Annotated in this window: 52 protein-coding genes and 2 pseudogenes (1 of these 54 only partly in view); 29 read left to right on the top strand and 25 right to left on the bottom strand. The window is 64.0% G+C overall.

Features of this window, described 5'->3' with window-relative positions:
• The first annotated feature begins 327 nt into the window (after positions 1-327).
• Together VLI63_RS07445 and VLI63_RS07450 are read left to right on the top strand one after the other, a co-directional pair.
• Positions 328-762, top strand: a complete 435-nt coding sequence (locus VLI63_RS07445; protein WP_409156222.1) for a LysM peptidoglycan-binding domain-containing protein — start codon at positions 328-330, stop codon at positions 760-762.
• A gap of 102 nt (positions 763-864) precedes the next feature.
• Positions 865-1,581 (top strand): RNA polymerase sigma factor, encoded by a 717-nt coding sequence (locus VLI63_RS07450; RefSeq protein ID WP_409156223.1) that lies wholly within the window; start codon positions 865-867, stop codon positions 1,579-1,581.
• A gap of 723 nt (positions 1,582-2,304) precedes the next feature.
• On the opposite strand, the gene VLI63_RS07455 is transcribed toward VLI63_RS07450, so the two are convergent.
• Positions 2,305-2,568 (bottom strand): hypothetical protein, encoded by a 264-nt coding sequence (locus VLI63_RS07455; protein WP_409156224.1) that lies wholly within the window; start codon positions 2,566-2,568, stop codon positions 2,305-2,307.
• Between the two features lie 1,360 nt (positions 2,569-3,928).
• Here VLI63_RS07455 and VLI63_RS07460 point away from each other — a divergent pair.
• The 5 genes and pseudogenes from VLI63_RS07460 (at position 3,929) to VLI63_RS07480 (ending at position 9,222) form a co-directional block, all read left to right on the top strand.
• A complete protein-coding gene (locus tag VLI63_RS07460; protein ID WP_409156225.1) occupies positions 3,929-4,762 on the top strand; it encodes a phosphotransferase family protein in 834 nt (277 codons plus the stop codon).
• Between the two features lie 1,055 nt (positions 4,763-5,817).
• The gene (locus tag VLI63_RS07465; protein ID WP_409156226.1) at positions 5,818-6,351 is read left to right on the top strand and encodes a hypothetical protein; all 534 of its coding nucleotides are present in this window, start codon (positions 5,818-5,820) and stop codon (positions 6,349-6,351) included.
• Between the two features lie 7 nt (positions 6,352-6,358).
• Entirely contained in the window at positions 6,359-6,946 is a 588-nt protein-coding gene (locus VLI63_RS07470; protein ID WP_409156227.1) for a GNAT family N-acetyltransferase, read from the top strand.
• A 376-nt stretch (positions 6,947-7,322) separates the two neighbouring features.
• Positions 7,323-7,934, top strand: coding sequence for a hypothetical protein (locus tag VLI63_RS07475; RefSeq protein WP_409156228.1), 612 nt, complete (start codon positions 7,323-7,325; stop codon positions 7,932-7,934).
• Between the two features lie 22 nt (positions 7,935-7,956).
• Positions 7,957-9,222: pseudogene (locus VLI63_RS07480) on the top strand (IS3 family transposase).
• 35 nt (positions 9,223-9,257) lie between these two features.
• Here the strand turns inward: VLI63_RS07480 and VLI63_RS07485 are convergent.
• Both VLI63_RS07485 and VLI63_RS07490 read right to left on the bottom strand, forming a co-directional pair.
• Positions 9,258-9,884, bottom strand: coding sequence for a hypothetical protein (locus VLI63_RS07485; protein WP_409156229.1), 627 nt, complete (start codon positions 9,882-9,884; stop codon positions 9,258-9,260).
• A 404-nt stretch (positions 9,885-10,288) separates the two neighbouring features.
• The gene (locus VLI63_RS07490; protein WP_185201280.1) at positions 10,289-11,581 is read right to left on the bottom strand and encodes an IS256 family transposase; all 1,293 of its coding nucleotides are present in this window, start codon (positions 11,579-11,581) and stop codon (positions 10,289-10,291) included.
• A gap of 189 nt (positions 11,582-11,770) precedes the next feature.
• Between VLI63_RS07490 and VLI63_RS07495 the strand changes: the two genes are divergently transcribed.
• The 4 genes from VLI63_RS07495 to VLI63_RS07510 all read left to right on the top strand — a co-directional run bounded on the left by VLI63_RS07495 (position 11,771) and on the right by VLI63_RS07510 (position 16,914).
• Positions 11,771-13,270 carry a Mu transposase C-terminal domain-containing protein gene (locus VLI63_RS07495; protein ID WP_409156230.1) on the top strand — a complete coding sequence of 500 codons (1,500 nt, stop codon included), beginning with the start codon at positions 11,771-11,773 and terminating at the stop codon, positions 13,268-13,270.
• Positions 13,270-14,379 (top strand): TniB family NTP-binding protein, encoded by a 1,110-nt coding sequence (locus VLI63_RS07500; protein WP_409156231.1) that lies wholly within the window; start codon positions 13,270-13,272, stop codon positions 14,377-14,379. Before VLI63_RS07495 ends, VLI63_RS07500 begins: the two co-directional genes overlap by 1 nt.
• Positions 14,376-16,349: a zinc-ribbon domain-containing protein gene (locus VLI63_RS07505; protein ID WP_409156232.1), complete on the top strand. Its 1,974-nt coding sequence runs from the start codon at positions 14,376-14,378 to the stop codon at positions 16,347-16,349. The genes VLI63_RS07500 and VLI63_RS07505 overlap by 4 nt, the downstream gene beginning before the upstream one ends.
• Positions 16,350-16,557: 208 nt before the next feature.
• Positions 16,558-16,914 (top strand): SdpI family protein, encoded by a 357-nt coding sequence (locus VLI63_RS07510; protein WP_409156233.1) that lies wholly within the window; start codon positions 16,558-16,560, stop codon positions 16,912-16,914.
• A 53-nt stretch (positions 16,915-16,967) separates the two neighbouring features.
• Here the strand turns inward: VLI63_RS07510 and VLI63_RS07515 are convergent, their stop codons facing one another.
• The 4 genes from VLI63_RS07515 to VLI63_RS07530 form a co-directional block, all read right to left on the bottom strand.
• Positions 16,968-18,329: a dihydrolipoamide acetyltransferase family protein gene (locus VLI63_RS07515; RefSeq protein WP_409156234.1), complete on the bottom strand. Its 1,362-nt coding sequence runs from the start codon at positions 18,327-18,329 to the stop codon at positions 16,968-16,970.
• A gap of 13 nt (positions 18,330-18,342) precedes the next feature.
• A complete protein-coding gene (locus tag VLI63_RS07520) occupies positions 18,343-19,320 on the bottom strand; it encodes an alpha-ketoacid dehydrogenase subunit beta (protein WP_409156235.1) in 978 nt (325 codons plus the stop codon).
• Positions 19,317-20,417 (bottom strand): thiamine pyrophosphate-dependent dehydrogenase E1 component subunit alpha, encoded by a 1,101-nt coding sequence (locus tag VLI63_RS07525; protein WP_409156236.1) that lies wholly within the window; start codon positions 20,415-20,417, stop codon positions 19,317-19,319. Before VLI63_RS07525 ends, VLI63_RS07520 begins: the two co-directional genes overlap by 4 nt.
• Positions 20,418-20,521: 104 nt before the next feature.
• A complete protein-coding gene (locus tag VLI63_RS07530; protein WP_409156237.1) occupies positions 20,522-21,628 on the bottom strand; it encodes a histidinol-phosphate transaminase in 1,107 nt (368 codons plus the stop codon).
• Between the two features lie 98 nt (positions 21,629-21,726).
• Here VLI63_RS07530 and VLI63_RS07535 point away from each other — a divergent pair, with 98 nt between their 5' ends.
• Positions 21,727-22,125: a phage holin family protein gene (locus VLI63_RS07535; protein WP_185202011.1), complete on the top strand. Its 399-nt coding sequence runs from the start codon at positions 21,727-21,729 to the stop codon at positions 22,123-22,125.
• Here the strand turns inward: VLI63_RS07535 and VLI63_RS07540 are convergent.
• Positions 22,091-23,554 (bottom strand): hypothetical protein, encoded by a 1,464-nt coding sequence (locus tag VLI63_RS07540; RefSeq protein WP_409156238.1) that lies wholly within the window; start codon positions 23,552-23,554, stop codon positions 22,091-22,093. The genes VLI63_RS07535 and VLI63_RS07540 overlap by 35 nt on opposite strands.
• On the bottom strand, positions 23,532-23,810 hold the full coding sequence (locus VLI63_RS07545; RefSeq protein ID WP_409156239.1) for a hypothetical protein: 279 nt from the start codon (positions 23,808-23,810) through the stop codon (positions 23,532-23,534). The genes VLI63_RS07540 and VLI63_RS07545 overlap by 23 nt, the downstream gene beginning before the upstream one ends.
• A 162-nt stretch (positions 23,811-23,972) precedes the next feature.
• Between VLI63_RS07545 and VLI63_RS07550 the strand changes: the two genes are divergently transcribed.
• Together VLI63_RS07550 and purB are read left to right on the top strand one after the other, a co-directional pair.
• Positions 23,973-24,497, top strand: coding sequence for a low molecular weight protein-tyrosine-phosphatase (locus VLI63_RS07550; RefSeq protein WP_409156596.1), 525 nt, complete (start codon positions 23,973-23,975; stop codon positions 24,495-24,497).
• A complete protein-coding gene (purB, locus tag VLI63_RS07555; protein ID WP_409156240.1) occupies positions 24,494-25,882 on the top strand; it encodes an adenylosuccinate lyase in 1,389 nt (462 codons plus the stop codon). Before VLI63_RS07550 ends, purB begins: the two co-directional genes overlap by 4 nt.
• Positions 25,883-25,916: 34 nt before the next feature.
• Here purB and VLI63_RS07560 read toward each other — a convergent pair whose 3' ends face one another.
• The 7 genes and pseudogenes from VLI63_RS07560 to rpsF all read right to left on the bottom strand — a co-directional run.
• Positions 25,917-26,183 (bottom strand): hypothetical protein, encoded by a 267-nt coding sequence (locus VLI63_RS07560; RefSeq protein ID WP_409156241.1) that lies wholly within the window; start codon positions 26,181-26,183, stop codon positions 25,917-25,919.
• On the bottom strand, positions 26,180-26,911 hold the full coding sequence (locus VLI63_RS07565) for a hypothetical protein (protein ID WP_409156242.1): 732 nt from the start codon (positions 26,909-26,911) through the stop codon (positions 26,180-26,182). The genes VLI63_RS07560 and VLI63_RS07565 overlap by 4 nt, the downstream gene beginning before the upstream one ends.
• Positions 26,912-27,047: 136 nt before the next feature.
• Positions 27,048-28,451, bottom strand: a complete 1,404-nt coding sequence (dnaB, locus tag VLI63_RS07570; RefSeq protein ID WP_409156243.1) for a replicative DNA helicase — start codon at positions 28,449-28,451, stop codon at positions 27,048-27,050.
• Between the two features lie 486 nt (positions 28,452-28,937).
• Positions 28,938-29,390: a 50S ribosomal protein L9 gene (gene rplI / locus VLI63_RS07575; protein ID WP_185202018.1), complete on the bottom strand. Its 453-nt coding sequence runs from the start codon at positions 29,388-29,390 to the stop codon at positions 28,938-28,940.
• A gap of 11 nt (positions 29,391-29,401) precedes the next feature.
• The gene (rpsR, locus tag VLI63_RS07580) at positions 29,402-29,665 is read right to left on the bottom strand and encodes a 30S ribosomal protein S18 (RefSeq protein WP_185202019.1); all 264 of its coding nucleotides are present in this window, start codon (positions 29,663-29,665) and stop codon (positions 29,402-29,404) included.
• 74 nt (positions 29,666-29,739) lie between these two features.
• Positions 29,740-30,261, bottom strand: coding sequence for a single-stranded DNA-binding protein (locus VLI63_RS07585; RefSeq protein ID WP_354573509.1), 522 nt, complete (start codon positions 30,259-30,261; stop codon positions 29,740-29,742).
• A 126-nt stretch (positions 30,262-30,387) separates the two neighbouring features.
• Positions 30,388-30,750: pseudogene (gene rpsF / locus VLI63_RS07590) on the bottom strand (30S ribosomal protein S6); the annotation flags it as partial.
• Between the two features lie 146 nt (positions 30,751-30,896).
• On the opposite strand from rpsF, the gene VLI63_RS07595 reads away from it, so the two are divergent.
• Positions 30,897-31,967, top strand: coding sequence for an inositol-3-phosphate synthase (locus VLI63_RS07595; RefSeq protein ID WP_409156244.1), 1,071 nt, complete (start codon positions 30,897-30,899; stop codon positions 31,965-31,967).
• Between the two features lie 242 nt (positions 31,968-32,209).
• On the opposite strand, the gene VLI63_RS07600 is transcribed toward VLI63_RS07595, so the two are convergent.
• Positions 32,210-33,637 carry a CCA tRNA nucleotidyltransferase gene (locus VLI63_RS07600; RefSeq protein ID WP_409156245.1) on the bottom strand — a complete coding sequence of 476 codons (1,428 nt, stop codon included), beginning with the start codon at positions 33,635-33,637 and terminating at the stop codon, positions 32,210-32,212.
• A 123-nt stretch (positions 33,638-33,760) separates the two neighbouring features.
• On the opposite strand from VLI63_RS07600, the gene VLI63_RS07605 reads away from it, so the two are divergent.
• From VLI63_RS07605 to VLI63_RS07630, 6 genes are all read left to right on the top strand, one after another.
• Positions 33,761-35,968: a DUF6049 family protein gene (locus tag VLI63_RS07605; protein WP_409156246.1), complete on the top strand. Its 2,208-nt coding sequence runs from the start codon at positions 33,761-33,763 to the stop codon at positions 35,966-35,968.
• Complete coding sequence (murJ, locus tag VLI63_RS07610) at positions 35,965-37,623, top strand: murein biosynthesis integral membrane protein MurJ (protein ID WP_409156247.1); 1,659 nt, start codon at positions 35,965-35,967, stop codon at positions 37,621-37,623. Before VLI63_RS07605 ends, murJ begins: the two co-directional genes overlap by 4 nt.
• 109 nt (positions 37,624-37,732) lie before the next feature.
• Positions 37,733-38,710: a thioredoxin-disulfide reductase gene (gene trxB / locus VLI63_RS07615; protein WP_409156248.1), complete on the top strand. Its 978-nt coding sequence runs from the start codon at positions 37,733-37,735 to the stop codon at positions 38,708-38,710.
• A gap of 30 nt (positions 38,711-38,740) precedes the next feature.
• A complete protein-coding gene (gene trxA / locus VLI63_RS07620) occupies positions 38,741-39,067 on the top strand; it encodes a thioredoxin (protein WP_354573514.1) in 327 nt (108 codons plus the stop codon).
• A 135-nt stretch (positions 39,068-39,202) separates the two neighbouring features.
• On the top strand, positions 39,203-40,519 hold the full coding sequence (locus tag VLI63_RS07625) for a PLP-dependent aminotransferase family protein (protein WP_409156249.1): 1,317 nt from the start codon (positions 39,203-39,205) through the stop codon (positions 40,517-40,519).
• Positions 40,520-40,522: 3 nt separating this feature from the next.
• Positions 40,523-41,485, top strand: a complete 963-nt coding sequence (locus VLI63_RS07630; RefSeq protein ID WP_409156250.1) for a D-alanine--D-alanine ligase — start codon at positions 40,523-40,525, stop codon at positions 41,483-41,485.
• A gap of 24 nt (positions 41,486-41,509) precedes the next feature.
• Here the strand turns inward: VLI63_RS07630 and VLI63_RS07635 are convergent, their stop codons facing one another.
• The 8 genes from VLI63_RS07635 to rpmH all read right to left on the bottom strand — a co-directional run bounded on the left by VLI63_RS07635 (position 41,510) and on the right by rpmH (position 46,915).
• Positions 41,510-42,472, bottom strand: coding sequence for a ParB/RepB/Spo0J family partition protein (locus VLI63_RS07635; RefSeq protein WP_409156251.1), 963 nt, complete (start codon positions 42,470-42,472; stop codon positions 41,510-41,512).
• On the bottom strand, positions 42,472-43,551 hold the full coding sequence (locus tag VLI63_RS07640; RefSeq protein WP_409156252.1) for an AAA family ATPase: 1,080 nt from the start codon (positions 43,549-43,551) through the stop codon (positions 42,472-42,474). The genes VLI63_RS07635 and VLI63_RS07640 overlap by 1 nt, the downstream gene beginning before the upstream one ends.
• 170 nt (positions 43,552-43,721) lie before the next feature.
• Positions 43,722-44,369: a 16S rRNA (guanine(527)-N(7))-methyltransferase RsmG gene (rsmG, locus tag VLI63_RS07645; RefSeq protein ID WP_409156597.1), complete on the bottom strand. Its 648-nt coding sequence runs from the start codon at positions 44,367-44,369 to the stop codon at positions 43,722-43,724.
• 142 nt (positions 44,370-44,511) lie between these two features.
• Positions 44,512-45,111, bottom strand: coding sequence for a protein jag (locus VLI63_RS07650; RefSeq protein WP_409156253.1), 600 nt, complete (start codon positions 45,109-45,111; stop codon positions 44,512-44,514).
• Between the two features lie 43 nt (positions 45,112-45,154).
• Complete coding sequence (gene yidC, locus VLI63_RS07655) at positions 45,155-46,111, bottom strand: membrane protein insertase YidC (RefSeq protein ID WP_409156254.1); 957 nt, start codon at positions 46,109-46,111, stop codon at positions 45,155-45,157.
• A 9-nt stretch (positions 46,112-46,120) separates the two neighbouring features.
• Positions 46,121-46,429: a membrane protein insertion efficiency factor YidD gene (gene yidD, locus VLI63_RS07660; protein ID WP_354573520.1), complete on the bottom strand. Its 309-nt coding sequence runs from the start codon at positions 46,427-46,429 to the stop codon at positions 46,121-46,123.
• Positions 46,426-46,839: a ribonuclease P protein component gene (rnpA, locus tag VLI63_RS07665; RefSeq protein WP_409156255.1), complete on the bottom strand. Its 414-nt coding sequence runs from the start codon at positions 46,837-46,839 to the stop codon at positions 46,426-46,428. Before rnpA ends, yidD begins: the two co-directional genes overlap by 4 nt.
• Positions 46,778-46,915: a 50S ribosomal protein L34 gene (gene rpmH, locus VLI63_RS07670; protein WP_010204566.1), complete on the bottom strand. Its 138-nt coding sequence runs from the start codon at positions 46,913-46,915 to the stop codon at positions 46,778-46,780. Before rpmH ends, rnpA begins: the two co-directional genes overlap by 62 nt.
• Before the next feature lie 271 nt (positions 46,916-47,186).
• Here rpmH and dnaA point away from each other — a divergent pair, with 271 nt between their 5' ends.
• From dnaA to VLI63_RS07710, 8 genes are all read left to right on the top strand, one after another.
• Positions 47,187-48,626 (top strand): chromosomal replication initiator protein DnaA, encoded by a 1,440-nt coding sequence (gene dnaA / locus VLI63_RS07675; protein WP_409156256.1) that lies wholly within the window; start codon positions 47,187-47,189, stop codon positions 48,624-48,626.
• A 380-nt stretch (positions 48,627-49,006) separates the two neighbouring features.
• Positions 49,007-50,155, top strand: a complete 1,149-nt coding sequence (gene dnaN, locus VLI63_RS07680) for a DNA polymerase III subunit beta (protein ID WP_409156257.1) — start codon at positions 49,007-49,009, stop codon at positions 50,153-50,155.
• Positions 50,156-50,190: 35 nt separating this feature from the next.
• A complete protein-coding gene (gene gnd / locus VLI63_RS07685) occupies positions 50,191-51,081 on the top strand; it encodes a phosphogluconate dehydrogenase (NAD(+)-dependent, decarboxylating) (protein WP_354573524.1) in 891 nt (296 codons plus the stop codon).
• A gap of 4 nt (positions 51,082-51,085) precedes the next feature.
• Positions 51,086-52,270, top strand: coding sequence for a DNA replication/repair protein RecF (gene recF, locus VLI63_RS07690; RefSeq protein WP_409156258.1), 1,185 nt, complete (start codon positions 51,086-51,088; stop codon positions 52,268-52,270).
• A gap of 5 nt (positions 52,271-52,275) precedes the next feature.
• The gene (locus VLI63_RS07695) at positions 52,276-52,773 is read left to right on the top strand and encodes a DUF721 domain-containing protein (RefSeq protein WP_409156598.1); all 498 of its coding nucleotides are present in this window, start codon (positions 52,276-52,278) and stop codon (positions 52,771-52,773) included.
• Positions 52,774-52,939: 166 nt separating this feature from the next.
• Complete coding sequence (gene gyrB / locus VLI63_RS07700) at positions 52,940-54,910, top strand: DNA topoisomerase (ATP-hydrolyzing) subunit B (RefSeq protein WP_409156259.1); 1,971 nt, start codon at positions 52,940-52,942, stop codon at positions 54,908-54,910.
• Between the two features lie 113 nt (positions 54,911-55,023).
• The gene (gene gyrA, locus VLI63_RS07705; protein ID WP_409156260.1) at positions 55,024-57,609 is read left to right on the top strand and encodes a DNA gyrase subunit A; all 2,586 of its coding nucleotides are present in this window, start codon (positions 55,024-55,026) and stop codon (positions 57,607-57,609) included.
• Positions 57,602-57,671 carry the 5' end (the start) of a DUF3566 domain-containing protein gene (locus VLI63_RS07710; protein ID WP_409156261.1) on the top strand. Its footprint extends 338 nt past the window's final position, so 70 of the gene's 408 nt are visible here — the first part of the coding sequence; it begins with the start codon at positions 57,602-57,604; its stop codon lies beyond the right edge, outside the window. Before gyrA ends, VLI63_RS07710 begins: the two co-directional genes overlap by 8 nt.

Here is a 57,671-nt window from a genome sequence, read left to right on the forward strand (position 1 = left end):
TTGTCTGCATAGTCGCCTTCGTGGTGTTTTGCGTTCTGGCGGCGTTGGCCGGGGTCGCGGCGGGGGGATGGGAGCACAAAGTGCGGGCCGGAGCAGTGCTTAGCCTGGTTAGCGCCGGACCGGCGTGGCTGATATCCGCTTCCTGGCCGATTTTTATCAGTTATCTCGTGCAAGGCCCATAATTCTGCTCATGAAAGCTGTTTCTGAGGTACCGTCAATTCATGTGGCGAAAGTACCAGGACTGGCACCAACCCGAAGGGACTGCTGAAGTCGCGCTGCTGTCCCCCATCCCCGGATGATGGCAGACAAGACTCCTTGGGGCGATCCATGAATCCTCCTGTCTATCAAAAGAGTGGAACCTTGGCTTTGGGGTTCGCGATTCTTGCCCTAATTTCCCTCACGGCTTGCTCCGGACCGATCTCGCATCTCGAAACGGCTCCAAGCAAGAGCCCCGCTGCAACAGCCGATATAGCTGTGAATGGCCCAGCCCAGGACCTCGGCCCGCGCACGCACGCGAGCGGAAGAGGCACCGAGGTCAGGGCCGGCGTGTACACCTACGAGATAGCTGAGAATGACACGCTTGGCACGCTGGCCGAGCGCTTTGACATTTGTTTGGCGGATTTATACGCGGCGAATGACTCTCTGCGACCCGGCCATGAGGATGAGATCTCCATCGGCCATCAAATAACTGTGGAATTCGTCAACGGAGCAAACGTCGACGGGGCCGACCACAGCGGGTACCGGTGCCGAAATATGCCGTGAACAAACGGGGACGCGTTCTAAGCTTCAGTCTTTTTCACCGATGAACTGGAATCTCCAGATGCTGCTCCCTGGCGATGCACCAAGGGGTCCGTAAATGACGCAATGGGGAGTTGGAGTGGGTTCGCTGCCGCGCCTGTAGTTGCCTTGCTCGTTTGGGGATACGCTCGCGCCAGGGCGGGCCGTGAACTTAAGTGGAGCAATCGGGCAATCCTTATCGAGACTAGTGATAGTGAGATCGTTCGAAGTTCGTGGGATCAGCCCGCGGTCTTCGCTGAGGTGTACGACCGTCATGCGTCGGCCGTGTACCGGTATGCGGCGCGACGGGCGGGGATTGATGCGGCGGATGACATGATGGCCGAGACGTTTCTTGTTTCGTTTGAGCGCCGTATGCGTTTCGACGAAACGTACGTGAGCGCTTTGCCGTGGTTGCTCGGAATTGCGACAGTCCTGATTCGCAAGCACCGCGGTGCGGAAGCGCGGTTCTTGCGGGCGGTTGCCGCTTCCGGGCCGCCGGCGACTGTTGTCGACGATCAGGACGATCGTCTCGACGCCAGCTTGACTGTTCGCGGTTTGGCGGGCGCGAGTCGTCGGATGCCCGCTCGGGATCGTGACGCGTTGCTCTTGTACGCCTGGGGCGATCTCGACTATGAGGGCGTCGCACTCGCATTGGACATTCCCGTCGGGACGGTCCGGTCGCGTCTGAATCGCGCGCGGCGAGTGCTGCGCCAGTCCGCTGGCACATCACCAGCAGAGGAGGTGGAACTCAGGGGCGAACCATCGAGTTCCAGGCCGAGAACTGGAAGCGCCTCAAGAGCTTGAAAAGCCGCATCATCGAGCTCCTCGACCCTGTCCTCGTTCGAAGCTTCCCAAAGCACTAGCCGAGGTCCAGGTACATCGTTCCTCTGGGAAGCCCGCAAACGTTGCATAGTCACATGCAGCAAAGGCGGGCCGGCGTGTAGAGCAGATCGGCTTCAGACCTGTCGCGTTCAACGTCCCTTGAGTGCGATGGGCATTTTCGGCGAGATGATCAACCTCTGCTTCCGTCAACCGTGGAATGGCCAGACGGTCCACAGCACCCCAATAGCGCACAAAGGGGCGCACCGTGTCAGTATGAAGAACCGTCGAGATCGATTCGACAACTCTGTGAGTCGGCGAAACCAGGGCGGCGCCGCCATTGCCTGACTATTCTCATGCCGCCTAATTTGGCTATAAAGGGCGGCTTGAAGCAGGCCAATCGTGATTAGCGCCCCACCTATGACCCATTGTTGAGTAATTGCTTCTCCTAGGCCGGGTTGGAACGCCCGGTGAAGCGCCCCACGTATCTTCGAACGCTATACCCCAAGCGAACAGAAGTGGCGGCAGTGGAGACGAGGCGTCCTCGGGTGGCGGCTGCAGTGCATCCGCAAGACCCCCCTCCGATACCGAAGCGGCTCGATTTGACGTTCCCCAGTGACACGGCCTCGAGTCCGGCGATCGAACAGTGAGTTTGTCGCTCTGGCCGTTCGGCTTGCGGGAGGTCCCTCGGTTGAGATCTAGCGATGCTTATCGCTTGCCATCCAGAGACACGTGCTTTGTGAATTCCTCGTCTGGGTTCGAAATTGGCAGGTGGGCGGCGGCCCATCGGCTCATTTTGACCTTGTAGTAGAGGGCCGTTCCCTTACTGGTCGCTCCAATTACCAAGCCGGTGCCCAGGCCCGTGAATGGAGGGTTGTGAGGTTCCCAAAGCACGAGGATCAACCCGCCGACGAGCATGATCCCGTTTACGACGATGCCTCGGATGAGCAGGCTTTTCGGATAAAGCTTCACTTCTGAACCCTACGTCTCCCGCCGAAATAGGGGAAGGGTATGCGGAGAGCAGGGCCCTAGCTATATGCGCCGTCACTAAAATGATGGCTGGCCATCCTTCGACCTGTCCCGCGCGCGACCCTATTGCGAGAAGCACCGCAGGAGGTTCCCCTTACGGCTGCCCTTCTGGATAAAAAGTGGTCTCCAGCGCGCTCTCCTGAGCGCTCGAAATACCGTCCAGTGAGCGTCCCACATACGATCTCGTCGACCGGATGCTTAGAGGCGTTCGATTCAGCCCGCGACTACAAACGTCAATGGTGGAATTACGAACAACGCGATGATCAGACTGCTCGCTAATCGGTTTGATTTGCCGATCAGGAGTACGACCACATTGGTGCTGATTGCTGCGAGCCAGGATATGAACGCGAGAGCCATGACGGTCGAGACGGCAATCATCCCAGGCAGGGGCCCGCAGTACACGTCACAATCGCTACTATCTCCGCTAAAAGCCCAGATTAGGACCCACGATGAAACGATCGCGAGAGCCGAAAGGATAACGGCTACGACTTCTAAACGCCCCCACGCGTAAGGCTTTCGCGTGTGCGTCTGGTCTGTCACATTCGAAGACTACAACCGCGTAATCGACTATGAAACGTTGCGCCTCCGAACCGCCAGTGACGTAACCCCGTCCCGCACCGGGTTCCCCCTATGAGCAACTGCCAACAGGCAATTTTCGGAGGGTGTGGGCGTGTCTTGTGCGTCCTGTTGCCCGCTGGCACAATCGAATAGTGATTCGTCCTCGAACCGTAGTTACCGTGCTGATCGTCGGTCTGGGCATCGCGACAACTACCGGCTGCGCGCCAGAGCCGGCGCCAAACCATGATTGGTCCGCTCGCATGATCGCCCTCCTCAGTGATCCTGGCGGGCAGGGGGGTGCCGGCGGAGATCTCAGAGTTGACGTGGGGGCCAAAAGTGCTCGGGGGACTACTGACCTGGCCAGCGTTCCCACTGGTGAGTACGACGTTCTCGCAGTGTGTACCGGTGCTGGAATTGTTCACATTGTAATCAAGAGCGCCAGTTCCTCTGGCAGAGTGCTCGCCTCATCCGACATCGCCTGCGGGGCCACCCTGAGACTTCCGGTCAGCCTGCCCATGACCGGCATCGTTCTCGAGGCCACAAGCACCAGTACCTCTGCGCAATGGCAAGCAACGGTAGTGACCCCGGGCTGGGAACCAACCACCACAACTTATTCCCCCTGATCGCGATTCGCCCATGGTCCCGCTTGCGGGCGGAACGGATTCCTGAGGCTCTGTCTGCGTCGTCGCCCCTCGGTTGCCGGTGGCGCAGTCTGACGCTTTCCGCGCGTGCGATTATGAGCGTCATGACGGATGCGGAGCTTGAAAGCGTTGTCGCAGCGGTATCGACCGTGCTGCGACGTACGGTCAGCCTCGTTCGTCCGTTGTCAGGCGGACAGCACGCGAGGACGCTTTTGGTCGAGGACTCCACGACCGAGTACGTCGTCAGATTATTTCCGCCCCTGGATAATGCAGTCACTCACGAACCGCAGATTCTCGACCGGATCGCCTCTTTGGGCGACCTTGCACCCCGGCTCGTCGCGACGGGCAAGTATCGCGAATCCCCGTTCATTGTCACCTCGGTGGTGCCGGGCGGCCCTCCCGCGCCCGGTTTACCCTTGCGAGATATCGCAGCGCAGATGGCGGCGGTATTGGCGCGAATTCACCAACTCGACGGGGTCGGCCTCCGAACCCTCTCCTGGCAGCCTCCGCATGGCGACAGCACCATAGAGACTCACGCACGCCAAGCGTGGAAGCAACTCGACCCAGCCGACCACGTTCTCACCCACTATGACTTCTGGTGCGGGAATGCTCTGTGGGACGGTGCGAAGCTCACCGGCGTCGTCGATTGGTCAGGTGCCCGCAGCGCACCGCGGGAGCTGGACATCTCGTGGTGCCGTCTTGACCTCGTCCTCCTGGGCTCGATCGATGCGGCAGACCAATTCCTCACTGTGTACGAGCGCGAATCGGGACACTCCCTTCTGGACACCCGCACCTGGGATCTGATGGCAGCCGCACGATCCGCCTCCCGAGTCGAATCCTGGGCACCGAATTATCTCGGCATCGGCAAGCCCGATCTAACTGCGCGCGTCCTTCGCTCGCGCATGGACGACTGGACCTCATTACTCTGCACGAAGTGAACTTGCGCGTGCGATAGACGCACAGGCCTTCGGCCAAATAGGGGTGAACGCGGTGCTCAGACAATTCGCTCCGCAGATGGTCCCCCTTACGAGCGTCCATCGCGACAAACGTCTTAGCGAGTCAGCGCGCAGTTTGAGTTAGTACGCGCGGTTCTGCCGGCCGGCCTTGCTCGATCAGACCCGAGGGACGGCGGGCAACGCGTGCACGCGCAGACTCTTCGGTCAATTTCATGCGGACGGCCGCGTTGAGGTTTTCTTGCGCTTCGCAATCAATGTGATGACCGCGCTGGTAGCCGAGAGGGCCGCCACCAGGAGGCCGATAACCAACCCGAAAATACGCCCACCGTTGGTTCCCGGGCCCCCGTTGGCGATCGAGATGACCTGTATAGCAGCGAAGGCCAACCAAATTACGGTCAGTGCGAAGTAGAGCGCTACGTCATACTTCCTTATCCACGAAGCCAATCGCCCACCCGTCATGAGATCAATTTATCCCGATCTCCAAAACCCCCACAATGTTCCGTTTAGGATTCCGCTTACGGGCGGCTGATCTGGACGAAAAGTGGTCCAGAGCGGGCTCTCGCAAAGGCTCGAAGTACCGCCCGCTGATCGTCCCTTTTGCGGACGCCGGCGCGGCATCCGTTGGTGGCGCCTGAGTTCAAAGCATCAGTACCATTTCGCCGTCCATCCGGCGCGGTTACGACTCCATCGGTGATATCACCGTCGTACGGTGGCCTAGTTGTAGTTCCTGGGGACGTTGTGATCAGCGTGGCCCGAGCTGACGGAGTCGACAAATCGGAACGTCAGGAGCGGCGGGTATCCTCGCGCCACGAGTACCGAGTACTGTGGGGTCCGCCGGGGTCCTCACTTGTCAGCGGCTGGGGCTCCGCCAGATTTGTAAGGAGTCGCCATTGGGCGAGTCAACGAGCGGATCACGTTGGATCTCCGCGGCTGAGTTTTATCGGGCGCCGGGGGGATTTGGCTGGCGTGTCACAGGCGGAGGCACAGGACCGCAGGCCGTCTTCATTGCTGCGTCCCTCTCGCACGCGGCAGGCCTCTTGGCGCCGAACGTCGCCGCAGCTGAGCAGTTTGGCATACTGACCGACGTCGACGTGCGTCCCGACGGGATCGTCGTGCGCGCACCAAGCCGCGCCCCGGAGGGCACTCCGGCGACAGCCGTGGGGTTCGCGGAGGCGGCATCCCGGGTGACCGCCGAACGGCTGCTGACCGCAGATCCATCGCTCGTGCAGTCGATCGGCATCTACGTCGCACAACATTTCCAGGCCGACGTGCGGCCGTTTTTCATGGCTACGCCGGGCCATGAGGAGTTCGGCGACACGGATGCCGGTGACCCGCTGCGCTGCGGCCCGCAGATCGCGTTCAACCCGAGCACCGCTGACTCTTCGGACAGAGGCCGGACGCACTTCACGGTCCACGTGCCAGCCGAGCACGCTCAGGCACGAGTGGATGGAGCGCTCACCTCCGGAGGCAGACTCGCTGACGATTCGAATGCTCCGGCATGGTGGTCGCTGGCGTCATCCGATAACCACGGCGTAGATATCGCGTCTCGGACCGACGAGTTCAAGGAGTGAGGTAAGCGTGACGACTTCGCACGTGATCAAGGCACTGACTTCTGAGACCTTCCCGGCGTGGCTAGCGCTAGCGCAGAAGCACAACGGGGTTTGGGGTGGGTGTTATTGCTCGTATTTCCACGACGACACCGAACAGACCGTCAAGAGCGAATACGACGGGCCGACGTTCAAGCAGCGGCTCGTCGCAGAGGGCGTCGCGCACGCCGCGCTTGTTTTCGACGGCGACCAGGCGATCGCGTGGTGCGAATACGGCAGCCCGGACGAATTACCGGGTATCTACCATCGCAAAGAGTACGACGCGGGCGAAACAAATCCGGCACCGTGGCGCATCACCTGCTTCTTTGTCGACCGCGACCACCGACGTTCTGGCGTGGCACGGGAGGCATTGGATGGTGCGCTCGAGCTGATCGCGCAGGCTGGTGGGGGCGAAGTGGTTTCGTTCGCCAACGAGCTCGTCCCGGACAAGAAGACGTCGTCGTCGTTTCTCCACAACGGCACGAGGGCTATGTTCGAGAAGGCCGGATTCACGTTTGAACGGCACATCGGCAAGCGCAAAACCGTCATGCGCAAGACGGTGCCGCCAGCCCACGGCTGACGTATAGTTCCCACCGGGTGCCTAGCCGCGCTCTCGGTCGCCCAGCTTCGGATGCCACAACATCGACACTCAGTGTGTCCGATGACAGCATTTTCGACACGATCACTTCGGACCGCACTGACAACCGCCACGAGCGAATTCCATCGCTCAGCGGCAGGAGGGACGGGGACGCGGATTCTGATTGCCGCCGAGAGCATCCGGCCCCTATGGCGGGGAACCCGAGGGCGTACTTTGACGTTCCTCTTACGGGCGGGCGATATGGACGAAAAGTGGTCTCGAGCGCGCCCTCGCGCCGGCGTGATATTCTGCCCGCTGGCCGTCCCGCTTGCGAGACCGTGAGAGGAGGAGCGTCCGGTGATCTGGGAGACTTGCGCTCATGGTCACCTCGGTATCGCATTCAACGGCCAACGGAGCCCGCGTCTATCAAGCGGATCTCCCCGGGGTTTGCTACGGGACGTTGGTGTTTGGCGTCGGTATGAGGGATGAACCGGTGACATTGTCGGGGATCACCCATCTGATGGAGCATCTCCTGCTTCGGCTTATGGAACCGATCAGCATCGAGCACGACGCAGTAGTTGATGACAACTCCTTGACCGTCTACGCGTCAGGTCCAGTCGATGAGGTTGGCCAATTTCTGACCGATTTTACGAAGGCAATAAGCCGCCTAGGCGAGGTCACTGAGCAGGATCTGAAATTCGAGAAGCGCATCATCGGAATCGAACATCCCAGCGACTTCAACGCACCCACCGCCGGACTGCTGACCTACCGATACGGATTGCACGGTGTCGGCATAGCCAACTTCGGTGCCCCATCAACGATCGACATGACCCGGCAGGACGTCATCGAATGGGCGGCGCTGTGGCTCCGCCAAAACAACACCACGGTGGCTTTCACTAAGCTCCTTCCGGCAACACTCGATCTTCAACTGCTTCCAGGCACAGTCGCGCGTCCCGAACTGAACCGCTCTGGGTTTGATGGAGACTCCTGACCTTGGAAACGAGGATGGAGTCATGGTGTCGAATCAAGGATCTGGGAAGCCGACAACGCGTCGGTATTCGCCGGAGGAGAAGGCTGCTGCAGTCCGGATGGTGAGGACGCTACGTGCGGAGCTCGGGACCGAGCACGGGACGGTCCAGAGGGTTGCGACCCAGCTCGGTTACGGGATCGAGTCGGTCAGGATGTGGGTCAAGCAGGCTGACGTCGACGACGGCAACGTCACGGGCGTGACTACGGTCGAAGCGCGGAAGCTGCGGGAGCTCGAGCAGGAGGTCCGTGAGTTGAAGCGGGCCAACGAAATTCTGAAGAGAGCAGCGTCTTTCTTCGGGGCGGAGCTCGACCGCCAACACCGGAAGTAGTCGCGTTCATCGACGCGAACAAGAACGATGTCGTCGAAGGTCGCCCCCTTTCGAGTCGAGCCCATCTGCAGCTTGTTGCAGGTGGCTCCGAGTACCTACTACGCCGCGAAGGGCCGCGCCCCGTCGGCGCGGGCGGTCAGCGACGCCACCCTCACCCCGGAACTGGTGACGCTCTGGGAGACGAACTACTCCGTTTACGGGGTCCGCAAGCTCTGGAAGGCCGCCCGGCGGGCCGGGCACGACATCGGCCGCGACCAGACCGGCCGGCTGATGCGCGCTGCGGGGATCGAGGGCGCGACCCGGACAAAGCGCGTGAAGACGACGCGGCCTGATCCGATGTCGTCGAGGCACCCAGATCTGGTGAAGCGGGAGTTCACTGCGACTGCCCCGAACCGGCTCTGGGTCACGGACCTCACGTTCGTCCCGACCTGGGCGGGCGTCGCCTATGTGTGCTTCATCATCGACGCGTTCTCGCGGATGATCGTGGGGTGGCGGTGCGCGTCACACATGCGCACCGAGATGGTCCTCGACGCGATCGAGATAGCCCGTTGGGGTCGCGGTGCTCACCACGCAGATCTTCGCTGCCACAGCGATGCCGGCAGTCAATTCACGTCGATTCGCTACGGAGAACGCCTCGCCGAGATCGGAGCCACGCCGTCAATTGGAACCGTCGGCGACAGCTATGACAACGCCCTCGCAGAGACGGTGAACGGCTACTACAAGACCGAACTCGTCCGCGGACCCGCACGCCCCGGCCCGTGGCGGAGGGTTGAAGACCTCGAGCTCGCGACTCTCGGATGGGTCCACTGGCACAACACCCGGCGCCTCCACGGCTACCTCGGCGACGTCCCACCCGCCGAGTTCGAGCAGACGTTCTATGCTGGCCAAACCACCGCTACTAACCTGGTGGAAATCAAATAGCGCGAGTCTCCATCAAACCCAGAGCGGTTCAAAATTCAGTCTCTATCGCCCGACTTGTCCGCCGAAGCACGAATGCTTATGAGTCGCTCGACGGCGTCTTTTCGCGATTGGAGGGACGCGACTCTAGGAAGCCCCCAGCGCGTTGTCATCAATGTCAAATCTAACGACGAATGTATCGAACTCGAGCCGAAATCCAACTCGATACAGGCGAGGTTCCACTTTCCTTGAGTTCGGGTTTCGAGTCGCACATCAATCAATTTCGCGACAGGCAAGGCTGCGAGCACCCGAGGCCTCCAAGCGCCCCCATAAAAACGCAGCATGTCAGCGTCCACACAAATCGAAACGTAAGAAGACGCTCTCACATTGCCCGGGCTGACGCCCAATAGATTTTGTACCTCGCGCAGTTGCTCGGGCAATGGTCGATAAATTGCGACATTCGAGACAAAAGCGTCAGGATTGTCATGGCGAAGCACTCGAAGACGGGCTTTGTTTAGGGTGTCAATAACGGCAAATATGGCAAGGATCGAGGCGACGCCCAGAAAAATGCCAGGAAGAGTTCCAGCGTCGTATCCGCCGTTGACTGCTTTCCACAGCGGCAATAAACCTGCGGCGACGAGCAATAACGTGGCGATCCACGGGACAAGGCGCGAATCCCGCTTCATGCTTGAACTTTGAGCAACTGACAGAGCATGGTTTTACTCTCAACGCTGGTTAGTTGCATCGTCCACCTCGTGCCCATGAAATCCCGCACATCCCCCCGAATACGACTCCTGCTGGCCCTCCCGTTGCGAAAAATCGGGCGGTTCCCGATGCACGCAGCGGAATTAGCCTTCCGAGTGCGCCGCCCGCCCCCGCAAACGCTATCGAACCGACTGTGCTGACTACGCCAACACTACAGTCCTCTGATCCCCAGGCATGAGAGCAAGTCACCGCTGTGCCAGCGGCAGACAACGCGATGGATCCTGCGATCAAGAACGGAGCAGCTATATCGAGCCCGGGGATAAATGCTGTAACTATTCCGGCAATTCCGAGGGTCTGTCAGATTTCTTGTGTAACTGGTCATCGGCTAGTTGAGTCCTAGGCGGTCGCCGTAGGTCATTGCGAGGGTGTTAAGAATAGCTTTCCACCCGTTGATCTCGCCTGTCGGATTGGCCCGGTTGTGGCGTCGTTCGATGATCGCGAGATACATCACTTTCAGTGCGGATTGTTCGTTGGGGAAGTGGCCGCGACGCCTGGTCGCGGCTCTGAATCTCGCGTTCAACGACTCGATCCCGTTTGTCGTATAGATGAGCTTCCTGATCTCTAACGGGTAGTCGAGAAACGGGGTGAACTCACCCCACGACCGCCGCCACATCGCGATCATCGCCGGGTAGATGGGTTCCCATTCCTTCGCAAACTCGTCGAAGCGTTGCTCTGCCGCCTTCACCGTCGGCGCCTGGTAGACCTGCTTCAACCTCTCCGCGATCGGTTTCCAATACTTCCTGGACGCGAACCGCAGGCTGTTGCGCACCAAATGCACGACACAGGTTTGAACGGTCGCCATCGGCCAGGTTGCGAGGATCGAGTCCGGCAGGCCCTTCAGTCCGTCACAACAGACGAACAGGACATCGGCGACGCCGCGGTTCTTCAGCTCGGTGAGCATGTTCATCCATTGCTTCGATCCCTCACCACCGGTCGGTCCAACCCACATGCCCAGAACGTCGCGGTGGCCATCGAGGTCGATTCCGAGCGCCACATACACGGGTCGGTTGCCGACCTGCCCATCCCGAACCTTCATCACGATCGCGTCGATGAGGATCACTGGATACACCGGATCCAGGGGCCTTGCCTGCCACACCTCCATGTCGGCCACGACCCGGTCGGTGACTTTCGACACCAGCTCCCGGGAGATGTCTTGCCCATACACGTCGGAGAGGTGGGCCTGGATATCCCCGGTCGTGAGCCCTTTCGCATAAAGCGAGACGACGGCCTCATCGAAGCCCGCGATGCGACGCTGATATTTCGGCACGATCGCCGGCTCGAAAGTTCCCTGCCGATCCCTCGGAATCTGGACCGTCACTTCACCGATCTCGGTCCGCAACGTTTTCGGCGTCGACCCGTTCCTCGAGTTCTGCCCGTTGCGGCCGTCGAAGTCGTGCTTGTCATAACCCAGATGGTCAGACATCTCGACCTCAAGAGCTGTCTGCAACACCTGCCGGGTCAACCCCGTCAGGAGCCCATTCGGCCCAGTCAACTCGATGCCCTGCCCCTTAGCCGACTCGACGAGCTCCGCCGCTAACGCGGCGAAATCGGTCTCCGCCGGCAACGGCCGGCCCGTCTCAGGATCAAAGCGAAGATGCTTCTGAATATCTCTGCTCATGCGTCATTGTTCCCATCCCACAGCTCCCAGCCGCGGATGTCACGCCGAACCAATTACACAAGATTTCTTACAGACCCTCCCGACACCCGCCCGCAGTACGACCTAGGGACCACGTCGCAGAACGAGCGGGTAACGGCGAAGATTGCGGAACTTCGGGCGGCGAACCTGCCGGCATCCCGCACGTCCATCATGAAGAAAATCAGCGGATTCCGCACCCAAGGAGCCGCGGGCATCATCGACCTGCGGCACGCCCGCACCTTCGCGCCGCTGGAACACCTCGACGAACTGGTGAAGGATGCCCTCTGCTACGTCATCGCCGCCCAGGCGAACAAGTCCACCGGCACCAAGTCGCGGCTCATTTCCCAGACCAAGGCGGAACTGGTCAAACGGCACGGCAACGACGGACCACCGTTGCCGTCGACCACGTCCTGGTACCGGTACATCGCCGCTCTCACCGACGGGAAGCACACCACCAAGAGTGCGAAGACTCGCGCGTCGTTGGCGAACCGCCCCACTCGGGCGTTCGCTATGAAGACCCAGTTGCTTCCCGGGATGGAACTGCAGGTCGACTCCACCCCAATGGACATCCTGGTCAAGGCACCGTCGGGGGCCATCGTCCGCGCCATCCTCACCATCATGATGGACATCGCCAGCCGCAGCATCGTCGCGTTCACCATCCGGCTTGTCGCGACGAAGGGCGTCGACCATGTCGCCCTCCTCGCCCAGACGCTGACCCCGGCGCAGAACCGTCCGGACAAGTCGAAGCACCGGCAGGCGGTCCAGGCGGTGAACCCGCAGGCGGAACTGCTCTCCGACGAGGAGCGTCAGAGTCTGCTGAACCGGCAGCCGTTCATTCACCCGCGGCGAATCATGATGGACAACGGTCGCGACTACATCAGCGACACGTTCCTCGCCGCTGCGCAGAAGTTCGGTATCGGGGTCACCTTCGCCGCCCCGCACACCCCGACGGACAAAGGCATTGTCGAACGGCAGTTCCACACCATCAACACGATGTTCACCCAGCACCTGCCCGGGTACACCGGCCGGTCCGCGGAGCACCGCGGGTACGAAGTGGAGAAGGAGAACCTCCTCGACGTGTACGCGCTGTATGAGCTGTTCGACGACTGGGTGCTGAAGACGTGGCAGAACCGTGCGCACAGCAGCCTCCACGACCGGTTGAACCCGGCCGTCAAGCTGTCGCCCAACGAGGCGTTCGCCGCCTCGGCGGAGCTCACCAGCACCCTGTACATCCCGTTGACCGCGGACGACTTCATCGACCTGCTTCCGTCGGAGTACCGCCACATCACCGCCACCGGCATCACCTTCGCCAACCGTGAGTACGACTCCCCGGAGTTGCACTCGCTGCGCGGGACGAGGTCCCGGAACGCGGGCCGGAAGTACCGCTGGGAGTTCAAATACGACCCGTACAACTACCAAGCCGTCTGGGTCCGCGACTCCACCGGTGGGTGGATTGAATGCCGTGCCCGTAACGAGAGTGCGCTGCTGAACCCGCACCTCGGGGACCGGTCCCCGGTCGAACCGTCCGACCGCACCGCGGTTGCCATTACCAATGCGGCCATCAACGGCGTCCCCCTGCACCGTGAGCTTTCCGCCGCCCCCCACTTCGTGGAAGTCGACGAAAACGACGACGAAACCACCATCGCCCTATTCAACCCTTTGGAGAACTGATGATTGCCGCCCTGCCCACCCCGCTCCAGTTTCACAGCACCGACCGGCCCGCAGCATTGCACCGAGTCGAGTCGCTGAACGAGTTCCTCAGCACCCACCTGCACCGCCCCACCGTGTTGACCGACACCGGCTACGCCGCTCTTTCGGACCTCGACCGGCACAGCTACAACCGGAGCCGTCTGCTGTACCTGTCCGGCGGAATCCTCATCGGCACACCCTCGCTGCTGGAGGCGAAACTGCTCCTCGGACAATGTTTCGCCGAGAACATCGGACGCAACTCCGGCCACGCCGGCCTGATGCTCGACGGGGACTCGACCCTCGGGAAGACCACCATCGCCAAAGCGCTGATGCAGTGGGTGTATGCCCAGTACCAGCGGCAGTTCCCCGACTTCCGCAACTTCGGCCAGGTGCCCGTCGTCTACATCGAAGTGCCGGCCGGGTCCACCGGGAAGCTGCTGATGAAGACCTTCGCGGAATTCTTCGGACTCACCGTCCGTAGCGGCGAATCGATGGTCAGCATCCGCAACCGGGTCGTCGACACCATGAACGCCGCCGGCACCCAACTGGTGGTCGTCGACGAACTGCACTTCCTCGCCAACCGGAACGCTGGCAACGGCGAATCCGTCGACCTGCTGAAGAACCTGCACAACGACCTGCCGAGCACCTTCCTGTACGCCGGTGTCGGTATCAACGGCAGTGGTCTTCTGTCCGGGCCCCGCGGTCAGCAACTCGGGGGCCGGTTCAGCGTCCTCGAAATGCAGCGATTCAACCTCAGCAAGCCCGGCGACCCGAAGGCTTGGCGGTCCATCATCAGCCAGTTTGAGAAGGCCCTGCCCCTACGCCACCACGAAATCGGAACCCTGCCTGCGATGGCGGAGTACCTGTTCGAGCGCACCAACGGGTCCATCGGCAGCCTCGGGAAGCTCCTCACCGGAGCGGCAGCCGAAACCGTGAACAACCCGAACTTCGTTCGCGAAGAAATCACCAAAGCGCTGCTGGAGACGCGGCGCCTCGCGCACTCTGCGGAAGACACCCGTAACCACGCACGACTCCGCAACAACAACCCCATGACCGTGAAAAACATCCTGAAAGGCCTGACCGCATCATGACCGCCATCATCCGCCCCTACAACTTCCCCGTCCGCCCCGGCCACCGCGAAACGGTCGACAGCTACACCCGACGGGTCCTCGACGCGAACTTCGAAACCGTGCAGCACCAGAAGCTGCTCATCACCCAGGCTGGCGGGCCAACCCACCGCGTCGGCCGGAACAGCACCTGGCTGAACCTTCTCGCCGTCAAGACGCAACGCGACACCCTGCACCTCGCACCCCACGCCACCGGGTGGCTCACACACCCAGACGGCACCGGGTGCAAGGGATGCACCGCCGGGCTCCCAGAACGGTGGATGTGCGCCCTCTGCGCCAGAGGTGCTCGCATCCAGCAGAACCCACACTTCGACGACCTCGTCTGCCTCCACCACCACCGTTTCGTCGGACTGGACCTCCTCCCGGAAGAGCAGATCAGCGTCGGCGCCGGCCTGGACCGGGAAACCCTGGTCGACGCTGCGTTGCGGTTCCGGAAGCTGCGCCGCACCCGCCTCCTCGACGTGCGCCTATTCCGTCTCCTCGACACCACCCTCACCGTCACCCTGCCGCCCATCACTGGGGTGCCAGCGGCGATGCGGGCCTTCCCCGCCGTCGTCTCAATCGTGTGGGCTATCACCCGCCCCCAGTTCCAACGCCGGTTCTTCGCCCCCGACAACTCGTTTGCTGACGCGTTCGCCGTCCTCGCATCCGAACTGGAAACGGTCCTCGGCGAACCGCAGCCCGCTCTGGCCCGGGCAGTCTGGTTGTACGCCAGGGCGACCTTCTGGTCCATCCGCCACTGCATCGTCACCCAGACACCCTTCGAACCCGCCTGGGAGCACGACTTCCCCGTCACCCTTGCCACTACAACCGCCTTCGCTGGCAGTTCCGGCGACCTGGAACCATTCATCAACTTCCTCGCCGTCACCGGTGACGACCCGGCGACTCTGGCCCAGTTCGAAGTCGGGTTCCCGACCGGTCGCCTGGCCCCGCCAACGGCCGCAACCCGGAACGGCGTGCCAAAGGCGCTGTCCATCTGTGCGGCCGGGCACCAGTTCGAGGTGTCCGCTGCGAGGCGTCCAGAGAACACGGGAAGCGCCCCAGTCTGCCCAGTTTGCGAGGACCGGCTCGTTCAACCCGGCTACAACGACCTGGCGTCCACCCACCCGAAGGTCGCAGCCGAGCTCGACCTCACCCTCAACGACGGGCTCACCGCAAACCAGATCTCCACCAATTCCCGCCGGAACCTTCACTGGCGCTGCCCGAAGGGACACACGTACTCTGCCTCGCCTTTCGGCCGGACCTCCGCCAAGTCCAACTGCCCCATCTGCTCGTACCGGGTCATCGTCCCAGGCATCAACGACGTCGCAACCACCCACCCGGAGGTCGTCGCATTGTGGGACCCCCGATGCCTCACGACGGCGTCCCCGACGAAACTGTCGGCCGGGAGCAACCGAATGATTGACTTCATCTGCCAGCCCGAAGGACACGAATACCAGTTACGGCTTGTCGAGGCGACCAGCGGAAAAGGCTGCCCGGTCTGTCAGCGGAACAAGAACCGCACCGCAGCTTCCAACCTCGCCACCACCCACCCGGACCTCGCCGCCGAATGGCACCCGACCTTCAACCACGGACTCGAACCCTCCGGCTTCACTCCCGACTCAAATGAGAAGGTCCACTGGCAATGTCCTGTCGGACACGCTTACCTGATGCGCATCGACCGGCGCACCGCCGGTTTCAAGTGCTCCGTCTGCTCCAGGCCCACCCTCGTCCCCGGCGTCAACGACCTTGCGACCACCCAGCCGGCCCTCGTCACCGAGTTCCACACCTACCTCAACGGGATGAAGAGCCCCGACCGAATCATCGCGGGCACCGACCTGTATTGGTGGCTCTGCACCGCTCACAAGCACAAGCACCAGCAGAGCGTCCCGCACCGTGTCGAAAGCAAGGGTTGCCCGATGTGCCAGCCCGAGGAACGCGTCCTCGCAAAGTAACACCACGAAAAGGAGATGAAACCAGCCCAGCTGGTTTCATCTCCTTTTTTGCTCTCAAGGCCCAAAGGGTGTTGGTTACCTTGGTTGGATCTGGCCGAACCCCGATCAGCGAGGTCAACAATTACGTGGTCTCGAATGCGCCAATCGTGTCGCGAATGCCTGGGAAATCACATTTGACCCGTGATAGTGCCGTTCATAGAATTGACGAATGTTCATTGCATCCGTCATTGTCGCTGCCGCCGCGCTGATCCTCGTCGGCATCACGATCGGCTGTGCACGCGGGCAGATCCCCGTAAATTCGCTGGCGGGGATCCGCCTCCGCAGCGTTATGATGAACGACTCGACCTGGCGGGCCGGTCACCGGGCAGCCCTGCCCGCAGAGCTCATCGGCGGCGCCACCACGGTGGTCGTCGCACTTTCCGCGCTCGTTGTCCCGTCCGCCGACGCCGCGCAACTGCTCTCGATCGGCGGCACCGTCATCCTGCTCGGATCCACTGTCGTCGCTGGCTTCCTCGCGAACCGGGCGGCGCTGGCCGAGCTGGGCGCCGAACAGGATGCCGGGTAGCCGCACTCGCTCCCGCTCGGGGATGCCCGCGACGGAAGACCGTCTGTACCACCTCAGTCGAGAAGCAGTGCCGGCTCCTCGATGACGCTCGCGACGTCGGCGAGGAAGCGACTCGCGACGTCCCCATCCACGATGCGATGGTCGAAGCTCGCGCCGAGGGTCGTGACGAAGCGGGGCCGCACCTCGCCGTCGACCACCCAGGGCTTCTGCTTGATCGTGCCCATCGCGAGGATGGCGACCTCGCCGGGATTGAGGATCGGCGTGCCGGAGTCCATGCCGAAGACACCGATGTTCGTGACCGTGATGGTGCCGCCCGCCTGGTCGGCCGGGCTGGTCTTGCCGTCGCGGGCGGTGATGGTGAGCTGTTCGATCGCGGAGGCGAGCTCACGCAGGGAGAGCTCCTGCGCCTCTTTGATGTTGGGAACGATGAGCCCGCGGGGAGTCGCGGCGGCGATGCCGAAGTTCACGTAGTGCTTCACGATGATCTCGCTGTCCGTCCACTGCGCGTTCACCGTGGGGTTTCGACGAACGGCCCAGATCATCGCTTTCGCCATGATCAACAGGGGCGACACCTTCACCCCGGCGAAGTCGGTGGAGTTCTTGAGCCTCTTGACGAACTCCATGGTGCGGGTGGCGTCGACGTCGACGAAGAGGCTCACGTGCGGAGCGGTGAACGCACTGGACACCATGGCCGTCGCTATCGCCTTGCGCACCCCCTTCACCGGGATGCGCTCCTCGCGGTCGCTTCCCCAGGCCGGCGTCTCGATGTTTCGGAACAGGGTGCCCTGCGAAGCCTGGCGCACGACATCCTCTCGGGTGATCTCGCCGGCGAGGCCGGTGGGGGTCACGTCCGAGAGGCTCACCGCAAGGTCCTTGGCGAGCTTGCGAATCGGCGGCTTGGCGATGATCGCGGAGGCGGATGCCGCGGGCACCGAGCTCGGGCGGGGAGCCGTCTCGGGGGCGGAAGCCGCGATACCGGACGCCGTGCGCGTGGAGCCATCACCGGCGCTGGCAGCCGCCGGGCGCGTGCGGCGGGAGGCGACGTGGCCCTTGATGCCGTAGCCGACCAGCACCGCACCGCCGGCATCGCCCGATTCACTGGAGATGCTGCCGGCCGTGTCGGCGACGGTGTCGACACCCTCGGGGGCGGGCGCGTCGACGGCGGCGGGAGTCGCGCCCGAGGATACGGAGATGATCGGAGTTCCGACATCCACTGTCGTTCCCTCGGCCACCAGGATCGCGGTGACCGTGCCGGCGAAGGGCGAGGGCAGCTCGACGAGGGACTTCGCGGTCTCGATCTCCACGAGCACCTGGTTGACCGCCACCTCGTCGCCGGGCTTGACCTTCCAGGAGACGATCTCGGCCTCGGTGAGGCCTTCTCCGACATCCGGGAGGGTGAATTCTGAGCTGGTCACGGCGTTCCTTTAGCTAGTAGGCCAGTGCGCGGTCGACGGCCTCGAGGATGCGGTCGGCATCCGGAAGGTAGACGGTCTCGAGCTTTGCGGGCGGGAATGGCGCGTCGAAGCTCGAGACCCGCAGCACGGGGGCCTCGAGGGAGTAGAACGCCTTCTCGGTGATGGTCGCGGCGATCTCGGCGGAGATGTTCACCGATCCGGGCGCCTCGGAGGCCACGACCAGTCGTCCGGTCTTCTGCACGGAGCGGAGAATCGGCGCGTAGTCGATCGGCGAGAGCGAGCGCAGGTCGATGACCTCGACGCTCGTGCCCTCCTGCTGCGCGAGTTCTGCCGCCTGCATCAGCACGTTGACCATCGCGCCGTGTCCGACGAGGGTCACCTCGGTTCCGGTGCGAACCACCCGACTCGAGTGCAGCGGGGATGCGCTCGCGTCGAAGTCGACCGGACCCTTGTGCCAATAACGGCTCTTCGGCTCGAAGAACAGCACAGGATCGTTGGAGGCGATCGCCTCTTGGATCATCCAGTACGCGTCATTCGGGGTGCTCGGACTGACGACTCGAAGGCCCGGAGTGTGGGCGAAGTACGCCTCGGGGCTCTCCTGGTGGTGTTCCACCGCTCCGATGTGCCCGCCATAGGGAACGCGGATGACCACCGGCATGGTGATGCGGCCCTCGTGGCGGCTCGTCATCTTGGCCAGCTGGGAGGTGATCTGGTCGAAGCCCGGGAAGATGAACCCGTCGAACTGGATCTCGCAGACCGGACGGTAGCCGCGCATCGCCAGCCCGATCGCCGTTCCGATGATGCCGGATTCGGCCAGCGGGGTGTCGAACACGCGACGCTCCCCGAACTCGGCCTGCAGGCCCTCGGTGACGCGGAAGACGCCGCCGAGAGGGCCGATGTCCTCACCCATGAGCAGCACCGTGGGGTCGTCGGCGAGGGCTTTGCGCAATCCGGCATTGAGCGCTTTGGCGAGAGGGAGTTCCTCGGTCATCGGGTGCTGCCCCCCAGGCTCGCCTCGTAGTCGGCGAGCCACTGCTTCTGCGCATCCATGACCGGATGCTGCTCCGAGTAGACGTGATCGAAGATGAGATCGGTCGACGGCACCGTGAGCTCGAGGGTGCGACGACGAAGATCGGCCGAGAAGTCCTCTGCCTCGGACGCGGCGGCGGCGAAGAAGTCCTCGCCCTCGCCTCGACCCCGGAGATAGCTGGCGTACCGGACGATCGGATCTTTCGCCACCCAGGATGCGGTCTCGGCATCCATGCGGTATTTCGTGGGGTCGTCGCTCGTGGTGTGCGCGCCGATGCGGTAGGTGAGGGCCTCGATGAGGCGGGGACCCTGGCCGGCACGGGCTTCGTCGAGGTTCTTTCGCGTGACGGCATAGCTCGCGAGCACGTCGTTGCCGTCGACCTGGATGCCGGGCATGCCGAATCCGCCAGCGCGCTGGTAGAGCGGCGTGCGGGACTGCACCCGCACCGGCACCGAGATGGCCCACTGGTTGTTCTGCAGGAAGAAGACCTCCGGGGCGTTGAAGCTCGCCGCGAAGACGAGCGCCTCGCTCACATCCCCCTGGCTGGTCGCACCGTCTCCGAAGTAGACCATCACCGCGCGATCGGTCTCGGGATCGCCCGTGCCGGTCTCCCCGTCGAGGGTGATGCCCATCGCGTAGCCCGTGGCGTGCAGGGCCTGCGATCCGAGCACGAGGGTGTAGAGGTGGAAGTTGCCGCAGGCGGCGGGATCCCAGCCCCCGTTCGTCACGCCGCGCATCAGGCGCACGATGTCGACGACGTCGACGCCCCTGATCATGCCGATCGAGTGTTCGCGGTACGAGGGGAAGAGGTGATCCTGAGATCTGGCGGCCCGGGCGGAGCCCACCTGCGCGGCTTCCTGCCCGTGGCTCGGGGGCCAGAGTGCGAGTTGGCCCTGGCGCTGAAGGTTGGTGGCTTCGAGGTCGAAACGTCGCGTGATGACCATGTCGCGGTAGAACTGGCGCAGTTCGTCATCCGAGAGCGCGTCGATGTAAGGCATATACTCCGCCGCCGCGTCATCCGTCTGGAGGGTGCCATCGGTCGAGAGAAGCTGCACCATCTGTTCGGATCCTGCCACGGTGGCCTCACAGTCCTGTTGTCGATCGGGGTGCAGGGTGGTCGGGGTTTCGTCACGCCCTCGGGGCGGGCTCGTTCCGCGACGTTCTAATCTAACGCGGGCTCGGACTGTCGCATTGGTAGGGTGCGCACAACCTCAGCCGCGGCCTTTAGGAGTTTATCCACAGACTGCGATTCGCCGATCGAGACGCGGACGCCATCGGCACCGAGCGGTCGCACCACGATTCCCGCGGCCGAGAATATCTGGGCCGCGGCGGCGGTCTGCGCCCCGGTGGGCAGCCAGACGAAGTTGCCGTGCGGACGCGGCACCTCCCAGCTCTGGTCGAGCAGCGCCCGCCACACCTCATCACGCAGCAGGGCGAGGCGATGGACTCGCTCGAGGAGAGTCTTCTCGTGGTCGAGCGACACGAGGGCCGCGCGTTGGGCGGCCTCGGTGACGGACAGGGGGATGGATGTCGTTCGCGCGGCGTCGAGGATGTACTCGGGTCCCACCGCGTAGCCGATCCGCAGTCCGGCCAGACCGTAGGCCTTGGAGAAGGTGCGCGCGACGACGAGGTTGGAGTATTTTCCACTGAGCGTGCTGCCGTCCACGGCGGAATCGTCGGTGACGAATTCCACGTAAGCCTCGTCGAGGATCACCAGGACGTCAGTCGGCACCGCCGCCATGAATCCGGCGAACTCGGCGGAGGTGACCATCGACCCGGTGGGGTTGTTCGGGCTGCAGACGATCACGAGCCGGGTGCGGTCGGTGATCGCCGCGAGCATCGCAGCGAGGTCGTGGCGGTGGTCCGCGGTGTTCGGCACGGGCACGCTGGTCGCCCCGGCCACCGCGACGAGTCCGGGGTAGGCCTCGAATGAGCGCCAGGAGTAGACGACCTCATCACCCGGTCCCGCGGCTGCCGAGATGAGCTGGGCGAGGATCGACACCGAGCCGGCACCGAGATGCACCTCTTCAGTGCGCACACCGAAGCGCGCCGCAAGCCGAGCCCGCAGTTCCAGGCCCGCGGCATCCGGGTAGCGGTTGACCCCGGAACTCGCCGCGATCGCAGCAACGACCTCGGGGATGGGGTCGAAAGGGTTCTCGTTGGATGACAGCTTGAAGGCATCGGTGTCCGCGGGCTTGCCCTGAGCGTATGCCGCGAGCGCGACGATCTCCGGACGCAGACGAACGGCAGTGGAAGGCGGAGTGGTCACGGCTCAAGCCTACGGGCAGCCCGGCGGGAAGTTCCGGGGGCTGGCGCTCTGGCACCGGTCGATTGCGTGGCTCACCGGCAGGGCGGCATAGTGGACGCATGAGATTCTTCGTGCGCCTTGTGGTCAACGCTGTCGCCCTCTGGCTGACGACCCTCATCGTGGCCGGCGTGACCGTCGTGGCGTTTCCGCCGCAGGACACCCTCGCGGTGGTGCTCACCTATCTTCTCGTCGCCTTCATCTTCGGCATCGTCAACGGGGTGATCGGCAACCTGATCCGAATCGTCGCCTTCCCGCTCTACATCCTCACGCTCGGGCTCCTCGCCCTGGTGGTCAACGGCCTCCTCCTGCTGTTGGTGAGTTGGATCTCCGGTCTCCTCGGCTTCGGCCTCGTGGTCGACGGTTTCTGGTGGGGAGTGCTCGGCGCCCTGGTGCTCGCGCTGCTCAGCTGGCTCATCGGCATCCTCATCCGCCCGATCGTCGGGCGGGATCGGCGCTAGAAGCCTCACGCACCCCGCGGTACAGGGTGGAGTCGACCCGCGTGGTGCCGTCGCCGAACCGATCGAAGCCGGCGAGCGCGGAGACCACCCGGGTCTCGTGCGAGGCATCGACGAGGGCTGCCGTCTCGCGATAGCCGGCGAGCTGGTGCGCCGGGAAGAGCACCTCGGTCGACACCGGTCTATCGTCGAAGAGCTGCCGACGCACCAGCACCGGATCGGCGGACGCCCAGCTCCCGCCGACCGCCGGCACGATGTCGTCGGTGTGCTCGAGAGCCACCCAGGGGATGCTGGACGGCACCTCCACCTGCGCTGCCGGAGCACCCAGTGTGTACAGGCCGCGGGTGTCGTAGTCGCCGGATGCCGCGAGCTCGGCCGCGATCAGCCCGCCCTGCGAATACCCGGTGAAGAGCACGGGGGATGACGAGGTGACTCCCGCGTCGGCCATCGCCTCGGTCACCGCCCGATACGACCCCGCTTCCCGACCCGCGACCGCGTTCATATTGCTCGTCATGTCCCAGGGTTCGGATCCGGGCTCGAGCGAGAAGTCGCGCGTGCCCCCGACGTAGACCTCGAACCTGTCGGGTTCGCCCGGCTGCGCGTACCTGTCGATACGCACCTGGGCAGCACCCTGCGGTACCCGGGCGGCCCGGTCGCTGTAACTCTCCGCCCGGGTCGCCGGCACGGTGGCGCCCGCCCGGGTCACGGACACCGCCGTCTCGGCGAGCACACCCCAGGTTCCGGCGATCCCGACAACGACCGTGGATGACGTCGCAAGCCCCACCAGCCCGAGGCCCTCGTCGCCGATGGCGTGCACGAGCTCCGGGGGGAGCTTCAGGAGGCCGCCGCCGAAGTCGTCCGCGCTCATCACCGTGAGGCGCACGAGTTGCACCACCCTCGGGTCGGTGAGCACCACACTCTTGCCCTGCAGCCACTGCGGCAACACCCGGAACAGTGCCACGCGTTTCTCGGGCGGCAGCAGTGCGATGCCCAGCGCCACGCCCGCTCCGATACCGAGGATCTCGGGCAACAGTTCGAGAGCGATAGCCGGCAGGAACAGGCCGAGCATCGCGCCGAAGCGACCGGCGAGATCCTGAGCGAGTCGTTCGGCGAGATCTTCACCGATGCCGTACGCGTCCGCGGACGCGATGAGCGCTAGGTTGAGGCCTTCGGCCGCAGGGGCCGCGCGGGCGAGTGCCGCCGACGCGTCATCCATCGCCCGTTCCGCGGCGAGCGCACTCGACGGGGCCGCAAGGTCGTTGAGCTGGGCGACCCCGACCACTCGGTCGATCACCACGAGCTGCCGGTGGCACTCAGTGAGCAGCGCCCGCAGCTCACCGAGTCTTCGCGCATCCTCGAACAGCTCTGAGGTGGCAACCGCGATGGATCCCCCGCCGCCGATGACGAGGTCACCGGCCATGAGAACCGTCATCGAGCGCCGCTATGGCTCGCCGGGTGTTGCGGATGGCGTCATCCAGGTGGGATTCGGCCGACTGCACCAGGTCGGACAAGTGCTGCAGGCCGCGCACATACATGCGGCGCGCGTCGCCACTCCACACCCCCTCACCCGCCGCGGACGGCAGCACCGCCCGGGCATGGGCGATGCGACCCGCTACCCGGTCGAGTGCCACGAGCTGCCGGTGCAGCGCGACATCCACCCCGTTTCCGCTCACCGCGCCGATGGTCATCCGCACTCCTTTCCTGTGTCCACGGTCTGCTGCGCCTATCGTCGGCCGCGGGGCCAGCGCCCGACGGCGGGGGAGTGGCTTCGGCGCACTTTCGGCGGAGGCCCGCGCCTGTGGAGGAGCATCCACGTGGCCGGCTACCGCGATGTGCGGGAGAATGGGCGCATGAGTTTCGACCGCACCCTCGATGAGTCGGCGCTCTTCCGCATCTGTTTCGTCTGCACCGGCAACATCTGCCGCTCTCCCATGGCCGAAACGGTCTTTCGAGAGCTCGTGAAGAAGGCCGGCTACGAGGGTGCGATCACGGTGATCTCTGCCGGCACCGGTGACTGGCACGTGGGCGAACCATCGGATTCCCGCACGACTTCGGCGCTCAGCGCCCATGGCTACGACGGCTCTCGTCACCGCGCGAAGCAGTTCGACCCGGAATGGTTCGACAATCTCGACCTCGTCGTGGTCTTCGACCGCAGCCAGGAGCGCATCCTCCGCGCCTGGGCGAACACCGAGCAGGACCGTGGCAAGGTGCAGATGCTGTTGAGCTTCGACAGCGAACAGGCCGCGCAGGTGGATGTGCCCGACCCCTACTACTCCGATGCCGCCATGTTCGACGGCGTGCTCGGCATGATCGAAAAAGCCAGCGCGGCCCTGTTCCGCCAAATCGAACCAGGAATACGACGGGTACCCTCATGACTCCGCTTCCCGAACAACCACTCAGCCCCCTCGATGGCCGCTATCGCGCGGCGGTCACCGGTCTCGGCGAACACCTCTCCGAGGCCGGGCTCAACCGGGCGCGCGTGCACGTGGAGGTCGAGTGGCTGCTCTACCTCACCGACAACGAGATGTTCGGATCCCACCGTCTCGACTCCGAGCAGGCGCGCTCCCTCCGCGCTCTCGTTGCCGACTTCGGCCAGTCCGATATCGACGAACTCGCCACCCTCGAGGCCACGACCCGGCACGACGTCAAGGCCGTCGAGTACTACGTGCGCAAGCGCCTCATCGACCTCGGGCTCACGGATGTCGCGGAGCTGACACACTTCGCGTGCACAAGCGAAGACATCAACAACCTCTCCTACGCACTCACCATCCGTGCCGCTGTCACCGAGGTATGGATGCCGAAGATCACCGGCGTGATCGATGCCCTGTATTCGAGGTCCGTCGACCACCGGGCGGATGCGATGCTCGCCCACACGCACGGCCAGCCCGCGACGCCGACGACCGTCGGCAAGGAGTTCGCCGTGTTCGTGGGCCGGCTGCGTCGCATCCTGGCTCAGATCGAAGCGGTGGAATACCTCGGCAAGTTCAGCGGCGCCACCGGCACCTTCGCCGCGCATGTCGCGGCCGACCCGAGCCGGGACTGGCCGGCCATCTCGCGTGAGTTCGTGACCTCGCTCGGGCTGGACTGGAATCCGCTCACCACCCAGATCGAGCCGCACGACTGGCAGGCGGAGCTCTACCAGCGCATCAGCCATGCCAACCGCGTGCTGCACAACCTCTGCACCGATATCTGGACCTACATCTCGATGGGCTACTTCACCCAGATCCCCCAAGCCGGCACCACCGGGTCATCCACGATGCCGCACAAGATCAACCCGATCCGCTTCGAGAACGCCGAGGCCAACCTCGAGCTGTCGAGCGCACTCCTCGACTCTCTCGCCGCGACTCTCGTCACCTCCCGGCTGCAGCGCGACCTCACCGACTCCACCACCCAGCGCAACATCGGGGTCGCCCTCGGACACTCCGTTCTGGCGCTCGACAACATCCAGCGCGGGCTCGGCGAGATCGCCGTCAACACCGCCCGGCTCGCCGAAGACCTCGATGGCAACTGGGAGGTGCTCGGAGAGGCCATCCAGACCGTGATCCGTGCGGAGGTCACGGCCGGCAGAAGCTCGATCGCCGACCCCTACGCGCTGCTGAAGGAGCTCACGCGAGGTCGACGCGTCGGCCAGGCGGAACTCGTGGCCTTCGTGCAGGCTCTGGATATCGGCGACGAGGCGAAAGCACGGCTGGTGGCACTGACTCCGGCCGGGTACGCCGGACTCGCCAGCGACCTGGTCGACTACGCCGCGAAGGCGTAGCCAGCGCCACCGTCTGGACTCGGGAGGGACGAGCCTAGTGGCCGCCGTCCGACTGGTGGTCCTGCTCGGTGAGGTCGATCTTCTCGGCGTCGTCGGGCTTCACCGCGAGAGCCAGCATCGCGATCACGACGAGTGAGACGATGAAGGTGATGCCCCCGAACACGAGGGCCAGGGTCACTTCGCGGGTGCTGAACACGACCACGAAGGCGATGAATGCGGCCACGACGGCAGCCATGACGACGTACTCGAAGGGCCGGAGGCGATCGCGCCGGCTCGGGCGGTTGCTGTTCTGAGCGGTCACGCTCGGTTCTCGCTCTCTGCTTGGTGCACGGATTCGGCTGCGGCCGGTGCGGAGGATTCCACGCCCTGCGGGGGCGCGACGGCCTGGGTTCCCCATTTGGCGGAGAGCCCGGCGATGACCAGGAACACCGTGGTGATGGCCGCCCAGGCTCCGAACGCCCCGACCGCGACGACGGATGCATCGAGCACGCGCTTCACATGGTCGGGTCCGCTGTAGTTCTGCCGGTAGTCCGGCGGAATCAGCAGGAAGGCGAGGGCGGCGAGCACAGTGAGGGCACCCACGGCGATCCAGTCGCCGGATGCCACGAAACGCCGCCTGCTGCGAATCCCGCTGTACAGCTCGAGGAACCCGGTAACGGCGGCGAAGATCGTGAGCAGGAGGAAGAGGAACCGCACCTCGCTGGCACTCGTATGACCGGCTCGCACCGACAGGGCGACGATTCCCGCGATGAGGGTGACCGCGGCCTGGGTGAGGAAGTAGGGGCGCACACGCGCGTCGGCGAGGCGCAGCCAGGCCACGACGCCGAGCACGAGCCCCGCGGCGACGCCGTAGACGCCGAAGGCGGTGAGCCCGAATTGCGCCGAATGGTCGGCCGAGAAGGTGATCACGATGGCGAGTGCGGCGGCGGGCACCGCACGGGCGATCGGCATCGGCCAGTAGGCGGCCCGCTGAGCGGCATCCGCACCCGAGAGTGCCGGGCGAGAGCCTGACGAGGGGGTGAGTGCCACGACCAACCCTCTCTTGCCTGCCCGGTCGCCCGCGGCGACAGCCGCCCGGTGGACGACCGAGCACAGTTTACGCTTCGCTGCCCGTGAGCAACCCCGGGGTCCGGCCCGGCGGCACGACCCAGCGCACGAGAGGGGGCTAGGCCGGGGCCATGTCCTGGAAGCGCGAGAAGTGGCCCTGGAACGCCACCGTGATCGTCTTGGTCGGACCGTTGCGGTGCTTGGCCACGATGAGGTCGGCCTCGCCCGGGCGGGTGCTCTCCTTCTCGTAGGCGCTGTCGCGGTGAAGGAGGATCACCATGTCGGCATCCTGCTCGAGTGAACCGGATTCACGAAGGTCGGAGAGGGCTGGCATCTTGTCGGAACGCTGTTCCGGGCCACGGTTGAGCTGCGACAGGGCGATCACCGGAACCTGCAGCTCTTTCGCGAGCAGCTTGAGCGCGCGGGAGAACTCGCTCACCTCCTGCTGGCGGGACTCGACCTTCTTGCCCGACGTCATGAGCTGCAGGTAGTCGATGATCACCATCTTGAGGCCGACCTTCTGCTTGAGCCGGCGGCACTTCGCTCGGATCTCGACCAGGGTCATGTTGGGACTGTCGTCGATGTAGAGCGGGGCATCGTTGATCTGCCCGCGGGTCGAGGCGATCTTGGTCCAGTCCTCGGTGTGCAGCGTGCCCTTGCGCATGCTCTGCAGCGGCACGGCGGCCTCCGCCGACAGCAATCGCATCGCGATCTCTGACCGCCCCATTTCCAGAGAGAAGAAGATCGACGGCATGTCGTGCTTGATGGATGCTGCGCGCGCGAAGTCGAGCGCGAGAGTCGACTTTCCGAGGGCCGGGCGGGCAGCGACGATGATCAGTTGCCCGCCGTGCAGGCCGTTCGTGAGCTCGTCGAGTTCGGCGAACCCGGTGGGCACACCCGTCATCGAGCCGTCGCGACCGCGGGCGGCCTCGATCTCGTCGATGGCCGTGGTCACGGCGACGGTGAGCGGCACGAAGTCCTCGGCCTCGACTCCGCCCATGACGCCGTAGATCTCCGCCTGCGCATTGTTGACGAGGTCGACGACCTCTCCTTCGCTGGCGTAGCCCATCTGGACGATGCGGGTGCCCGCCTCGACCAGGCGGCGCAGCACTGCCTTCTCGGCGACGATCGTGGAGTAGAACCCCGCGTTCGCGGCGGTCGGCACGATTCCGGTGAGCGTGTGGAGGTACTCCGCCCCTCCGGCCCGGATCAACTCACCGGTCTTGGTGAGCTCATCGGTGACGGCGATCACATCGGTCGGTTCACCGTGCGCGTAGAGCGAGAGGATGGCGTCGAAGATGATCTCGTGCTTGGGGATGTAGAAATCGACCGCTCGAACCGACTCGATGACGTCGGCCACCGCATCCTTGCTCAACAGCATGCCGCCGATGGCGCTCTGTTCGGCGAGGAGGTCGTAGGGCGGCATACGCTCGGAAGCGCGCTGCGCGGATTCGCGCTGGCCGAAGTCGCGGACGGATCCGTCACCCTGGCTCGGTGCGAGACCCAGGTGGGCTATCGACATGGCTCGCCCACTCTCTCTTCGTGCGTGTTGATGGTGCAGTTGTGCCGCTTCCAGTTGTACCGAAAGCTCCCGACATCCACCCCCGGGAGTCGCAGGCGACCCGATCTCGCGGGAGGCACTGCTACACACTAGGGATGCCTTGCATGCTCAGCAAGCTCGCATCCGACGACGCAAGTCCAGCCTGTGGATAAAAGTGTTAGTAGATTGCGCGAAACGCCGCGAGTCGTGTGAACAACCTGTGCACTTATCTGTGCATAACTATGGGTTTTTGATCAAAAATAGGCCCTTGAACAGGCATTTCAATGAATTCCACTGATGTGTAGAAACATGTCTAGAGTGAGGGTTGAGGGTTGGGGTCCGCAGCTGAGGGGTTGTGTACAAAGGGCTGGTCAGGGCGGTGAATCCGTCAATGAATTGACACGCAAAGAGGGGGTAGCGGGAGGCGAAAGCCTCCTGCTACCCCCTCTCGGAGAAGCGGTATTTCTGTTACTTCGCGGCGACGACCGTGAGCGTGATCGTGGCAACGAGGTCGTCACGAAGACGCACGGTGGCCTCGTGCTGGCCGGTGGCCTTGATCGGAGACGAGATCTCGATCTTGCGCTTGTCTACAGCACCGAGTCCGGCGGCGGCGACGGCTTCGGCGACATCCGTCGTCTTCACCGAACCGAACAGGCGTCCGCCCTCGCCGGCCTTGACAGTCAGCTTGACGGTGGTGGCTTCGAGCTTCGCCTTGAGGTCCTGCGCCTCTTCGATCGTGGCGTGCTCGCGTGCGACGCGGGCAGCCTTGATCGATTCGACCTGCTTCTCGCCGCCCCGGGTCCACGCGACAGCGAAGCCCTGGGGGATGAGGAAGTTGCGGCCGTAGCCGGTCTTGACGTCGACGACGTCTCCGGGGGCACCGAGACCGGTGACCTCGTGCGTGAGAATCAATTTAGACATTTCCGTTGCTCCTAACGGCCTGAGCCGGCGTAGGGGAGCAGTGCCATCTCGCGTGCGTTCTTGACCGCACGGGCGATGAGGCGCTGTTCCTGCACGGAGACACCGGTGATACGACGGGCGCGGATCTTTCCACGCTCCGAGATGAACTTGCGGAGGGTTGCGATGTCCTTGTAGTCGATGACACCGACGCGAATGGACTTCGCCGGGGCGGCGTTCTTGCCGCCCTTGAGTGTGCGGAGGGGCTTGCGGCGATCGCCGCTGCTCTTTCCAGCCATGGTTTCCTGCTTTCAGTAAGTGTTGGTCGAGCAGATCGCTTCAGCGACGCTGTCGAGACCGTGAATGGTGAGACCTAGAAGGGGGTCTCGTCGTTGTAGCTGCCCGGGGTGTTCCAGACGTCTCCGCCTGCAGCACTCGCCGATGACGCCGAGGCGGGAGCGGATGCCGCCCACGGCTCGTTGGCGCCCTGGCTGACCCGAGGTGCACCGCCATTGCCGCCGCCGCCCTCACGGGAGGTGCGGGTGACCTGTGCGGTCGCATAGCGGAGGCTCGGACCGATCTCGTCGATCTCCAGCTCGATACTGGTGCGCTTCTCGCCCTCTTTGGTCTCGTAGGAGCGCTGCTTGAGTCGACCGATCGCGATGACGCGGGAGCCCTTGGTGAGGGATCCGGCCACCTGCTCGGCATACTCGCGCCAGACGCTCGCCCGAAGGAAGAGTGCTTCGCCGTCTTTCCACTCGTTGCTGCCCCGATCAAGGGTGCGCGGGGTGGATGCGATGGTGAAGTTGGCAACCGCCAACCCGTTCTGCGTGTAGCGCAGCTCCGGGTCGCTCGTGAGGTTGCCCACCACGGTGATTACGGTTTCGCCGGCCATTGGCTACTCCGCGCTCGCGGACTCGACTGCGGGAGCCTCGGCTGCAGCCGGAGCGGCAGGCGTTGCGCTCGTCGCGGGAGCGGATGCGACATCCGCCGCCTTCGTCGCGGTTCCTGCGGCGGCTCCAGCCTTCGCGGGGGCAGCTGCCTTGCGGGCGGCCTTCTCTGCGGAGAGCTTCGCTGCCTCGGCGACCTGGGCGATTGCTTCCTCGGCGCGGAGCACCTTGGTGCGCATGACCGCTTCGCTGAGCTTCAGCTGGCGGTCGAGCTCGACGGTGGCGTCGGGATTCGCGGTGAGGGCGACGACGGCATAAATGCCTTCGGTCTTCTTGTTGATCTCGTAAGCCAGGCGACGACGTCCCCAGACGTCGACCTTGTCGATCGAACCACCATCATTGCGGATGACGTTGAGGAACTTATCGAGGCTCGGAGCCACGGTGCGCTCATCGATCTCTGGATCGAGAATTACCATTAGTTCGTACTGATGCATAACTAACCCACCTCCTTTGGACTAGAACGGCCACAGACGATCTGTGACAGGAGGGTTTTGGCATCGTTGTCCGAATGCGAAATGCTCGCAGACAACCTGCCTAGTGTAGTCAGTCGGATCACTATCTATCAAGGAGCTCTACACGCATGTCCCTGAAAGTTGCCATCGCCGGTGTCGGAAACTGCGCCAACTCGCTCATCCAGGGCGTCACGTTCTATGCGGACGCGGATGAGACCCAGGTCGTTCCGGGCCTCATGCACACGCGTTTCGGCGGGTATGCGATCGGCGACATCTCCTTCGTCGCGGCTTTCGATGTGGATGCCGCGAAGGTGGGCCTGGACATCGCGGACGCGATGTGGGCGAGCCAGAACAACACGCTTCGCTTCGCCGAGGTCGCGAACACCGGCGTGCTCGTGCAGCGCGGACCGACCCTCGATGGTCTCGGGGAGTATTACCGTGAGCTGGTCGAGGAGTCTTCCGCACCCGCGGTCGATGTCGCGCAGGCCCTGCGCGACTCCGGTGCCGAGGTGTTGGTCTGCTATCTGCCGGTCGGATCGGAGGAGGGCGCGAAGTTCTATGCCCAGGCCGCGCTGGATGCCGGTGTCGCCTTTGTCAACGCACTGCCGGTCTTCATCGCCAGCGATCCGGTGTGGGCCCAGAAGTTCGTGGACGCCGGCGTCCCGATCGTCGGGGACGACATCAAGAGCCAGCTCGGCGCAACGATCACCCACCGCGTGCTCGCCCGGCTGTTCGAGGAGCGGGGCCTCGTGCTCGACCGCACCTACCAGCTCAACGTCGGCGGCAACATGGACTTCAAGAACATGCTCGAACGTCGGCGGCTCGAGTCGAAGAAGATCTCGAAGACCCAGTCGGTCACCAGCAACATCGAGGCGCTGCTCAACTCCCGCGACGTGCACATCGGCCCGAGCGACCACATCCCGTGGCTCGATGACCGCAAGCTCGCCTTCGTCCGACTCGAGGGCCACGGCTTCGGTAATGCCCCCACCTCGCTCGAATACAAGCTGGAGGTGTGGGACTCGCCCAACTCCGCCGGGGTCGTGATCGACGCCATCCGCGCTGCGAAGATCGCGCTGGATGCCGGGCTGGGCGGTCCCGTCGAGGCAGCATCCGCCTACTTCATGAAGAGCCCGGCGAAGCAGTACGCCGACCCGGTGGCGCGCGAACTGCTCGAGCAGTTCATCCGCGACCACGCCTGAGTCTTCGCCCAGCATGAGAACGAGGAGGGTCTCGCCACGGGCGCTGGGCGCCCTCCTCGACCAGCAGCGTCACGACCCCGTCTGAGAGCGGAGATCCTGCGAGAGGGTCGGCGCGCCGGCGGGATTCGACGGCGTGTTGCCCGAGGCATCCGCTGTGGGGCCGGTCACGAGACCAGGACGGTTCTCGACACGGGCGCTAGGCGCCCTCCTCGACCAGCGGGAAATACGGCAGGCCGGCGAGCTCAGGGGCGGGTGCTCCACCAGGCTCGCAGGCGCTCGGTGGCGGCATCCGCTCCGAGGCTGCCCTCTTCGAGGCGCAGTTCGAGCAGGAAGCGGTAGGCCTCGCCGACCTCGCGGCCCGGCGTGAGCCCGAGGATGTCCATGATCTGCTCGCCGTCGAGGTCGGGGCGCATCGCCGCGAGCTCCTCTTCCTCCCCGAGCACCGCGATCCGCTGTTCGAGATCGTCGTAGGCGAAGGAGAGGTGGTCGGACTTGCGCCGGTTGCGGGTCGTGACGTCGGCGCGGGTCAGGATGTGGAGCCGCTCGAGCAGCGGACCGGCGTCCCGAACATACCGCCGCACCGCCGAGTCGCTCCAGGCTCCCTCGGTATAGCCGAAGAACCGCAGGTGCAGCTCGATGAGCCTGGCGACCGCGGTGATCGTGTCGTTGTCGTAGCGCAGCTCTTTGAGGCGTTTCTTGGCGAGCTTGGCCCCGACGACATCGTGGTGGTGGAAGGTGACGACTCCGTCGCCCTCCGTGCGTTTGGTCGCCGGTTTTCCGATGTCGTGCAGCAGCGCCGCAAGACGGAGCACGAGGTCGGGCTCGGTTCCCGGATGGCGCGACTCCTCGAGCTCGATCGCCTGGTCGAGCACGGTGAGGCTGTGCTCGTAGACGTCCTTGTGGTGGAAGTGCTCGTCGATCTGCAGCTTGAGCGCGGGCACCTCCGGCAACACGAGGGCCGCGATACCGGAATCGACCAGCAGCTGGAGACCCGGCCGGGGATTGTGCGAGCGCAGCAGCTTGCCGAGTTCGTCACTCACCCGTTCCACCGAGATCATCGTGATGCGGTCCGCAAGGGCGTGGAGAGCGCGCGCGGTCGGCTCCGCCACGGTGAAGCCGAGCTGCGAGGTGAACCGTGCGGCCCGCATCATCCGCAGCGGATCGTCACCGAAGGAATCCTCGGGGGCGCCCGGAGTGGTGAGACGCTTCGCGACGAGGTCTTCGAGCCCGCCGGAGGGATCCACGAGCACACGCTCGGGCAGCCGCAGCGCCATCGCGTTGACGGTGAAGTCGCGCCGCACGAGGTCGGCCTCGAGGGAGTCGCCGAACTCGACCTTCGGTTTGCGGGTCTCCCCGTCATAGGCGTCGGACCGGTAGGTCGTGATCTCCACCGTGTGACCGTCGATACGGGCTCCGATGGTGCCGAAGGCCCGTCCGATGTCCCAGTGGGCATCCGAGATCGGCTTCACGATCGCGAGGATGTCGTCGGGGCGAGCATCGGTGGTGAAGTCGAGGTCGGTGAGCGCGCGGTCGAGGAACGCGTCGCGCACCGGTCCGCCGACGAGGGCGAGCTCGAATCCGGCAGCGGCGAAAGCCGCCGAAAGCCGCGAGATGTGAGGAGTGGACGCGAGGTCCGACAGTCGCTGAATTGCCGAAGCGACGCTCTCCATGCCCCCCAGACTACCGGCGACCACGCTCGCGCACCGCGGTCCCACCTCAGGCCCCACCAAGAGTCGAGACCCTAGAATCACTGGAGGACGGCCGGGGCACTGGCCCAGCCGTTCCCCTTCGCTATGAGACTCTTCACATCCCTGTTCGCGGTGGCTCTCGCCATCGGCGCCCTCATCGCGCCCGTCGGCGCACCCGGTGTCGCCGCCGGCCCGGCGGCAGTGCAGGCAGCGGAAGATGTGAAGCCCTTGCTCACCTTCGCGCCGGGGGCGAACGGCGCTCTCGGCCCCGGACAGGATCTCGTGATCAGCGGCACTGTCGCCAACCCCACGGCGAAGGCCATCCCGGCCGGCACAGCCAGCATCGTGCTCAATCGATCGGCCGTGCGCTCGCGCGCTGACCTGTCGAGCTGGCTGGCGCCGGCGTCCACCTCTGCCGACGATTCCCTCGGCACCGAGGTGCTCTCCGCCCCCACACCGGAAGTGCCGGCCGGACGCACCGTGCCGATGCAATTCACCGTGCCGGCCGCATCCATCGATTTCGGCTCTCAGGCCTCGGTCTGGGGATCGCGCACCCTCGCCATCCGGATCTCCGGAGGCGGTTCGGAGGTCGGTCAGGCCCGAAGCAGCATCGTCTGGAACCCGGGAACGGGCGTGCAGCCGACCCGGCTCGGCCTGGTGCTGCCGCTCACCGTGCCGCAGAGCGCCGATGGCCTCATCCCCATCGACCTGCTGGCCGGATACACCTCAGACGGTGGTGTCCTCGCCCGGCAGCTCGATGCGGTCTTCGACCAGCCCGGGATCGCTATCGGAATCGACCCGCGCATCCTCGCGTCCATCCGCATCCTCGGCAACTCCACGCCACCCTCCGCGGAAGCCTGGCTCCAGCGCCTCGAATCGGCGACGAACGACACGTTTCCGCTGACCTATGCCGACTCCGATCTGGCCGCGGCAAGCCAGGCGAAGGCGACTCGCGTTCTCGTTCCGACGAGCTTTCCGGTCGACCCGGCACAGTTCCCCGGCATCCCCAGTGCCACGCCGACGGCCACCCCGACCACCACCCCGAACCCGGTCCCGACCGCAGCCACCACCGGCGGAACAGCCGAGGTGCTGCCAGACCCGGTGTCGTTGCAGGCCTTCGAATACAGCCTCCCGGCAGTGGCCTGGCCGGCGAGCGGAAGCGTCGTCGAAGCGGACCTCGACGGCTTCGAAACGGGGGGGCTCACGACGACGATCCTTGGTTCCGGCAATGTCGGTTACGGCGATCTCGACTACACGCCGAGCTCCGCGGCGCTCGTCGGCAAGCACCAGACTCTTGTGACGGATGACGGCCTCTCGGCCTATCTCGATGCGGCCGCCGAGGCACCGACCCCTGCGCTCTGGTCGAAGGCGATGTCGGACCTGTCGAGCGCTATCGCCGTCATCTCGCTCGAACGGCCCGCAGCGGCGCGCACACTCCTCGCGACTTTCGACCGCTCGCGGCCCGGAGCGGATGTGCGTCTGACACAGACTCTGACGGCACTCGCAGCGCTCCCGTGGGCGTCATCCGCGTCACTCTCCGAGGTGGATTCCGCCTTCGCGAGCGGTTCCGCCGTGCTGCCGGCCACCGCAACGCTCGTGCCGAGACCGGAGTCCGCCGACCGGATCGCCACGGTGACCAAGCTGCTCGCCGCTGAGGCCGCTGCGGGAAGCTTCGCCTCGGTGGTCAACGACCCCACCCAGATCACCGGCGAGCGCCGACTCGGCCTGCTCGCGCTGCTCTCGAACTCCTGGACCGGCGATGATGCCTGGGCGGCGGAGACGAAGAAGTACCTCGCCAAGTCGGATCGCTTCGTCACGAAATCGGTCACGATCGCGCGAAGCAGCGCAACGGTCTTCACCTCCCGAAACAGCCCGCTGCCGATAACGGTGACAAACGATCTCCCCTGGCCCGTCACCGTCTACGTGACAGTGCGGTCGCCCTCGAACATCATCACCATCGACAACGACCGCGTCGAACTCGTCGTCGAGGCGCAGTCGCAGGCGAAGACGACAGTCCCGGTCACCTCGAACGCCAACGGACCGGTCACGCTCACCGTCTCCCTGTCGAGCGCCACCAACGTGCAGGTCACCGCCCCCACCGCCATCGACGTCGACGTGCAAGCCCAGTGGGAGACCGCCTTCACCGCCGTCGTGGCTGCGCTCGTCCTCGGCGTGTTCGGATTCGGCATCTACCGCACCATCGCCAAGCGTCGAAAGGCGAAAAGGGCCAAGGATGCCCCGGCCGACGCCGATCAGACCAATGCTGATCAGACCAACGCCAGTTCGGCCGACGAGACCCCGACAGCCCCATGACGACCGCAGGCACGAGCGCAGCGACATCCGATGGCATGGGGCGCGCGAGCGCGATCCTCGCCGCGGGCACGGTAGTTTCCCGGGTGCTCGGCTTCGCGAGAGGTGCGGTGCTCGCCGCCGCCATCGGGCAGGTCGCGAGTGCAAGCGGCAATGCGTTCGGCATCGCGAACCAGCTGCCCAACAACATCTACGCCCTCGTTGCCGGGGGCGTCCTCAGTGCGGTGCTCGTCCCCCAGATCGTGAAGGCGGGGCTCCACAAAGACGGCGGCCAGCAGTTCATCAACCGGGTCGTCACTCTCGGGATCGTCGTTTTCGCCATCGTCACCACCGCTGCGACTCTCGCCGCGCCGGCGCTCGTGCGGCTCTACACGTCACAGGCTCCGGCGGGGCAGGCCGGCTTCAGCGCCCAGGCGATCACCCTTGCCACCGTGCTCGCCTATTGGTGCCTCCCGCAGATCTTCTTCTATGCCCTGTACAGCCTGCTCAGCGAGGTACTGAACGCCCGCCGCATCTTCGGCCCCTTCACCTGGGCTCCGGTGCTCAACAACGTCGTCGCGATCGCCGGGCTCGTCGTCTTCATGGTGTCGTTCGGCACCGCGGCAGACAACTCCAGCGTCGACGTGTGGACGCCGGCACGCATCATCCTCCTAGGTGGAACGACCACCCTCGGGGTCGCGGCCCAGGCGCTCGTGCTCTTTCTCTTCTGGAGGCGGGCCGGCCTCCGGTTCGTGCCGGACTTTCGCTGGCGGGGAGTCGGCCTCGGAGCCACCGGCCGGGCTGCCGGCTGGCTTTTCGGCATGGTGCTGATCACGCAAATCGCCGGGGTGTTCCAGTCGAGAGTGGCGACGCAATCGACCACCGCGGGCGTCGCGGCCCTCGCCAACTCCTGGCTGATCTTCATGCTGCCGCACTCGGTGGTCGCAGTGTCGATCGCGACGGCCTACTTCACCCGGATGAGCGGGCACGCCACCAACGGGGACCTGCCCGCCGTGAGATCGGATCTGTCCTCGTCCCTTCGCAGCATCGGCCTGCTCATCGTCTTCTCCGCCGTCGCGCTCTCGGTCGTATCGATGCCCTTTGCGCGCGTCTACGAGGAGAAGTTCGCGAACATGCAGGCCATGAGCGCGGTGATCCTCGCCTATCTGCCCGGCCTCATCCTGTTCAGCATGCTGTTCGTGATCCAGCGGGTGTTCTACGCACTCGGCGACACGCGCACGCCCTTCCTGTTGCAATGCATCCAATCCGGGATCTTCATCGTCGGCGCCCTGCTCTGCCTGCTGCTGCCGCCCGCCTTCATCGGGGTAGGGATCGCCACCGTAACCTCCATAGCCGGTAGCGCGCAGGCCGTCGTCGCGATCGCCGTGGTGCGCGGACGGATCGGCGGTATGGACGGCCGACTCGTGCTTCGGCGCTACGTGCAGTATCTGGTGCTCTCGCTCGCCGCCGGGCTCGTCGGTGTCGGGGTGCTCGCCCTGCTCGGGGGATTCACCGCCGGCGGCTTCGCGCTCGAGTCACGGCTCTCCGCGATCCTCGCCATCCTGGTCACCGGAGGGATCATGGCAGTCGTCTACCTCGGCCTGCTCACCGTGCTGCGCAACCCGGAACTCTCCGCCGTCACCGGCACCCTGACTGCTCGCTTCCGACGCGCTCGGTAGACGGTCGCCCACCGCCCGGGTTCGCGGAATATCGTGCGAATAGGATGTGTTGTACACCGCAGTGGGACGGGCACAGACCGAATCCACGCGATCCAAGGAGTTGTTTTCGTTGCGCCAGACCATCATCATCGGCTCCGGTCCTGCCGGCTACACCGCTGCGATCTATGCCGCCCGTGCCAACCTTCGACCCCTGCTCATTGCGAGCTCGGTCGAGGCCGGTGGCGAGCTCATGAAGACGACAGAGGTCGAGAACTACCCGGGCTTCCCCGAGGGCATCATGGGACCGGATCTCATGGCCGCGTTCCAAGCGCAAGCAGAGCGATTCGGCACAGAGATCGTGCTCGACGACGTGACATCCCTCGACCTGAGCGGTGATGTGAAGACCGTGACCCTCGGCAATGGCGACGTCCACGAGGCGCTCTCGGTGATCTTCGCCACGGGTTCCGCCTACCGCAAGCTCGGCCTCGACGACGAAGAGCGTCTCAGTGGCCATGGCGTCTCGTGGTGTGCCACGTGTGACGGGTTCTTCTTCCGCAAGAAGACCATCGCCGTCGTGGGCGGCGGGGACTCCGCGATGGAGGAGGCCAACTTCCTCACGAAGTTCGCCGACAAGGTCTACGTGATCCACCGCAGCGATTCGCTTCGAGCCTCCAAGACGATGCAGGACCGCTCGTTCGAGAACCCCAAGATCGAGTTCCTCTTCAACCAGACCGTCGAGCACATCTACGGCGACGGTGCGGTGACCGGTGTCGGCCTCCGCAACACGGTGGATGGCTCCGAGACGACTCTCGACCTGAGCGGATTGTTCATTGCGATCGGTGCCGACCCGCGCACGCACCTCGTGCACGGCATGCTCGACTTCACCGCCGACGGCACCATCGCGGTCGAGGGTCGCAGCTCTCGCACCAATCTCCCCGGGGTGTTCGCCGCGGGAGACGTGCTGGACCCCACCTACCGACAGGCTGTCACCGCCGCCGGTTCCGGAACGGTCGCCGCCCTCGACGCCGAGCACTACCTGGCGTCCCTCACAAAAGACCTGCTGGCGAAAGCGACCGCTGACGCCGAGCCCGCAACAGTATCGGCCTGACGGCCACCCTCCATCGAAAGAGAGAAATCAATGTCAACCGCCAAAGATGTGACCGACGCCAGCTTCCAGGCCGACGTTCTCGACTCCGACAAGCTCGTGCTCGTGGATTTCTGGGCCGAATGGTGCGGCCCGTGTCGCGCTGTCAGCCCGATTCTCGACCAGATCGCCGCCGAGCACTCCGACAAGATCGAGCTCGTCAAGGTGAACGTCGACGACAACATGGAGATCGCTGCGAAGTACCAGATCACCTCGATTCCGGCCATGAAGCTCTTCAAGGGTGGCGAAGTCGTCAAGAGCGTTATCGGCGCAAAGCCCAAGCCCGCGCTCGAGGCCGACTTTGCGGAGTGGCTCAAGTAGCACAGTGGCTCACGCCGCAGTCCTCTGATGTAACCGCCTAGCTGGTTACCGGCCCGTTCACCGCAGGGTGGACGGGCCTTTTCATATCCCCGCACTATTCTTGGATCTTCACCCCACCGATCGACGCGGAACCACATGACTCACGACGGAACAAACGACGGCACGAACCTCGACCCCTGGTACGACCGCTACGCCGATCGCACCGCGGGCCTCAGCGCCTCAGAGGTGCGGGCGCTGTTCGCCGTGGCATCCCGTCCAGAGGTCGTCTCCCTCGCCGGGGGCATGCCCTTCGTTGCCGGGCTGCCACCCGAACTCGTTGCGGGCGCCTTCGAGCGGATGATGTCCAGCCAGGGCGCGCAGGCCCTGCAATACAGCTCCGGGCAGGGCATCCCCACCCTTCGGGAGCAGATCCTCGAGGTCATGGCCCTCGAGGGCATCCGCGCGAGCGTCGACGACGTGGTGGTCACGACCGGGTCCCAGCACGCGCTCGAGCTCGTCACCAAGCTCTTCATCAATCCCGGAGATGTCGTGCTGGCGGAGGGTCCGAGTTACGTCACCGCTATGGTGGTCTTCAACTCGTTCCAGGCCGATATCAACCATGTTCCGATGGATGAGCACGGCCTCATTCCCGAAGCGCTCCGCCAGGCGATCAGCCGCCTGAAGGCCGCCGGTAAGACGATCAAGTTCCTCTACACGATCCCCTCGTTCAGCAACCCGGCGGGAGTCACCCTCACCTGGGAACGCCGGCTCGAAATTCTGGAGATCTGCCGCGCGAACGAGATCCTCGTCCTCGAAGACAACCCCTATGGGTTGTTGTATTTCGATTCCCCGCCTCCTCAGGCCATGCGTTCGGTCGATGAGGATGGCGTCGTCTACCTCGGAACCTTCTCCAAGACACTCGCGCCGGGCTTCCGGGTGGGTTGGGCCCTTGCCCCTCACGCCATCCGTGAGAAGCTCATCCTCGCCAACGAGGCCGCGGTGCTGTCACCAAGCTCGTTCAGTCAGCTCATGATCTCCGAATACCTCGACTCGGCCGACTGGAAGGGGCAGATCAACACCTTCCGCGGGATCTACCGCGAACGCCGGGATGCTATGCTCGCCGCCCTCGCGGAATACCTGCCCCAGCTGTCCTGGACGGTGCCCAACGGCGGGTTCTACGTGTGGGTGACCCTTCCAGACCACATGGATTCCAAGGCGATGCTGCCGCGCGCGGTCAAGGAACTCGTCGCCTACACGCCGGGAACCGCCTTCTATGCCGACGGTAGTGGCCGCAACAACATCCGCCTCTCGTTCTGCTATCCCACCCCCGAATTCATCCGTGAGGGCATCCGACGCCTCTCGGTCGTGATCAACGGGGAGCTCGACCTGCTCAACACCTTCGCGCAGACCTCACCGCTGGCGACGATCCCCTTGAAACAGGGCATCGCAAGCCCACCCTCGAACATCGGATAGCTGATGGCCACCGTCACGCCCCGATCCATCGTCGTTCTCGCCGGAGGAATCTCGCACGAACGGGATGTGTCTCTGCGCAGTGGTCGCCAGGTCGCCGACCGCCTCCAGGAGCACGGCATCAGCGTGACCCTTCGCGATCCGGACGCCTCGCTCCTGGCGTTCCTCGCACAGGCGCGCCCGGATGTCGTCTGGCCGGCCCTTCATGGTGCAAGCGGTGAGGATGGCGCCCTGCGTGGCCTGCTGGACTTCATCGGCATCCCCTACGTCGGTTCCACCTCAGACTCCGCGCGTCTCGCCTGGGACAAGCCGACCGCGAAGGTGCTCGTGTCGCGAGCCGGCGTTCGGACGCCACGCTCGATCGCCCTCTCCCGAGATGCCTTCCGTGAGCTGGGTGCCGCCAGTGTTCTCGATAGCCTCTCGGATGGCCTCCCCGTTCCCCTCGTCGTGAAGCCGGCACAGGGTGGATCCGCGCAGGGCGTCACCCTCGTCGACAATCGGGACGACCTGCCGCGCGCGATGGTGGATGCCTACACCTACTGTGATGTCGCGATCGTCGAGCATCGAGTGGTCGGCACGGAGATCGCGATCAGCATCATCGACACCGGCGATGGTCCGGTGGCGCTTCCGGCCGTCGAGATCCAGCCACTCTCCGGCGTCTACAGCTTCGAGGCTAAGTACAACGCCGGGGAGACCCGCTTCTACACGCCCGCGAGGTTGGCAGAGGAGGTCTCGGAAACCGCCGCGGCGGCAGCCTTGCTTGCGCACCGCACACTGGGTCTTCGGCACATTTCCCGCATCGACCTGATCGTCGACGCCGCGGGTATCCCCTGGTTCCTCGAGGCCAACGTGCTGCCCGGCCTCACCGAGACATCCCTGCTGCCGCTCGCCCTCGAAGCGGCCGGGCACGACATCGGCTGGGTCTATTCGGCCCTCGCCGAGGCCGCCATCTCGGACGCCGGATCGTAACCTAAAACCCCTCTGATCAGCTTTTTACCCGAAGCCGGGCTCGTTGAGTTCCGCGAGGATGCGGTTGAGATCGGCCACCGTCGCGAAGTCGATGACGATGGTGCCCTTGCTCGATCCGAGATTCACTCTCACCCGCGTGTTGAGGCGATCACCCAGGCGCTCCGCGATCTCGTCGAGGTGACCCTGGCGTCGTCCCGCGCTCGGCTTGGTGCGCGTGGGCTTCGTGGTGAGCTGGCCTGCCGCGGCTTCGGCGGCCCGTACCGAGAGGTCTTCGTTGACGATCTTGTCCGCGAGGCGCTCCATCGTCGCCTCATCCCCCGCGGAGAGGATGGCACGGGCATGGCCAGCGCTCAGCACGCCGGCGGCCACTCGATTCTGCACCGCTGTCGGCAGTCGAAGAAGGCGGATGGTGTTGGTGATCTGGGGGCGTGAGCGGCCGATCCGGGTCGCGAGCTCGTCCTGGGTGATGCCGAAGTCTGCCAGGAGCTGTTGGTAGGCCGATGCCTCTTCCAAGGGATTGAGATTCGCGCGGTGCAGGTTCTCCAGCAACGCGTCCCGCAACATCGCATCATCCGCGGTGTTCTTGACGACCGCCGGGATGCTGTCGAGCCCCAGCAGCTTGCTGGCCCTCAACCGGCGCTCGCCCATCACGAGCTCGTATTGCGGCTGGCCGGAAGCGGCGTCCACGATGGGGCGCACCACGATGGGCTGCAGCACCCCCACCTCACGAATGGAGGCGACCAGCTCGTCCAGGTCCTCCTGCACAAAGGTGGTCCGCGGCTGCGCGGCGTTCGGGACTATGTCGTTCGGGGAGAGGTTCGCCAGGCGCGCGCCCGGAACGCTCACGAGTTCGTCTTCGGGAATGCTCGCGGCCTCCGCGGGCGAAGTAGGAAAGAAGACATCGACAGGACGGGCGGGACTGCCCAGATCGCTCGGAATGAGCGCGCCGATGCCGCGCCCTAGTCCTGTTCTCTTTGGTGCGGCCATTACTGGGGGGCTCCTCTTCGGGCGATTTCTGCGGCTGCCTCGAGATAAGACAGGGAGCCGGGCGAATTGGCGTCATAACTGATCACGGTCTGACCATAGCTCGGTGCCTCGGAGATGCGCACCGAACGAGGGATGAGTGTCGCGAGCACCTGGTCCGGGAAATGATCCCGAACGTCCTGTGCAACCTGATTCGCGAGGTTGGTGCGCGCGTCGAACATCGTGAGCAGGATCGTCGAGACGGTGAGCACCGGATTGAGATGGCGCTCGATGAGCTTGATATTCGTCAGCAACTGGCTGAGGCCCTCGAGAGCGTAATACTCGCACTGGATGGGGATCAGCACCTCCTGTGCCGCCACGAAAGCGTTGATCGTGAGCAGCCCGAGTGACGGCGGGCAATCGATGAAGACGTAGTGGAACGGTTGGTCGCTCTCCTCCAGGAACTTCTCGACTGCGGTACGCAGGCGCTGTTCCCGCGCCACCATGGAGACGAGTTCGATCTCCGCACCGGCGAGGTGGATGGTGGCTGGCACGCAGAACAGTGTGTCGAAGTCGGGACTCTTCTGCACAACGTTGGCCACGGGCTCATCATTGATGATCACCTCGTAGACACTCACGGTCTCCGATCGGTGTTCGATGCCGAGGGCGGTGGAAGCGTTTCCCTGGGGGTCGAGATCGATGACGAGCACGCGAGCACCGCTTCGGGCGAGTGCAGCGGCGAGATTCACCGTCGTCGTCGTCTTACCGACCCCGCCCTTCTGGTTCGCAACCGTGAGAACGCGCGTTTTGGGCGGCAAGGGCAGAACTTCAGCGGCCAGCGCCTGACGGCGGCGTGTGATCTCGGAGAGCTCGCGCGCCAGGGGGGTGTCTCCCAGGGAAAAAGGTGTCGGTACTGCCGCGACGGGGGCCTGTTCGTCCTCGGGGGAGGCTGCCTCAGCGTCGGAACTCGCTACTTCTTCGCGGGGAGCGGCGCCCTCGCGCGACTGAACCGCTTCCTCGGTATCCGACGTGTCCCCCAGCATCGCCGCATAGATCTCAGCCGCGTAGTCGAACCGGATTCCCTCGTCATTCGGATGTTTCACGTGAAACCTTCTCGATCTGGTCGTTCGTCATGCTCGAAATCGTGATGGGGAAGTTAGTGGGACAAGCGAGATTCAGCCCCGGGGACCGGCGAGCGCAAGAGATCTGCGCTTAGGCCCCTGCTGCCCCGAGGAAATCGAGGCCGCCTGGCTTTAGCGACCACCCCGAACGGTCAATCAACTGTAGCCCGAAAGACCCGCGTGGCTTCGGCTCCCTCGCCCAAGGTGAGCACCTCGACATCGGTCAATCTGGTGCGCTTGATCACTTTGGCCGCCGCTTCGACCTCGGCATCCACACTCGCACCCTTGAGGAAGAGTAACTGCCCACCGGATCTCACGAGCGGTACGGTCAACGGGATGAGCTTGGACAGCGCACTCACCGCGCGCGCGGTGGCCTGATCCAACCAAGGGGAGAGTTTGGCCTCTTCCGCCCGGGCGCGAACGACCTCCACGTTGTCGAGCTGCAGCGCGTCGGCCTCGCGACGAAGCCAGTCGACCCGTCGCTCCATGGGTTCGATCAGGATGAATTGCGCATCCGGTCGTGCAATGGCGAGAACCAAACCGGGCAGTCCCGCGCCGCTCCCGATATCCCCCACACGCCCCGGCTTGATCAACGGGGCGAGAACAGCGCTGTTCAGGATGTGGCGGGTCCACAATCGAGGGATCTCCAGTGGGCCGATCAGACCGAGTTCCTCACCCCGGGCCGCAAGGTCCGCCGTGAATTGGCGTGCACGCTCTATCCGTGAGCCGAAGACAGCCTCTGCTGCAGCCGGCTCAGCCTCCACCGCGACAGGTGAAGCTGGGTAATCCGGCCCCGTGATATCTGGCGCCACCTCGTCTCGAGGTGCGTGATCCCCGGACGCGGCGTCGCGGGTCCTGTCAGCCCGCGCCACGAGATCCCGCGCAGCATTCGCGCCCTCTTCACTCACAGGAGCCCCCGACGACCGAATGTTTCACGTGAAACTACGCGCGGGTGATGACGGTGTGGCGATCTGATCCTTCACCCTCAGACTGCGAAACGAAGCCGCGGGCAGCGACCAGGTCGTGCACGAGCTTGCGTTCGTATGAAGACATCGGAGGAAGGGCCGCGGACTGAGCGCCGCCTTCGATCCGGTCGGCGGCGCGCTCCACCAGCTGGGAGAGTTCGGCCTCGCGCGTCTGGCGCGATCCACCCACATCGAGAATGAGTCGCGAGAAGACGCCGGTCTTCGCCTGCACGGCGATCCTGGTGAGCTCCTGCAGAGCGTTGACGGTCTCGGGCTTCGAGAGGAGGCGCAGGTTGCTGTCCTGGCTGGAGTTCACGGAGAGATATGCCCGGCCATCGCGGGCATCGATGTCGATGTCGCCGTCGAGGTCGGTGATATCGAGCAGTTCCTCGATATAGTCCGCGGCGATCTCACCCTCTTCCTCCAGCTGGGTGACCGAACGGGCTGATTCGGGCGCGGCGGCCGAGTCCGGAGTTGCAGTCTCGGCCGAAGTGGTCTCTTCCGGGGCGACGTCGGCAGTGGTGGTCTCCGCGGAAGCTGTCGTCTCGTCGGCGAGCTGGGGGATGGTCTCTGACATGAAGGAGGTCTCTTTCTGGAACGGCTGGGGGGCAGGCGTGCGGTTACTTCTTGTTGCCGGTCTTCTTCGAACGGTTCTTGTTCACCGGCTGTACCCGTTGGGTACTCAGCTTGATGTCGTCTACTGCGAGCGGCTGGTCCTCGATGATCGAGAATCCACGGCGCTGTGCCTTCTTCGCCATGCGCGACTCGCGCTGGAGAGCGGCCTCGCTACCGGGTGTCGGCATGTTGCGGATCACCAAGAACTGCTGGCCCATCGTCCAGAAGTTGGAGACGAGCCAATAGAACATGACTCCGAGGGGGAAGGTGTAGCCGGAGAACGCGAACACCAGGGGGAGCAGGTACAGCAGGATGCGCTGCTGCTTGAACATCGGGCTGGCCTTCATCTCGGCCGACTGGTTCTTCGACATGATCTGCAGCTGGGTGATGAACTGCGATCCGGTCATCAGCACGATCATGATGATGGCGATCACGATCACAGCGACGTTGCCGTCCGCGGTGCTGATCGCGAGGTGCAGGGGAGCGATGTCGAAGAGAGAGGACGAGCCGAACGACTTCGACAGCGACTTGTTCAGCAGACCGACTCCGATCACGCCGGTCTGGGCATTATGGAGCACCGAGAACAGACTGAAGAAGATCGGCATCTGCAGAAGCAGCGGAAGGCAGGAACTCAGCGGGTTGGTGCCCGTCTTCTTGTAGAGCTCCATGGTCTCGCGGGACATCGCCTCGCGGGAGAACTGGTCTTTCTTGCCCTTGTACTTGTCCTGGATCTTCTTGAGCTGCGGCGCCACTTCGAGCATGCGTCGCTGGCTTTTGATCTGTCGCACAAAGATCGGGATGAGCGCTGCCCGAATGACGAGAACTAGGCCCACGATAGACAAAACCCAGGTCAGACCCGCATTTGGGTCGAGACCGAGGAAACTCCAGAACTCATGGAAGCCCACGAGGATGAGTTCTACGACCCATTTGATGGGCCAGAGAATCGTGCCGATGATGTCCATGTGTTTAGGTCACCTTTCCGTGGCCATCGATACAACAAAACCAAAGCGGGTTACCGCGTATTTCTGTTCCACCCGCTGAGGCACGTCGTCCACGCCGCCGGCTGCCCAGGGGTGACACCGTGCAATCCGCCGAATACCCAACCAGCTTCCCCGAACCACGCCGTACTGCTGGATGGCCTGAAGCGCATAGGAGGAGCAGGAGGGGTAATACCGGCACACATCGCCATACAGGGGTGAGATCACAGCCCGGTAGACCCGCAGGATCAGCACGCTGAGATTGCGGGGGAGCAAGAGCACGAATGTCACGACGGAATTCACGCTCGTGTCACTCCTCCGCTCACGACCTCCGAGATCTCAGAACGCAGAATATCCCAGCCAGCCTGCGCTGAGCCTGGCAATGCACGAATCACGATCTCGGTACCCGGTGCAAGTTGGGGAAGAGCGGTGAAGCTCAGTGCCTTGAGACGCCGCCTCACGAGGTTGCGATTCACCGCAACTCCCACGTTTTTGGGGACGATAAAACCGAACCGGGGTGGGCAGGAGTCATTGCCCCGGAGGATGTAGACCAGAGCATGACGGGTCGCCACTCGCCGACCTCGGCGCACGAGGCGCCGATAATCGTCAGCCCGGACGAGCCGGTTGGCTTTGGCCAACACGGGGGCTCGACTACGCGGAGAGTTCGGTGCGTCCCTTGCGACGACGCGCGCCCAGGATGGCGCGTCCGGCACGGGTGCGCATTCTGAGGCGGAATCCGTGCACCTTGGCGCGGCGCCGGTTGTTCGGCTGGAAGGTTCTCTTGCTCATGATTTAGATCTCTCGCGTGTTAGAACTCCGCACGGCCAGCTCGGTAGGAGCCAGGAAGCCAGGGGAGTGAAGTTTAGCCATCAGGCTGAAGTCAACTGATTAAAAATACGGTCTTAATCGGCTGCGGTCAAACTCTGGAGCCATCCCGCGCATTATCCACACTCCCACAAAGTCGGCGTGGCAGCGACATGCGACCGGAACTAAGGTGGTGGGACTGCACACCCGGTGGATAACCCTGTGCATAACTACGCCCGATTACAGCGAGGAAACAATGAGTGACATCACGGATTCGACCCAGGAGATCTGGAAATCCGTACTCACCACCCTGCGCTCCGACGACAGGATCACCCCCCAGCTCCAGGGCTTCCTCAGCCTGGTGGAACCCAAGGGTGTCATGGCGGCGACGCTCTATCTCGAGGTGCCCAACGATCTGACCCGCGGAATGCTCGAGCAGCGCATCCGCCTCCCGCTCCTTGACGCGCTCAATGGGCTCGATGGCGAAGAGTCGGTCAGCAACTTCGCGATCGTCGTCAACCCAGAGATCGCACACGATGCCCTCAGCCATCCCTCCAGTGATGCGCTCGAACAGCAGCAGCAGCCCTACATCGAACAGCCCCTGGCACCGACACCCCCCACCGAGGGGATCGCCTCCGGCACACGCCGAGCCGATTCGCGGCTCAATCCGAAGTACAACTTCGACAATTTCGTCATCGGAGGCTCCAATCGATTCGCCCATGCCGCTGCAGTCGCGGTGGCCGAGGCGCCGGCGAAGGCGTACAACCCCCTCTTCATCTACGGCGACTCCGGCCTGGGTAAAACCCACCTCCTCCATGCGATCGGCCACTACGCAGAGAGCCTCTATCCGGGCATCCGTGTGCGCTATGTGAGTTCCGAGGAGTTCACCAACGACTTCATCAACTCGATCGCCAACAACCGGGCCTCGGTGTTCCAGTCGCGCTATCGCGAGATCGACATCCTTCTCATCGATGACATCCAGTTTCTGCAGCGGGCAGTGGAGACGCAGGAAGCCTTCTTCCACACCTTCAACACTCTTCACGATCACAACAAGCAGGTTGTCATCACCAGCGACCTGCCTCCGAAGGCGCTCACCGGATTCGAGGACCGCATGCGGTCCCGATTCGAATGGGGACTGATCACGGATGTGCAGGCACCCGACCTCGAGACGCGCATCGCCATTCTCCGCAAGAAGGCCCAGAGCGAGAAGTTACAGGTGAGCGCGGAGATCCTCGAGTACATGGCCACGAAGGTCTCGTCCAACATCCGTGAGCTCGAGGGAACCCTCATCCGGGTCACCGCGTTCGCCAGCCTCAACCGCACACCGGTCGACCTCGCGCTCGTTCAGACCGTGCTGAAAGACCTCATCACCCTCGACGACGACAATGTCATCGCGCCGGTCGACATCATCAACCACACCGCGGAGTACTTCAAACTCACGGTCGACGATCTCTACGGCTCGTCCCGGTCCCAGGCGGTGGCGACCGCTCGACAGATCGCGATGTACCTCTGCCGGGAGATGACCAATCTGTCTCTCCCCAAGATCGGCCAACTCTTCGGCAACCGCGACCACACCACCGTGATGTATGCCAACAAGAAGATCACCGAACTCATGAAGGAGCGTCGCTCGATCTACAACCAGGTCACCGAGCTCACCAGTCGCATCAAGCAGAACCACCGCTATAACTCGATCTAGGCGGCAGGGTAGACGTTCCAGTCTCACAGTGTGGATAACCTGTGGATAACTGTGGAACACGCCGATAAACACTGTGCAATCAAAACCCGCCCTGTGGAAAGTCCCTCGACCGGCTCCTCGGCAGGAGCGTCGATTCGCGGTCAGATGCCACATATTCCCCACAACTCACACCGTTGTAGTTCCCCGCTTCCGACAGCCATCGACGGAGTTATTCACAGATCGCACAGCGGTTAAGAGTGTTAATCCTTAATGACAATTATTTTGGAGAAGATAACCCTTGGGTCGGACGCAAGAACCGGCTGTGCCAGTATTAACCTCCCGGATCACCGCTCGCTCCGCGAGCGCCAATTCGATAGCAGGTTCGATAGCAAGGGGTGCCCATGAAGTTCCAGGTCAATCGCGACGTCTTCAGTGAAGCCGTCTCCTTTGCGGTGAAACTCCTGCCCCAGCGAACAACCCTGCCGATCCTCAGCGGCGTTCTCATCGAGACCACAGAGACCGGCCTCACTCTGTCGTCGTTCGACTACGAGGTGTCTGCCCAAACGGAGATCGCCGCCGAGGTCGAGGAACAGGGCAAGATTCTGGTCTCCGGGCGTCTTCTCGCCGACATCGCCAGCCGCCTCCCCAATGCTCCGGTGCAGTTCTCCACCGAGCAAGGTCGCATCTCGGTCACCTGCGGGCCGGCGAAATTCACTCTTCTCAGCATGCCGGTGGAGGAATACCCCACACTGCCGCAAGTTTCCGCACAATCGGGGCTGTTGCCGGCAGATGCTTTCGCCACCGCGGTTGCCCAGGTCGCGGTCGCGGCATCTCGCGACGATGTGACTCCAGTGATCACCGGGGTGCAGCTCGAGGTATCAGAGAACAGCCTCACGATGGTGGCGACCGACCGGTATCGCGTCGCCGTACGCGCCATCGACTGGGACTCCGGCGACACCGGCTCGACGGAAACGCTCACGGCGCTTGTGCCGGCGCGCACCCTGCAGGAGATCGGCAAGACCTTCGGCCACAGCGGCACGATCTCTGTCGCGATCACGAACACCGACGATCGCGAACTCATCGCGTTCCGGGCGGACCGGAAAACCGTGACGTCCCTGTTGATCAAGGGCAATTTTCCGCCCGTGAAGCGGCTGTTTCCCGAGACTGTTGACAACTATGCGGTGATCAACACGGCCGAACTCATCGAGGCCGTGCGGCGCGTCTCCCTCGTGCTCGAACGAGAGGCTGCGCTGCGCTTCACCTTCACGATCGACGGAGTGACCCTCGAGGCGATCGGATCGGAACAGGCTCAGGCCTCCGAGTCCATCGACGCGCACCTCAGTGGTGGTGACACCGTCGTCTCCCTCAAGCCGGCCTTCCTGCTCGACGGTCTGGGAGCGGTTCACTCCGAATTCGTGCGGATCTCGTTCACCAAGACCGAGAATCCCAATAAGCCCGGTCCGGTGCTGATCACGAGCCAGTCGTCCAAGGACCAGCCCGGCGCGGATAATTACAAGTACCTCCTGCAGCCCAACCTGCTGCTCAGGTAACTTCACCCCGCGACATCCCAGAAGGAAGTTCTGACATGCACATCGGCCTCGTCGGTCTCGGCAAAATGGGTAACAACATGCGCGAGCGGCTGCGCGCGCACGACATCGAGGTCACCGGCTACGACCGCAACCCCGACGTGACGGATGTCGCGAGTCTCGCCGATCTGGTGAAAGCTCTTCCCTCGCCCCGCATCGTCTGGGTGATGGTTCCGGCTGGAGCCATCACAGACTCGGTGGTCACCGACCTGGCTGGAGTGCTCGAATCCGGCGACATCATCATCGATGGTGGCAATTCACGGTTCACCGAAGACATCAAGCACGCCGAGCAGGTATCGGCACAGGGCATCGAATATGTGGATGCCGGTGTCTCCGGAGGCGTCTGGGGACTGGCGAACGGCTACGGCCTGATGGTCGGTGGTCACAAGAAGAACATCGACCTGTTGATGCCGATCTTCGACGCACTGCGCCCGGAAGGTCCACGCGAAGAGGGATTCGTGCACGTGGGCGAAATCGGCGCCGGACACTACGCGAAGATGGTGCACAACGGCATCGAATACGCGCTGATGCAGGCCTATGCCGAGGGCTATGAGCTGCTCGACAAGCGTGATGACATCATCAAAGACGTCACCGGCACGTTCAAGGCGTGGCAACGCGGAACAGTGGTGCGGTCCTGGCTTCTGGAACTGCTCGTGCGCGCCCTGGAGGAAGACCCGGAGTTCACGAACATCGAAGGCTATGTCGAGGATTCAGGAGAGGGTCGCTGGACCATCGAGGAAGCACTCGCCAATGCCGTTCCGGTTCCCACGATCAGTGCGTCGATCTTTGCCCGGTTCGTGTCACGCCAGCCGGAGGGTTCTCCGGCGATGAAGGCCGTTGCCGCGCTGCGCAACCAGTTCGGTGGGCATTCGGTCAAAGCCGTCGACTGATGCCGTGATCGTCACCCACCTCAGCCTCACCGATTTTCGCAACTACAGTTCTGCGGAGGTCGCCCTCGCCGCCGGAGCGAACCTGTTCGTCGGCAGCAATGGGCAGGGCAAGACGAACCTGGTCGAATCCCTCGCGTATCTCAGCACCCTCGGCTCCCATCGGGTCTCAATCGATCACGCCATGATCCGGCAGGGGACCGACTCGGCGATCATCCGCGCCCGGCTCGAGAGCGGCGAGCGACAGATCCTCGCGGAGGTGCAACTCAACCGGTCAGCGCCCAACCGCGCACAGATCAATCGTTCGGTGATCAAGACGCGCGAGTTGCCCCGCTATTTCTCCAGTGTGTTGTTCGCCCCGGAGGATCTGGCGCTGATCCGCGGGGATCCGGCGGGACGACGCAGATTCCTCGACGAACTGCTCGTGCTGCGGTCGCCGAGGATCTCGGGCGTGATCGCCGACTACGACCGCGTGGTGCGACAGCGCAACACCCTGCTCAAGTCGGCCAGGGCATCCGGGGTGCGTGGCGACAAACTCTCCACCCTCGATATCTGGGATGAGCGCCTGGTCGCGCTCGGATCGCAGCTGATCGAGGCTCGAACGACTCTCGTCGCCGAGCTGTCGCCCGAGGTCGCGGCCGCGTACACGTCGGTTGCCGGCGAGGACCACCACGCCGGGCTGGCCAACCAGCTCAGTATCTTCGCGGCCGGCCCGCCCCCACAGGGTGTGGGAGACGAGGATGTCGAACCGGGCGGGTTGAGTCGTGGCATCATGACGGCGGACGATGCCGCAGTCGCGTTCCGCAACACACTCACGCACCGGCGCCGCAGCGAACTGGAGAGGGGGATCACCTTGGTCGGCCCGCACCGCGACGACCTGGTGCTCGAGCTCAACTCGCTTCCCGCCCGCGGCTATGCCAGCCATGGAGAATCCTGGTCTTTCGCTCTCGCCCTGAAGCTCGCGTCCGCCATTCTGCTGAGGCGTGAGTCGTCCATGGGAGATCCCGTTCTCATGCTCGATGATGTCTTCGCCGAGCTGGATGCTTCCCGTCGGGCCCGCCTGGCGGCTGCAGTGCGCGATTTCGAGCAGGTGCTCATCACTGCCGCGGTGTTCGAGGACGTTCCGGAGGAGCTCACCGGCAACACCGTGCACATCTCGCGGGGCACCATTGTCGAGGCGGGTGCGCTGTGAAAGACATGGCGGATGCTCCCGAGGAATCCGAACCGGTATCGGTGTACCTGCGGTTTCGTCGCGTGTTCGGCGACGGCTCGAGCAGATCGGCCGACGCGCGCAAGAGGGCGAAGAAGGAGCCCGGGTCGACGATTCCGTTCGGAGGGGGGCGCGATCCGGAGGGGCTCGGAGCCGTGATGGACTCGTTGACGTCGAAACTGGGGTGGAGTTCGCCGCTGGCGCGTTCGGAGTTGCTGGCATCCTGGCTGGAGATCGCCGGAGCCGATACCGCAGAGCACTCGGCCCCGGTCGGAATCGAGGAGGGCGTGCTCACGGTGAAATGCGACTCGACGGCCTGGGCGACCCAGCTTCGGCTCATGCGGGTGCAGATCATGAGTCGCATCGTGGCGAAGTATCCGGATGCGGGCATCGACTCGGTGCGTTTCGAAGGACCGGGGGCCCCCTCGTGGAAACGCGGCCCCAGATCAATCCCAGGGCGTGGTCCGCGCGATACTTACGGTTGACAGGGCAAAACAGGTCGCCTCGGCAGATCTAAGTCCCCAGATCGCCGATTCGCGCCTATGCGCCTCGAGGGTTTGGTAGAATTACAGAGTCGTCATGGCAGCTCCCTTCAGGGGAACCCGAGCCGCGAACGAACAATCGATCTACCTGGCAGGAGCCTAATTTCACATGGCAGCGAACCGCTCGAATTCCGAATCTGAAGACAGCTACGGAGCAGATCAGATCCAGGTGCTCGAGGGACTCGAGGCGGTGCGCAAACGTCCCGGCATGTACATCGGCTCCACCGGACCCCGCGGCCTGCACCACCTCGTGTACGAGGTGGTCGACAACTCCGTCGATGAGGCACTCGCCGGGTACTGCGACACCATCCTCATCACCATGTTGAAGAACGGCGGCATCCGGGTCGTCGACAACGGCCGCGGCATCCCAGTCGATCTCAACAAGCAGGAGAACAAGTCGACCGTCGAGGTCGTCATGACGATCCTTCACGCGGGCGGAAAGTTCGGCGGCGGCGGATACACGGTCTCGGGCGGTCTGCACGGCGTCGGGATCTCTGTGGTCAACGCACTGTCCCGCGAGGTAGACACCGAAGTGCGTCGCCAGGGACATGTCTGGCGCATGAGTTTTGAGAACGGCGCGCCCACCGGTCCACTGACCAAGGGTGAGACGACGGACGAAACCGGCACGACCCAGACCTTCTGGCCTAGCCCGGAGACGTTCGAGACAGTGGTCTTCGACTACGAGACGCTGCGCGCGCGCTTCCAGCAGATGGCATTCCTCAACAAAGGACTGGCGATCACTCTCACCGATGAGCGGGAGCTGGAGTCCGACGAGACCGTCAGTGTCACCTACATGTACGAGAAAGGCCTCGTCGACTACGTGGAGTACCTCAATTCCGCGAAGAAGGTCGAGGTCGTGCATCCGGATGTCATCTCCTTCGAGCTGGAGGACAAGGAACTCAAGATCTCCCTCGAGGTCGCGATGCAGTGGACCACCTCCTATCAGGAGAGCGTGCACACCTACGCGAACACCATCAACACGCACGAGGGCGGGACCCACGAAGAGGGATTCCGTGCCGCGCTCACGACCCTGGTCAACAAGTACGCCCGGGAGAAGGGGATCATCAAGGAGAAGGATGAGAACCTCACCGGTGACGACGTGCGCGAAGGTCTCACCGCGGTCATCTCGGTGAAGCTCGCCGAACCACAGTTCGAGGGCCAGACGAAGACCAAGCTCGGAAACACCATCGCGAAGTCCTTCGTGCAGCGGGTCGCCGGCGACCAGCTCGGCGACTGGTTCGACCGCAACCCCACGCAGGCCCGCGATGTGATCCGCAAGGCGATCCAGGCATCCGCTGCCCGACTCGCGGCCCGCAAGGCGCGCGAGCAGACCCGGCGCAAGGGACTGCTCGAATCCGGCGGGATGCCCGGAAAGCTGCGGGACTGCTCCAGCAACGACCCCTCGCTCAGCGAGATCTTCATGGTGGAGGGCGACTCCGCCGGCGGTTCCGCCGTTCAGGGGCGCAACCCGGAGTTCCAGGCGATCCTTCCGTTGCGCGGCAAGATCCTCAACGTGGAGAAGGCGCGCCTCGACCGAGCTCTCGCCAACAACGAGGTGCAGGCCATGATCACCGCCTTCGGTGCGGGCGTCGGCGAGGACTTCAACCCGGAGAAGGCCCGGTATCACAAGATCGTGCTGATGGCCGATGCCGACGTGGACGGCCAGCACATCACGACCCTGCTGCTCACGCTGTTGTTCCGTTATATGCGCCCCCTGATCGACCTGGGCTACGTGTATCTGGCCCAGCCCCCGCTCTACCGCCTCAAGTGGACGAACTCTCCCCACGAATACGTCTACAGCGACCGCGAGAAGGATGCGCTCCTCGCCGCCGGTTCCGCCGCCGGAAAGCGGATGCCGAAGGACAGCGGAGTGCAGCGCTACAAGGGCCTCGGCGAGATGGACTACAAGGAACTGTGGGAGACCACCATGGATCCGGTGACCCGCACCCTGCTTCAGGTGACCCTGGACGACGCGGCCGCGGCCGATGAGATCTTCTCCACCCTCATGGGGGAAGACGTGGAGTCGCGACGCAGCTTCATCCAGAAGAACGCCAAAGACGTGCGGTTCCTCGATATCTAGACCTTCGCTGGTCGAGTAGCGCCCTCTTCGGCGCGGGTCGAGACCACACCATCGGATCTCGAAGCGCGCCCTAGCGGGAGCTACTTGATCACCACTGCTGAGAAAGTAAAAAAATGGCTGATGTAACACCCCCGGACGACGCCGAGCCGCAGATCGCCGGCCGCGAGATCGACCTCGCACACGACAAGATCACGCAGGTCGACCTCCAGCTCGAGATGCAGCGCTCCTACCTCGACTACGCGATGAGCGTGATCGTCGGGCGCGCCCTTCCCGAGGTGCGTGACGGCCTGAAGCCCGTGCATCGTCGCGTGATCTACGCGATGTACGACGGTGGTTACCGTCCCGACAAGGGTTTCTCCAAGTGCACCCGCGTCATCGGCGACGTCATGGGGCAGTTCCACCCGCACGGTGACTCCTCGGTCTACGACGCCCTCGTGCGACTCGTGCAGCCGTGGAGCCTCCGCTATCCGCTCGCCCTCGGCCAGGGGAACTTCGGATCCCCCGGCAATGACGGTGCCGCGGCCCATCGCTACACCGAGACCAAGATGGCTCCTCTCGCGATGGAGATGGTGCGGGACATCGAGGAAGAGACCGTCGACTTCCAGGACAACTACGACGGCCGCACCCAGGAGCCCTTCGTGCTCCCCAGCCGTTTCCCGAATCTCCTCGTCAATGGTTCGGTGGGAATCGCGGTCGGCATGGCCACCAACATCCCCCCGCACAACCTGCGTGAGGTCGGCGAGGGCGCGCTCTGGCACCTGGCCAATCCGGATGCCTCGCAGGAGGAGCTCGTCGAAGCGCTCATTCAGCGCATCAAGGGACCGGACTTCCCCACCGGTGCGCAGATCCTCGGCCTCAAGGGCATCCAGGACGCGTACCGCACGGGCCGTGGATCGATCACGATGCGTGCCGTCGTCAACGTCGAGGAGCTTCAGGGTCGCACCTGCCTCGTGGTGACCGAGCTGCCGTACCAGGTGAACCCCGACAACCTCGCGCTGAAGATCGCCGAGCTCGTCAAGGAGCAGAAGATCTCGGGCATCGCGGACATCCGCGACGAGACCTCCGGTCGCACCGGCCAGCGCCTCGTGATCGTGCTGAAGCGGGACGCCGTGGCGAAGGTCGTGCTGAACAACCTCTACAAGCACACCCAGCTGCAGGAGAACTTCGGCGCGAACATGCTCGCGATCGTCGACGGGATCCCGCGCACGCTCGCGATCGACGGGTTCATCACGGCGTGGAGCGACCACCAGATCGACGTGATCGTGCGCCGCACCGCGTTCCGGCTGCGCCGGCACGAAGAGCGCGCCCACATCCTGCGCGGATATCTCAAGGCCCTCGATGCGCTCGATGAGGTCATCGCGTTGATCCGTCGGTCGGCGACCGTCGAGGATGCCCGCGATGGGCTGATGACGCTGCTCGAGATCGATGAGCAGCAGGCCCGCGCCATCCTCGAGATGCAGTTGCGTCGCCTCGCCGCCCTCGAGCGCCAGAAGATCATCGAGGAGGCCGAGAAGATCGAACTCGAGATCGCGGACTTCAAGGCGATCCTGGCGAGCCCGCAGCGCCAACGAGACATCGTCAGCGAAGAGCTCACGGAACTCATCGCGAAGTACGGGGACGACCGCCGCACCGAGATCATGTTCGGTTTCGACGGCGACATGAACGTGGAAGACCTCATCCCCGAAGAGGAAATGGTGATCACCGTCACGCGCGGCGGCTACATCAAGCGCACGCGCAGCGACAACTACCGCAGCCAGCACCGCGGCGGCAAGGGCGTCAAGGGCGCCCAGCTGCGGGCGGATGACGTAGTGGAGCACTTCTTCGTCACGACCACCCACCACTGGCTGTTGTTCTTCACGAACAAGGGTCGTGTCTATCGCGCGAAGGCCTATGAGGTGCAGGAGGGCGGCCGCGACACCAAGGGCCAGCACGTCGCGAACCTGCTCGCCCTGCAGCCGGATGAGGAGATCGCTCAGATCCTGGACATCCGCGACTACCAGGTGGCCAAGTACCTGGCTCTCGCCACCCGCGGCGGCCTGGTGAAGAAGACCCTGCTGTCGGAGTACGACACGAACCGCACCGGCGGCATCATCGCGATCAACCTCCGAGAAGAGGATGAACTCGTCTCGGCGATGCTCGTGGAGGAAGACTCCGACCTGCTCCTCGTCTCTCGCAAGGGCATGTCCATCCGTTTCACGGCCTCCGATGACGCGCTGCGCCCGATGGGCCGCGCCACCTCCGGGGTGATCGGAATGCATTTCCGTGACGAGGACACCCTGCTCGATGCATCCGTCGTCGCAGACACCGGATTCGTCTTCGTGGTGACCGAGGGCGGCTTCGCCAAGCGCACCGCCGCAGACCAGTACCGGGTGCAGAATCGCGGCGGCTTGGGCATCAAGGTGGCCAAGCTGCAGGAGGCCCGCGGGGATCTCGCCGGGGCCCTCATCGTCGACGATGACGACGAGGTGCTTGTGGTTCTGGCCAGTGGCAAGGTGGTACGCTCGTCTGTCGCCGAGGTGCCGGCCAAGGGTCGTGACACTATGGGCGTAGTCTTCGCACGTTTCGCGGACGACGACAAGATCATCGCAGTCGCGAAGAACAGTGAACGCAATCTGGAAGCCGAAGGCCTGGATGCTCCCGACGAGGAGCCGCCGGCCGGAGAAATCCAGCCCGGAAAGGACGAGTCCGTAGATGAGTAGCGTCGCCGAAAAACTCCAGCGAAAATCCCAGCGGGCCACGGCCACGAAGCAGGTGCGCCTGA

The sequence above is a fragment of the Lacisediminihabitans sp. H27-G8 genome, assembly GCF_046156175.1.
Lineage (GTDB): Bacteria > Actinomycetota > Actinomycetes > Actinomycetales > Microbacteriaceae > Lacisediminihabitans.

Excerpts from the sequence above, each read along its gene's own strand:
- VLI63_RS07445 (WP_409156222.1), top strand. The coding sequence starts at position 328 with ATGAATCCTCCTGTCTATCAAAAGAGTGGAACCTTGGCTTTGGGGTTC.
- VLI63_RS07450 (WP_409156223.1), top strand. The coding sequence starts at position 865 with ATGGGGAGTTGGAGTGGGTTCGCTGCCGCGCCTGTAGTTGCCTTGCTC.
- VLI63_RS07460 (WP_409156225.1), top strand. The coding sequence starts at position 3,929 with ATGACGGATGCGGAGCTTGAAAGCGTTGTCGCAGCGGTATCGACCGTG.
- VLI63_RS07475 (WP_409156228.1), top strand. The coding sequence starts at position 7,323 with ATGGTCACCTCGGTATCGCATTCAACGGCCAACGGAGCCCGCGTCTAT.
- VLI63_RS07485 (WP_409156229.1), bottom strand. The coding sequence starts at position 9,884 with ATGAAGCGGGATTCGCGCCTTGTCCCGTGGATCGCCACGTTATTGCTC.
- VLI63_RS07490 (WP_185201280.1), bottom strand. The coding sequence starts at position 11,581 with ATGAGCAGAGATATTCAGAAGCATCTTCGCTTTGATCCTGAGACGGGC.
- VLI63_RS07495 (WP_409156230.1), top strand. The coding sequence starts at position 11,771 with ATGAAGAAAATCAGCGGATTCCGCACCCAAGGAGCCGCGGGCATCATC.
- VLI63_RS07500 (WP_409156231.1), top strand. The coding sequence starts at position 13,270 with ATGATTGCCGCCCTGCCCACCCCGCTCCAGTTTCACAGCACCGACCGG.
- VLI63_RS07505 (WP_409156232.1), top strand. The coding sequence starts at position 14,376 with ATGACCGCCATCATCCGCCCCTACAACTTCCCCGTCCGCCCCGGCCAC.
- VLI63_RS07510 (WP_409156233.1), top strand. The coding sequence starts at position 16,558 with ATGTTCATTGCATCCGTCATTGTCGCTGCCGCCGCGCTGATCCTCGTC.
- VLI63_RS07520 (WP_409156235.1), bottom strand. The coding sequence starts at position 19,320 with ATGACCGAGGAACTCCCTCTCGCCAAAGCGCTCAATGCCGGATTGCGC.
- VLI63_RS07525 (WP_409156236.1), bottom strand. The coding sequence starts at position 20,417 with ATGGTGCAGCTTCTCTCGACCGATGGCACCCTCCAGACGGATGACGCG.
- VLI63_RS07535 (WP_185202011.1), top strand. The coding sequence starts at position 21,727 with ATGAGATTCTTCGTGCGCCTTGTGGTCAACGCTGTCGCCCTCTGGCTG.
- VLI63_RS07540 (WP_409156238.1), bottom strand. The coding sequence starts at position 23,554 with ATGACGGTTCTCATGGCCGGTGACCTCGTCATCGGCGGCGGGGGATCC.
- VLI63_RS07545 (WP_409156239.1), bottom strand. The coding sequence starts at position 23,810 with ATGACCATCGGCGCGGTGAGCGGAAACGGGGTGGATGTCGCGCTGCAC.
- VLI63_RS07550 (WP_409156596.1), top strand. The coding sequence starts at position 23,973 with ATGAGTTTCGACCGCACCCTCGATGAGTCGGCGCTCTTCCGCATCTGT.
- purB (WP_409156240.1), top strand. The coding sequence starts at position 24,494 with ATGACTCCGCTTCCCGAACAACCACTCAGCCCCCTCGATGGCCGCTAT.
- dnaB (WP_409156243.1), bottom strand. The coding sequence starts at position 28,451 with ATGTCGATAGCCCACCTGGGTCTCGCACCGAGCCAGGGTGACGGATCC.
- rplI (WP_185202018.1), bottom strand. The coding sequence starts at position 29,390 with ATGTCTAAATTGATTCTCACGCACGAGGTCACCGGTCTCGGTGCCCCC.
- rpsR (WP_185202019.1), bottom strand. The coding sequence starts at position 29,665 with ATGGCTGGAAAGAGCAGCGGCGATCGCCGCAAGCCCCTCCGCACACTC.
- VLI63_RS07585 (WP_354573509.1), bottom strand. The coding sequence starts at position 30,261 with ATGGCCGGCGAAACCGTAATCACCGTGGTGGGCAACCTCACGAGCGAC.
- VLI63_RS07595 (WP_409156244.1), top strand. The coding sequence starts at position 30,897 with ATGTCCCTGAAAGTTGCCATCGCCGGTGTCGGAAACTGCGCCAACTCG.
- VLI63_RS07600 (WP_409156245.1), bottom strand. The coding sequence starts at position 33,637 with ATGGAGAGCGTCGCTTCGGCAATTCAGCGACTGTCGGACCTCGCGTCC.
- VLI63_RS07605 (WP_409156246.1), top strand. The coding sequence starts at position 33,761 with ATGAGACTCTTCACATCCCTGTTCGCGGTGGCTCTCGCCATCGGCGCC.
- murJ (WP_409156247.1), top strand. The coding sequence starts at position 35,965 with ATGACGACCGCAGGCACGAGCGCAGCGACATCCGATGGCATGGGGCGC.
- trxA (WP_354573514.1), top strand. The coding sequence starts at position 38,741 with ATGTCAACCGCCAAAGATGTGACCGACGCCAGCTTCCAGGCCGACGTT.
- VLI63_RS07625 (WP_409156249.1), top strand. The coding sequence starts at position 39,203 with ATGACTCACGACGGAACAAACGACGGCACGAACCTCGACCCCTGGTAC.
- VLI63_RS07630 (WP_409156250.1), top strand. The coding sequence starts at position 40,523 with ATGGCCACCGTCACGCCCCGATCCATCGTCGTTCTCGCCGGAGGAATC.
- VLI63_RS07635 (WP_409156251.1), bottom strand. The coding sequence starts at position 42,472 with ATGGCCGCACCAAAGAGAACAGGACTAGGGCGCGGCATCGGCGCGCTC.
- VLI63_RS07650 (WP_409156253.1), bottom strand. The coding sequence starts at position 45,111 with ATGTCAGAGACCATCCCCCAGCTCGCCGACGAGACGACAGCTTCCGCG.
- yidC (WP_409156254.1), bottom strand. The coding sequence starts at position 46,111 with ATGGACATCATCGGCACGATTCTCTGGCCCATCAAATGGGTCGTAGAA.
- rpmH (WP_010204566.1), bottom strand. The coding sequence starts at position 46,915 with ATGAGCAAGAGAACCTTCCAGCCGAACAACCGGCGCCGCGCCAAGGTG.
- dnaA (WP_409156256.1), top strand. The coding sequence starts at position 47,187 with ATGAGTGACATCACGGATTCGACCCAGGAGATCTGGAAATCCGTACTC.
- dnaN (WP_409156257.1), top strand. The coding sequence starts at position 49,007 with ATGAAGTTCCAGGTCAATCGCGACGTCTTCAGTGAAGCCGTCTCCTTT.
- gnd (WP_354573524.1), top strand. The coding sequence starts at position 50,191 with ATGCACATCGGCCTCGTCGGTCTCGGCAAAATGGGTAACAACATGCGC.
- VLI63_RS07695 (WP_409156598.1), top strand. The coding sequence starts at position 52,276 with ATGGCGGATGCTCCCGAGGAATCCGAACCGGTATCGGTGTACCTGCGG.
- gyrB (WP_409156259.1), top strand. The coding sequence starts at position 52,940 with ATGGCAGCGAACCGCTCGAATTCCGAATCTGAAGACAGCTACGGAGCA.
- gyrA (WP_409156260.1), top strand. The coding sequence starts at position 55,024 with ATGGCTGATGTAACACCCCCGGACGACGCCGAGCCGCAGATCGCCGGC.